General features: G+C 47.5%; 41 protein-coding genes and 3 pseudogenes. 26 read left to right on the top strand and 18 right to left on the bottom strand.

Annotation, left to right across the window (positions count from 1 at the left end):
• Nucleotides 1-97 precede the first annotated feature (97 nt).
• Nucleotides 98-802: a hypothetical protein gene (locus H6F72_RS12165; RefSeq protein ID WP_199299060.1), complete on the bottom strand. Its 705-nt coding sequence runs from the start codon at nt 800-802 to the stop codon at nt 98-100.
• A gap of 135 nt (nt 803-937) precedes the next feature.
• On the opposite strand from H6F72_RS12165, the gene H6F72_RS12160 reads away from it, so the two are divergent.
• Entirely contained in the window at nt 938-1,264 is a 327-nt protein-coding gene (locus tag H6F72_RS12160; protein ID WP_190435411.1) for a hypothetical protein, read from the top strand.
• Nucleotides 1,265-1,281: 17 nt separating this feature from the next.
• On the opposite strand, the gene H6F72_RS12155 is transcribed toward H6F72_RS12160, so the two are convergent.
• The 3 genes from H6F72_RS12155 to H6F72_RS12145 form a co-directional block, all read right to left on the bottom strand.
• Nucleotides 1,282-3,765 carry a bifunctional 3'-5' exonuclease/DNA polymerase gene (locus H6F72_RS12155; protein WP_190435408.1) on the bottom strand — a complete coding sequence of 828 codons (2,484 nt, stop codon included), beginning with the start codon at nt 3,763-3,765 and terminating at the stop codon, nt 1,282-1,284.
• The gene (locus H6F72_RS12150; RefSeq protein WP_190435406.1) at nt 3,746-6,430 is read right to left on the bottom strand and encodes a DnaB-like helicase C-terminal domain-containing protein; all 2,685 of its coding nucleotides are present in this window, start codon (nt 6,428-6,430) and stop codon (nt 3,746-3,748) included. Before H6F72_RS12150 ends, H6F72_RS12155 begins: the two co-directional genes overlap by 20 nt.
• A gap of 899 nt (nt 6,431-7,329) precedes the next feature.
• Nucleotides 7,330-8,991, bottom strand: a complete 1,662-nt coding sequence (locus H6F72_RS12145) for a helix-turn-helix transcriptional regulator (RefSeq protein WP_190435402.1) — start codon at nt 8,989-8,991, stop codon at nt 7,330-7,332.
• Between the two features lie 108 nt (nt 8,992-9,099).
• Here H6F72_RS12145 and H6F72_RS12140 point away from each other — a divergent pair, with 108 nt between their 5' ends.
• The gene (locus H6F72_RS12140) at nt 9,100-9,243 is read left to right on the top strand and encodes a hypothetical protein (protein WP_190435400.1); all 144 of its coding nucleotides are present in this window, start codon (nt 9,100-9,102) and stop codon (nt 9,241-9,243) included.
• 118 nt (nt 9,244-9,361) lie between these two features.
• On the opposite strand, the gene H6F72_RS12135 is transcribed toward H6F72_RS12140, so the two are convergent.
• Nucleotides 9,362-9,553, bottom strand: coding sequence for a hypothetical protein (locus H6F72_RS12135; RefSeq protein WP_190435395.1), 192 nt, complete (start codon nt 9,551-9,553; stop codon nt 9,362-9,364).
• 300 nt (nt 9,554-9,853) lie between these two features.
• On the opposite strand from H6F72_RS12135, the gene H6F72_RS12130 reads away from it, so the two are divergent.
• Nucleotides 9,854-10,135 (top strand): AAA family ATPase, encoded by a 282-nt coding sequence (locus tag H6F72_RS12130; protein ID WP_190435392.1) that lies wholly within the window; start codon nt 9,854-9,856, stop codon nt 10,133-10,135.
• Nucleotides 10,136-10,148: 13 nt separating this feature from the next.
• Entirely contained in the window at nt 10,149-11,153 is a 1,005-nt protein-coding gene (locus tag H6F72_RS12125) for an ATP-binding protein (RefSeq protein ID WP_190435389.1), read from the top strand.
• A gap of 163 nt (nt 11,154-11,316) precedes the next feature.
• On the opposite strand, the gene H6F72_RS12120 is transcribed toward H6F72_RS12125, so the two are convergent.
• A complete protein-coding gene (locus tag H6F72_RS12120) occupies nt 11,317-11,985 on the bottom strand; it encodes a hypothetical protein (protein ID WP_190435386.1) in 669 nt (222 codons plus the stop codon).
• A 111-nt stretch (nt 11,986-12,096) separates the two neighbouring features.
• Here H6F72_RS12120 and H6F72_RS12115 point away from each other — a divergent pair, with 111 nt between their 5' ends.
• Nucleotides 12,097-13,221 carry an RNA-guided endonuclease TnpB family protein gene (locus tag H6F72_RS12115; RefSeq protein ID WP_190435383.1) on the top strand — a complete coding sequence of 375 codons (1,125 nt, stop codon included), beginning with the start codon at nt 12,097-12,099 and terminating at the stop codon, nt 13,219-13,221.
• Between the two features lie 4 nt (nt 13,222-13,225).
• Here the strand turns inward: H6F72_RS12115 and H6F72_RS12110 are convergent, their stop codons facing one another.
• The gene (locus H6F72_RS12110) at nt 13,226-13,807 is read right to left on the bottom strand and encodes a hypothetical protein (RefSeq protein ID WP_190435381.1); all 582 of its coding nucleotides are present in this window, start codon (nt 13,805-13,807) and stop codon (nt 13,226-13,228) included.
• 109 nt (nt 13,808-13,916) lie between these two features.
• On the opposite strand from H6F72_RS12110, the gene dnaX reads away from it, so the two are divergent.
• The 3 genes from dnaX (at nt 13,917) to holA (ending at nt 16,369) form a co-directional block, all read left to right on the top strand.
• Nucleotides 13,917-14,903 carry a DNA polymerase III subunit gamma/tau gene (gene dnaX, locus H6F72_RS12105; RefSeq protein WP_242016905.1) on the top strand — a complete coding sequence of 329 codons (987 nt, stop codon included), beginning with the start codon at nt 13,917-13,919 and terminating at the stop codon, nt 14,901-14,903.
• Between the two features lie 24 nt (nt 14,904-14,927).
• Nucleotides 14,928-15,122 carry a hypothetical protein gene (locus H6F72_RS29965; RefSeq protein WP_206755434.1) on the top strand — a complete coding sequence of 65 codons (195 nt, stop codon included), beginning with the start codon at nt 14,928-14,930 and terminating at the stop codon, nt 15,120-15,122.
• A 257-nt stretch (nt 15,123-15,379) separates the two neighbouring features.
• Nucleotides 15,380-16,369 (top strand): DNA polymerase III subunit delta, encoded by a 990-nt coding sequence (gene holA / locus H6F72_RS12100; protein ID WP_190435378.1) that lies wholly within the window; start codon nt 15,380-15,382, stop codon nt 16,367-16,369.
• An 83-nt stretch (nt 16,370-16,452) separates the two neighbouring features.
• Here the strand turns inward: holA and H6F72_RS12095 are convergent, their stop codons facing one another.
• Nucleotides 16,453-16,911, bottom strand: a complete 459-nt coding sequence (locus H6F72_RS12095) for a hypothetical protein (protein WP_190435375.1) — start codon at nt 16,909-16,911, stop codon at nt 16,453-16,455.
• A 291-nt stretch (nt 16,912-17,202) separates the two neighbouring features.
• The gene (locus tag H6F72_RS12090; protein WP_190435372.1) at nt 17,203-18,834 is read right to left on the bottom strand and encodes a D-alanyl-D-alanine carboxypeptidase family protein; all 1,632 of its coding nucleotides are present in this window, start codon (nt 18,832-18,834) and stop codon (nt 17,203-17,205) included.
• Nucleotides 18,835-19,198: 364 nt separating this feature from the next.
• Here H6F72_RS12090 and H6F72_RS12085 point away from each other — a divergent pair, with 364 nt between their 5' ends.
• The 6 genes and pseudogenes from H6F72_RS12085 (at nt 19,199) to recA (ending at nt 25,167) form a co-directional block, all read left to right on the top strand.
• Entirely contained in the window at nt 19,199-19,507 is a 309-nt protein-coding gene (locus H6F72_RS12085; RefSeq protein ID WP_242016904.1) for a helix-turn-helix domain-containing protein, read from the top strand.
• Nucleotides 19,508-19,713: 206 nt separating this feature from the next.
• Nucleotides 19,714-21,756: an ABC transporter substrate-binding protein gene (locus H6F72_RS12080; RefSeq protein WP_190435371.1), complete on the top strand. Its 2,043-nt coding sequence runs from the start codon at nt 19,714-19,716 to the stop codon at nt 21,754-21,756.
• Nucleotides 21,757-21,993: 237 nt separating this feature from the next.
• Nucleotides 21,994-22,192, top strand: a pseudogene (locus tag H6F72_RS12075) (IS4 family transposase); the annotation flags it as partial.
• A gap of 470 nt (nt 22,193-22,662) precedes the next feature.
• On the top strand, nt 22,663-23,361 hold the full coding sequence (locus tag H6F72_RS12065; protein ID WP_190435363.1) for a transposase: 699 nt from the start codon (nt 22,663-22,665) through the stop codon (nt 23,359-23,361).
• 33 nt (nt 23,362-23,394) lie between these two features.
• On the top strand, nt 23,395-23,964 hold the full coding sequence (locus H6F72_RS12060) for an IS200/IS605 family accessory protein TnpB-related protein (protein WP_199299058.1): 570 nt from the start codon (nt 23,395-23,397) through the stop codon (nt 23,962-23,964).
• Between the two features lie 324 nt (nt 23,965-24,288).
• Entirely contained in the window at nt 24,289-25,167 is an 879-nt protein-coding gene (recA, locus tag H6F72_RS12055; RefSeq protein WP_190435360.1) for a recombinase RecA, read from the top strand.
• Between the two features lie 465 nt (nt 25,168-25,632).
• On the opposite strand, the gene H6F72_RS12050 is transcribed toward recA, so the two are convergent.
• Genes H6F72_RS12050 through H6F72_RS30745 form a run of 5 tightly spaced genes read right to left on the bottom strand, consistent with a single transcriptional unit; the run spans nt 25,633 to nt 29,323 of the window.
• Complete coding sequence (locus tag H6F72_RS12050) at nt 25,633-26,262, bottom strand: TMEM175 family protein (protein ID WP_190435357.1); 630 nt, start codon at nt 26,260-26,262, stop codon at nt 25,633-25,635.
• A 3-nt stretch (nt 26,263-26,265) separates the two neighbouring features.
• Entirely contained in the window at nt 26,266-27,423 is a 1,158-nt protein-coding gene (locus tag H6F72_RS12045) for an FAD binding domain-containing protein (RefSeq protein WP_190435354.1), read from the bottom strand.
• Complete coding sequence (locus H6F72_RS12040) at nt 27,420-28,697, bottom strand: NAD(P)/FAD-dependent oxidoreductase (RefSeq protein WP_190435351.1); 1,278 nt, start codon at nt 28,695-28,697, stop codon at nt 27,420-27,422. Before H6F72_RS12040 ends, H6F72_RS12045 begins: the two co-directional genes overlap by 4 nt.
• A gap of 54 nt (nt 28,698-28,751) precedes the next feature.
• Nucleotides 28,752-29,180, bottom strand: coding sequence for a DsbA family protein (locus H6F72_RS12035; RefSeq protein ID WP_255527332.1), 429 nt, complete (start codon nt 29,178-29,180; stop codon nt 28,752-28,754).
• Nucleotides 29,120-29,323, bottom strand: a complete 204-nt coding sequence (locus tag H6F72_RS30745; RefSeq protein WP_255527333.1) for a hypothetical protein — start codon at nt 29,321-29,323, stop codon at nt 29,120-29,122. Before H6F72_RS30745 ends, H6F72_RS12035 begins: the two co-directional genes overlap by 61 nt.
• A 107-nt stretch (nt 29,324-29,430) precedes the next feature.
• Here H6F72_RS30745 and H6F72_RS12030 point away from each other — a divergent pair, with 107 nt between their 5' ends.
• The 4 genes from H6F72_RS12030 to H6F72_RS12015 all read left to right on the top strand — a co-directional run bounded on the left by H6F72_RS12030 (nt 29,431) and on the right by H6F72_RS12015 (nt 32,189).
• Nucleotides 29,431-30,024, top strand: a complete 594-nt coding sequence (locus H6F72_RS12030; protein WP_190435414.1) for a LysR substrate-binding domain-containing protein — start codon at nt 29,431-29,433, stop codon at nt 30,022-30,024.
• Nucleotides 30,025-30,605: 581 nt separating this feature from the next.
• Nucleotides 30,606-30,830 carry a hypothetical protein gene (locus H6F72_RS12025; protein ID WP_190435348.1) on the top strand — a complete coding sequence of 75 codons (225 nt, stop codon included), beginning with the start codon at nt 30,606-30,608 and terminating at the stop codon, nt 30,828-30,830.
• 232 nt (nt 30,831-31,062) lie between these two features.
• Nucleotides 31,063-31,737: a MotA/TolQ/ExbB proton channel family protein gene (locus tag H6F72_RS12020; RefSeq protein ID WP_242016903.1), complete on the top strand. Its 675-nt coding sequence runs from the start codon at nt 31,063-31,065 to the stop codon at nt 31,735-31,737.
• Between the two features lie 38 nt (nt 31,738-31,775).
• Nucleotides 31,776-32,189: a biopolymer transporter ExbD gene (locus tag H6F72_RS12015; RefSeq protein WP_190435342.1), complete on the top strand. Its 414-nt coding sequence runs from the start codon at nt 31,776-31,778 to the stop codon at nt 32,187-32,189.
• A gap of 76 nt (nt 32,190-32,265) precedes the next feature.
• Here the strand turns inward: H6F72_RS12015 and H6F72_RS12010 are convergent, their stop codons facing one another.
• Complete coding sequence (locus H6F72_RS12010) at nt 32,266-33,189, bottom strand: hypothetical protein (RefSeq protein ID WP_190435340.1); 924 nt, start codon at nt 33,187-33,189, stop codon at nt 32,266-32,268.
• Nucleotides 33,190-33,923: 734 nt separating this feature from the next.
• Between H6F72_RS12010 and pstS the strand changes: the two genes are divergently transcribed.
• The 4 genes from pstS (at nt 33,924) to pstB (ending at nt 37,885) form a co-directional block, all read left to right on the top strand.
• The gene (gene pstS, locus H6F72_RS12005) at nt 33,924-34,961 is read left to right on the top strand and encodes a phosphate ABC transporter substrate-binding protein PstS (protein WP_190435336.1); all 1,038 of its coding nucleotides are present in this window, start codon (nt 33,924-33,926) and stop codon (nt 34,959-34,961) included.
• Nucleotides 34,962-35,083: 122 nt separating this feature from the next.
• Nucleotides 35,084-36,106: a phosphate ABC transporter permease subunit PstC gene (gene pstC, locus H6F72_RS12000; protein WP_190435333.1), complete on the top strand. Its 1,023-nt coding sequence runs from the start codon at nt 35,084-35,086 to the stop codon at nt 36,104-36,106.
• A gap of 6 nt (nt 36,107-36,112) precedes the next feature.
• Nucleotides 36,113-37,030: a phosphate ABC transporter permease PstA gene (gene pstA, locus H6F72_RS11995; protein ID WP_190435330.1), complete on the top strand. Its 918-nt coding sequence runs from the start codon at nt 36,113-36,115 to the stop codon at nt 37,028-37,030.
• A gap of 84 nt (nt 37,031-37,114) precedes the next feature.
• The gene (gene pstB / locus H6F72_RS11990) at nt 37,115-37,885 is read left to right on the top strand and encodes a phosphate ABC transporter ATP-binding protein PstB (RefSeq protein ID WP_370527491.1); all 771 of its coding nucleotides are present in this window, start codon (nt 37,115-37,117) and stop codon (nt 37,883-37,885) included.
• 107 nt (nt 37,886-37,992) lie between these two features.
• Here pstB and H6F72_RS11985 read toward each other — a convergent pair whose 3' ends face one another.
• Both H6F72_RS11985 and H6F72_RS11980 read right to left on the bottom strand, forming a co-directional pair.
• Nucleotides 37,993-40,458 carry an alkaline phosphatase family protein gene (locus tag H6F72_RS11985; RefSeq protein WP_190435320.1) on the bottom strand — a complete coding sequence of 822 codons (2,466 nt, stop codon included), beginning with the start codon at nt 40,456-40,458 and terminating at the stop codon, nt 37,993-37,995.
• Nucleotides 40,459-40,647: 189 nt separating this feature from the next.
• Complete coding sequence (locus H6F72_RS11980; protein ID WP_190435316.1) at nt 40,648-42,927, bottom strand: alkaline phosphatase; 2,280 nt, start codon at nt 42,925-42,927, stop codon at nt 40,648-40,650.
• A gap of 1,465 nt (nt 42,928-44,392) precedes the next feature.
• Between H6F72_RS11980 and H6F72_RS31105 the strand changes: the two genes are divergently transcribed.
• The 3 genes and pseudogenes from H6F72_RS31105 (at nt 44,393) to H6F72_RS31095 (ending at nt 45,145) form a co-directional block, all read left to right on the top strand.
• Nucleotides 44,393-44,554 (top strand): hypothetical protein, encoded by a 162-nt coding sequence (locus H6F72_RS31105; RefSeq protein ID WP_370527489.1) that lies wholly within the window; start codon nt 44,393-44,395, stop codon nt 44,552-44,554.
• A 48-nt stretch (nt 44,555-44,602) separates the two neighbouring features.
• A pseudogene (locus tag H6F72_RS31100) lies at nt 44,603-44,785 on the top strand (response regulator); the annotation flags it as partial.
• Entirely contained in the window at nt 44,759-45,145 is a 387-nt protein-coding gene (locus H6F72_RS31095; RefSeq protein ID WP_370527490.1) for a DNA-binding response regulator, read from the top strand. The pseudogene H6F72_RS31100 and the gene H6F72_RS31095, both read left to right, overlap by 27 nt.
• 496 nt (nt 45,146-45,641) lie before the next feature.
• Here the strand turns inward: H6F72_RS31095 and H6F72_RS11970 are convergent, their stop codons facing one another.
• Entirely contained in the window at nt 45,642-46,091 is a 450-nt protein-coding gene (locus H6F72_RS11970; protein ID WP_190435313.1) for a cupin domain-containing protein, read from the bottom strand.
• Here H6F72_RS11970 and H6F72_RS30215 point away from each other — a divergent pair.
• Nucleotides 46,090-46,458, top strand: a pseudogene (locus tag H6F72_RS30215) (IS5 family transposase); the annotation flags it as partial. The gene H6F72_RS11970 and the pseudogene H6F72_RS30215 sit on opposite strands and share 2 nt — an antisense overlap.
• Nucleotides 46,459-46,516: the final 58 nt, after the last annotated feature.

The raw sequence follows: 46,516 nt of genomic DNA, 5'->3' as shown, positions 1-46,516 counted from the left end.
CAGATGGTAAACTGCCAGCTATTGTCGTAATTGGTGGCTTTGGCATTTCCTCGATTGCCCATCGCTGCTTGTGGAAACTGATAATCCCCACAAGGAATCAACTCATCCAATCGTGCCTTTTTAATGCCCTTAATTGATGAGCAATCCATGATGATGTCATAACCCTCTGCATCAGTGAGTTGAGCATCGGGCAGCAGTGTTCCCTTGGATAAGATAAGAAGCTAGCACGGGAACCGATTTCTTCACTTCCTTCTGCCCATTGCCTCCTCCAGGCAAACCGGAACTGAAACGGGCAGTTCTGTTCACCCCCTAAGTGACGAGCAAGCTGGGACGAAATCTTACCGTGGCAATCTCCAGTTTTATAGCGAGCATACTCTGGGTCATTGAAATCCACTATTTTGACCCGCAGGTTCTCTAATGTATCAGACCCCTTGTAGCAGTTACTCACCAGCAAAGAACCATACCGACAAGCGGCATCCGGCTCTGTTGCGAACAATCGCCGGATCTTCTTACGCAAGTCGTCATCTGCAAAGTAGTAACTGTTGCCAGAACTAAACGCCAACCGCCGCTGAATACCATCTGCAAATCGTCTCTCTTGCAGATGATTTGCAGATGGATTGCGATGATCAATTTTCACCAGCAGCAAAGATTGCAACTCCTCTGGTTCAAACATCTGCTCCAGCGAGGAGTTTTTAATAATCTCCGGTTCTGACAAATACCGTCCTTTTCCGTTATTGTGCGCCCCATCAAAGATCGGAATGCTGAGACCGGAACCTGCAATGACCCGTGTGGTCAGATCCATTACCTACAGTATGTGGTGTATACGTACTGTTCTCTTACCTAAAAGCGTTAGACTGTTTTCTAACTTTCACGCACAACAAAATTGACAAAATCAGCCATATGGCTATTTTTGATTGAGTAGGCAAGGAGGCTAATTATGCCGAGGCACATTAAGCGTCTAGAAAACGGTTTGCTGGTTCAGGCATACGATCGGGAACCCGATGATGAAAGCGAAGAACTCCTGACACCGGACGACAAGACGCAAGATGAATGCTACCCTCGCTTTGTTCACCTGAAGCCTGGGGAAAGCCTGGTGCTACCAGATGAATCCAAAACCACTACTTCTGCTTCCCGGTATCCTAGTCAGTACGAAGATTTGGACGAGTTTTTGAACAGTGATCCAGGGGCGATCGATAAGTTAGACAGCAGCAGTCAGTCTCGTCGCTTTGACTGGCGCTCTTATGAACCCGACGAATCTTTGTAGCAACTACTCCCAAAATATTATTTCTCCGCCCAATTAAGAGTGATCGCGACTTCTGCCTTTACCGGCACCCTCCTCAAGTACTGCTGTCCAGCCTGTTCCATTACCTGCTGGAGAATCTGTGCAGCCTGGTTTGCCATATTTTCTGGGGCTTCCAGCAAAATTTCATCATGCACCGTACCAATTAATCTGGCTCCCGTTTCCTTCAAGGCTGTAGGGAGTTTTGACAATGCGGCTTTGGTAATATCTGCGGCAGTGCCCTGAACTGGAGTATTCAATAACTCCGTCAGCTTTGGTTCATCTTGCCAGCGCCGGAGGCGATCGCCAATGGTTCGCATCTCCCTGGGCAACCGACGCTTAATGGCACCATGCCAGCGAGCAATTCCTTGGTACGCTTCAAAATATCGCCTCCGAAACGTCTCTGCCTGCTTCAGGCTCATCTGTACTCCATAGTTGTTGTAGGCGTACTCTGCCAGACCCTTTGATCCCATTGCATAAATCAGCCCGAAGTTGACGGCTTTGGCGGCCTGCCGCTCCGATTTCTCCACTTGATCGAGGGATTTACCCGCAATCAACGCTGCCGTCAGCCGATGCAGATCTTCATCGTTCTGGTAAGCCTCAATCATGCGGCGATCGCCACTCAGCTCAGCCGCAACTCGCAGTTCAATCTGAGAGTAATCTGCCACCACTAAGCGATAGCCGGGAGCCGCAATAAAGCAACTGCGAAAGACTTTATCTCTTGGAATCTGTTGCAGGTTGGGGTTACGACAAGACATACGCCCAGTGGCTGCGCCCATCTGCTGATAGTCGGGATGAATCCGACCCGTAATAGGGTGCACGTGCTTAGGCAAACTACTACCAAACGCTTGAACGGCTTTGGCGGCTTTACGGTAGTCCAGCAAGGCTCTGACGGGTGGATACTGTTCTGCTAGGGGAATCAGAGAAAGCTTACTAGTGTTCTGCACTGGCACACCCATCTGCTGGAGTGCCTCTAATACCTGCTGCTGACTGTCCAAATTGAGAGAAACTTCATTTCCCAAGAGATCGAGTTGGGCACTTAGCAGAACCGGTTGAAACTGTTGTCGCAATTCATCCGCCACTTGGTCTCTTCGCTGCTCCAGTTTTTGTCGTAGGGAATCCCACCGTGAGAGATCGAGCAGCATCCCGTTGAGTTCCATGTGGACGATCGCCTCCAGGCACTCAAATTCCAGCTTGGCAGTCTCGACCAAGCGGGCATTTTTCAGCTTAGGTTTCATTACCTCACGCAACCGAAGCAGGATTGCGGCATCACGCGCCGCATACTCCAATTGTTCTGAAGAGAGGCTGGGATGACTCCAATCACTTCGCTGTTGTTCTTTAGACAGGTCCTCTCCCAAATAAACCTTGACCAATTCCGCTAAGTTATACCCATGAGATCGCACACCTGCCTCTAGCAACTGGGCAGCCACCATCGTGTCAAACAACTTGCCACCCAGGGGTAGTCCTGCCTGTTGCAGAAATTTCAGATCAAACTTGGCATTCTGCAACACTTTGATGGATTTGCCTTGGAGCAGCGATCGCAAGGGAGCTAGAGCCTCGGGAGGTACTTTGAAGAGGTCCACGATCACCACGGGTTGATCTGCCCCAGCAATTTGGACTAAACGAATGCGATCTTTGAGCGGATCAAGCCCCGTCGTCTCCGTATCGATCGCCAAGGCCTCACAAGCCTGCAAGGGCTGGAGAGCTTCGGCCAGGGCCTGAGTCTCTTCCACCAGTCGGTAAGCCACTCCGTCTGGTCGCAGAACTACCGCATCCGCGCGATCGCTTCCGATTGCGAGATCTCCTGCAATTTCAGGGTGCGAGACCTCCGCTGGTTCTGAGCACGGGAGCAGACAATCGGAATCAATCGATTTCAACCCGGAAAAGGAATCACTACGACACCAAATACACCAGATCCCCTGCGCTTGACGGTAAGGATTGAGATACATCTCTTCAATCACCAGCACGGCGTCGAGGGGCACTCCTTCGGGGATGCGCTGAGCCTCAGGTCGTAACTGCAATCGTTGCCCTACGACAAACCCAGAAGGATGTCGAGGGCAGGAGGTGTTGAGGTCTCCAACCTCGGCTGAACGGACCAGCTTTGGCTTAGGCTGAGGAGCAGACTGGGGAGGAAGGGGGAGCGCAGTCGGTTTGCTTTCTAGAACTTGCGGCAGGGTGACGTGATCCTCGCTGGGTAACTCTTCTGAATTGCTACGGGTAGACCGAGACGCTGCGGCCAGCCGTCGAGCCATTTGGGGTGACAGCGACGGTGGGGTATACCAACTCTCAATCCAGGCTTCCATCTCGCTCTTGGCAGGCACAGGGGCTGGGCTGGGAGCCGGCACCTTGGCCTTGACCCGATTCCTCAAAAACTGCTGCTTGCGGGCCTTGGCCCAATCCATCAGCTCCGCATAGAACGGATCAGTGGCAGTGTTGGATTCCGCCTCAGGTGCAGCCGTGGTTGGACTAGAGATCTTCGAATTCATTGTCACCTCCCAAGTCAAGATCTACAGAAATAAAGCGGTGATAAGCTCGCTCGTAAACGAATAACGGCTCTGCCGTCATCCCCCCTCGGTTCTTGAGCAAACTGAGGCGGGCATAGGTGGCTTTCGCTTTTTCATTCAGGGGAAAGCGATCTCGCACCTCTTGAAGTTGTCGCAGTTTGGCGTAGTTTCCGGCGTAGCGTTCTTCGAGCAAGTCCACTTGATCTCTGGGTTGGTCGTTGCCGCGCTGGGCTTTCCCGGTCTGTAACAACATAATGCAGTCTGCCGCATGAGCAATCTTGAATGAGTCCCTGAGCGCTCCCATATCTAATGTCCCAGTGCGTAGCGCCTCCTGATAAGCCGCTTTGTTAATGTCACTAATGGCAATCACAGCGGTGTGGGTGTCCCGTGCTAATTGCTTCAGTCCTGTGGCGACTCTGGACACCCGCAGGACTTCATTAGCCCCAGAATCAAGACTTTCATCGCCACAGCACATCAGTTGCAGGTAATCCACGACCACCAGCACGGGAGCTTGTTTGTCTAAATTGGCGCTGCGTCTGACCTGGGCAATCACGCCTCGTAGATGCGCCACCGTGACTTCTGGACCCGCCTCCAGCAGGGTGAGGTGCTCGGCAATCTGCTGATCATAGGTGCGAATGGCGTGAGCGACTTGCTGTTTTAACCAGGAGGCATGGGGGTAATCTGGCTCATCCCAGTGCTTCGACTCAATCAATCCGGAATTGAGCCCAGCAATTCTGGCTAAAGCACTGACCCAAAGTTGCTGCCTCCCCATTTCAAAGGAAACGTACAGGACCGGGGTGCGCGCTTTGGCGGCTTCATCCGCACACCAAGCACACCAAGTTGTTTTACCCGACCCTGGAGGAGCTCCAATCACATACAAGCGCCCCGGATGCAATCCACCATTGAGGGCATGATTGAGCCAGTGAGCGGGCGTAGGAATCGCTGTCTGTGGTTTGCCAAAGAGATCGCGAATCAAATCCTGGCTGTAGGCGACCATAGGCAGCGTTTGAGCGGCACTGCGACGCTGGAGATTTTGCGATCCCTGGATCAAGGTTTCTAAGGTTTCCATCACAGGTTGGCCGCGATCGCTCAACCACTCCGTCGCTGTCGCCGCCTGTTCCTGGGCCAGTAACCGCAGCCCTGTCTCGCGCACATTGCTTAAATGCTCGACAAACGTTTCCCAACTACAGGGGGGTTGCGCCTGCAAGGCATCGAGATAAGCAGCGGCTTGATTGATCGCCTCGGTAGACAACGCCGAGGTTTGACCCCCAACTCGCTCCAACTGAGCCAAAATTAGGCTCGGAACCAGTTCTTTCCCCCCAGTTTCGAGCGCTACCAGGGCTTCCCAAAGGAAGCGATGCAAGTAAAGTGGAGGTTTTTTTGGGTCTAACGAGGATTCAGTGGCAATAAACCCTTCAGCGGGCAGGTCAGTTCCGAGCGCTTCCTGCATCCCCGCTTCTGGATGATACAGAATGTACCCCAACAATTCTTGCTCGGCGCGTCTAGCGGCCTCATTATTGCCATCGGGCCGCTCCCAGGGCCAGAAGGGGCAAGCATAGCCCGTACAGCCACCTCCGCGCACCAATTCTTGACTGGCTCGAATGTAGCTACAACTCCACTGGTACTCCTGGGGATTGCGGCTCGCAGAGGCATAAGTGCCATGAAAGTTGCGTAGCTTCGCTTCGAGGGTGAGCTTACTGGTAGGGTGATGCGGAGACGCTTCGGCCAACCGCTTGGCGAGGGAAACCACTTGAGCGCGCTCCAACCCTCGGGTGATGGCGTAACGAGACAAAGTGAGGTTGACAGCGTTGTAATCCTGGTCTGTTGGTGCCCCTTGATGGAGGAGGTACTGAATGCAGGCGGGATGATCGTCTGATTCAAGCATTGAAAAGTTAGCAGCGTTGGGCGGTTGAGTTTTTGGAGTGGTTTGAAAATCTGCAACGTCTGTAGAAGTCTGAATTTCTGGCAACTTCGCTTCTGCTATTCGTGCGATCGCAGCCGGACTCATCGGCTCAAATTGTGCCATCAAAGAAGATTGGTCTTCAGGGACCACCGGAAAGCCTGCGTCCCACTCGGCTTGGAGGGGTAGAAATCCGTTGCGCTTGCCACTGATTTGATGAACGCCACAGGGTAGGCGAATGGGTCGGCCAGAGGCTTTGCCATCTGGGGCAATCGTGGCGGTGGCTGGGTAGATTTCCTTGGGCTTGTAACCTGCCAGGTAACAGAGATTTTGCAGCGATCGCATCCAAGTGGCCCCAGGTAGAGGCGCTTGGGCGAAGAGCCAGAGATGAAAACCTCGGCGACCACTAAATTCTAAGTAGGTCGATAAATTGCGCTCATGAGCCGCCTGCTGCACCCGTTGAGCCAGATGCAAAACTGCCTGAAGCGCCTGAGCATCGGAGCCATCTTTAGGGGCATCAAAGTCAATACAACCCGCTTTGGCGACATTCGTGCCAGGTTGCAGTAACCGGATTGAGATGGTTTGTCTGCCTTGACAATGGGCAAACACAGTCTCGGGAGTCAGCGATCGCTCGTACTGCGATTGCAACACATCAGCGGCTTGCCACACCGCGTAAAGTTGTTGGTGCTCATGGAGAATCAGACGATAAAGCTGTTGGATCAGCGCAGTTGCGGAATCGGGCAGCATGAGTTTTAACCTTAGTCGCGCCTCAGGGGAAAGACCCTGCACTGGAAAAGCACCTCGATGGCGCGGCGTTTTTATTGCCTTAAAGAATAGCAAGGGCTCCGGAACGTAGCCGGAGCCCTTGCTGGATCAAGATCATTAGAATTATTAGACATGTAACCAAAATCTGAAACTCTTACTGCGAGGGGAATTCAAAGATTTTTTTGTAACTTTCGAGCTCAACCTGGGGTATTTTTGGGACGCACCTGGGGTATTTTTGGGACGCACCTAAGGTATTTCTTTGTAACCTTCACAAAAGAGCGCTTCAGAACTGGTTAGTCAATAGCTACATCCTTGAAAGCTGGGAGTTTGAGGGATTAGCTGGATGGTTACAAAACGATCTCCAACTGGCTATTTGTAACACTTGGCTCTCAGGGGAGGCATTCCCCACAAAACCTATCCCTTTGTAACCTTTGGTTGTAACCTAGGGTATTTTTGTAACCTTGCTACTTTAGCTTTGAGGTTGACTCGCAGGCATTTTCAATCTGAGCGGATGTAACCTTCAGGCACAACTTGGGGTATTTTGCTGCTTCACTCAGGACTCTGTAACTATTGGGCTGGACTAAGGGTATTTCTGAGCGCTTCAGACTATCAGGTAGTAGCGTTCGCAGCGTAACTATGAGGTTGCCACTGGGTATTTCTGAGTTTTGCCGCAACTGTAACTTTTAGATAGAACCTAGGGTATTTTTAATCAGTTATAGGTTGTAACTTTTGGTCTGTGCCAGGGGGATCGGCAACCCATTCCAAAACTCACTCAAGCAGTTGAGTATTTTGCGAAGCTAGCCGCTAAATATGGAGTGTGAAGTCATGACAAATCAGACAGGAAGCTATCCGGTCTGATTTCAAAGGTTACAGAGCGGCTTTCAAGGTGACTTTGGGGTTTTGAGAATGCTCTGTAAAAGCGCTTGATCGTCGAGAGTGATATTGCGTCTGCCCGTTTCTACAAGCTTGACCCAGCTGGTACTTTTACCAATTTTGGCTGCTAGGTTTTTTTGAGTCATTCCCCGAGTTAGCCGCAGGGCTTTCAGCTTTTCTCCAGAGTCGATCTGCTCTGCCGCTTTGGAGCCGTCCAACGACATCTGAGAGGTCTCAGAAGACAACGGTCGGCGTTCAGATTTGCGAGATTTGCTTGGAACAGGTTCAAGCTGCGTTTCAGATGGTATTGCTATGGGTTTGGGAAGTGGTTCGGCAGCCGAGAGACTAGGTGGACGCATTGCCTTGAGTTCTGCCAGTTTCTGAGAGATCTCTTCGGGAGGTTGGACGAGTATGCGTGCGGTTAGGAGCTGCTCAAAGCCGCCGTAGGGACGTTTGACTAAATCTGTCAGGCGATCGCCTTCTTCCTTCGCACCATCTTCGAGCCAAAACTCGGCAGCCTGATCTGGATCATTGGGAATGTCCGTTAGGGGCATCAAGTCCGGCAAGTCAGGCAAATATTGTGGTGGATAGGTGGCGGAGTCGAAGGTCAGGTGCCAACCTTGTTCATCCAACACTTTCAAGGTCGTTTTCCATTGGGCGACCAAGCGCTTGCGCACTGCAGCTGCTTGTCGGGCTTGCTCTACCTTTTCCATCCCAAAGGCCACTTTAAAGAGCGTGCCTACTCTCACGGGTCCATTGCCGACTTTAGTTTTGAACAATAGCCAGAGAATCAGTCGGGCAGCAGCTTCATGGTTGTACCAGATTTTCATTAAGTCTTGCAGGATGGACTGAGAGAGAATCCCGTACTCATAGTAGCCATTGCCATCCTTACAACGACTGGGGTTCAAGAAGTACTGCGCCCAGTTCCCCGCTTTGACTCGTAAAGTGAACCCCACCATCTCCGAGTTGCCTAGCAAGTCTTCTTGAAAGTGCAGAATGGGTTCAGAGATTTCCCAGAGCCAGGTGCGACTGACACTAAAGGACTTGACCTTGCCCTTCTCGGGCCAAGAAACGTAGACCAATAGATGACAAGGTTGTTTCGCCAGCTCCAGCAAGAGTTCTAGCTTCTGCTGTTTATTGAGCTTCTTATTTTTATCGAGACCGAGATAGCGCTCTAATTGGCGATCGTTGAGGACGAACTGTTGCTCCCAGGGACGCTCTAGTTGCGTGGCATAGGCAGCGTAGATCAGATGAAGACAGGCCGCGCGAATGTCGAACTGATCGATCAAGGCGAGGGCGGCTTCCTCTTCCAGGACAGTGGGGTGTTTGACATGCAGTTCATTCGTAATCCAGAAGGAGAGATAGCCCTTTCCCTTGGCAACACTGCTTTCGTAGTAAGGAGACCCAGAGCCTTCTTCGACCCAACCGACATCTCGCCCTTGCGAGAGGATGTTACAGCCTTCCCAGATCACTTTGTTGGAGGCCATGCGATCGGTTTTGCCGTCTGGGAAAAGATCGGCATGGGTGGGGGGGCGTTCAAAGGTAGGATAACGCCCCTTGCGAGTTGTTTTCTTAACTGAAGATTTTTGGGGGGTTGACTCTAATCCATCTGCTGCAATCATGGCAGTTACGGGCGGTGGATTGATGCCATTTGTTCCAATATGTTTCATGATGGCTCACGGAGATTAAGGAGATCAACTCGGAGCCAGAAATACCACTCTAGGGGTTCTATTCACGATCAGAACCGATATGCCTTTTCAGCACCGTAGCGATTTGCTATGATGCAAATGCGTGGAGAGGCAGCAACCTATCCAGCTCAGAAGGTATATCCTGCTATAGGGTTGTTCTGGCTAAAACAACAAAACATCGAGAACACCAAGGTTTCACCCGCCAAGACGCTACCTTGGTGTTCTTTGATTTGAGGAGGCGTGGGATCGCGAGGTCTGGACCTCAAGGGTTGAAACATAAGAACTCCAAGCGGTTCTAAAGGTGGTAAGCGAGATAGAATGCAGCCTTTAAAAGCCAGGAGCGCCGGGCTAGCTACTCGTGGACTTTGACTGTAAGGACTTTGCGAGCAATCCGCTCAATAAATTCAGAACGAGATAGAGAGAATTCAGCAGCTAACGCATCTAGCTTTTCAACTCCGGTGGGAGTGAGTGCAATCATGGTTGGCTTCTTGAGTTCCCCATAGAGCTGATCGCGCCCTTTGCGTTTCTGTTTTTGAATTTCCATCGGTGTGGCTAGTAATCTTATATAAGAAGTTACCACGGGTTGCCAAGAATAATAGTCCAGAACTGTCCAGATGGATAGAATTGCGGTTTGAGTTTGTCATTGAGTCGCTAGTGCAGTTGCCAAACCGTAAACCAGGTCGGGTGTTAGCTTGCCATCATTTGCGCAACGCTAACTTGCTCGGGGTGCTCAAACAGGAGTAAGTGGGAGGGGAAGCAGTTTCCGTCGTTGATTTTGAGGCAACCCAAACAGCCAGCTACCGCTGCACCAAGCCGATTTGTGGCTGAAATTAGCGGAGTCGTAATGATACAAACCCTTCCTGTTTCCTCCCCGGCTGTCTCTTTCCCCTTTCAACTGACTGAGCAACAGCATAAAGCTTTGGATGCAATGTGGATGTTCCTGCAACCAGCTGTCACGGCGGCTCTGTTTCTCTTAGTTGGCTTTGCGGGGACAGGAAAATTGTCTATCGTTTTTCAATTAGTTAAAGTGCTAGTCAGCCAAGGGAAACGAGTCGTTCTGAGCGCACCCACCAATAAGGCTGTGGGTGTGTTGCAACGCCTGGCATTAGAAAAGCTCAAGTCTTGAATATAAATCTGTTTTGCCACCCTCTAGAAATATTGCGCAACTAATCAGTTCATTCGCTAATGCTGATGGTGGCTATATAGTTTTAGGTGCTTCGGATAATCTTGAGATAAATGGCTTGAGTGAAGATTTTCATGCTAACGCTATTACTCATAAAGCATTGGATCTTCTTTCGCCTCAGCCGCAGGTATCTTATCAATATGTTGCTTATAAAGGTAAAAAACTTTATGCAATCAAGGTTGACAAATCGAATTCGTTGATTGCTGTCGAGGGGAAAATTTATGAAAGAACCGGTGCTAATGTCAAACTTCTAAACCCTACTGAAATCCAGTTCAAGCCAGGTGGGTATTTAAGAATAAAAATCATAAACCAGCAGATTGAAGCATATAAAAAGGAATCGACAAATGCTAAAACCAAACTAATTGAACACTATCAAAGTATCTTGAAAATAATAGATGATCTTGGTCATATACTTTATCCGATAGATACAAGCGCACCAACAGTTAACCAGGAGGGAAAAACTCTTGCAAGAATATTATTTTCCCCTTTTGTTGATAATTTTGAAACATATCTATCTGATTTGTTATATGAAATATTTCTTGCAAAGCCAGTAACATTAAAATTTAGTAGTACTGTTACCATTAAAGAGGTTTTAGACTGTTCAGATTTGCAAGAGTTTGTGAACTACTTGGCGAAACAAAAAATTGGAAAATTGCAAAAGGGCAGTGTAAAAGGCTTTATTTCAGATAACGCACAAATCAATAATTTGAATGTTATTGATAATCTTAAGCAAAATGAAATAGAAAAAATTTTGCAAATAAGACATCTATACTCACATAGAAATGGCATTGTAGATGAGAAATTTCTTCAGTACTTTACTGGAGAATTTGCCCTGAATTTGGAGCATCAAATGTCTATAGATGAGATTTGTGACAAGCTGTGCTACTTGGCTGAAATTGCTCATCAAATTGATTCAGCAGCAATAGCTAAGTATAAACTTGCACAAATGAATGACGAATGATGACAACCCTCTAAAAGAATGTAAAGCCTTTTAAGACTCGTGCCTTTCTGAAAGGATAGGTGCTAAATTGCGTTAAATAAGCTGAAATATTTATGAAGCTACATATACTTCGATTAAATTCAATTGTTATGCTTACCCTGTGAACTTCTCTAAGATGAGAACGTTATAAAAAACTTATATCCAGACATATCACCTGATCAAGTGCCAAAATGCCTCCGACTGTAATGATTTCCAATTTTCTCGTTTCTTGAGGATGCTGAGTCTTGACTTTGGCGATCGCTTCTTCAATTCCGGCTTCCTGAACGATGTAAATCTGTGTTTCACCTTGCAGCACCCATATCGGCTTAGACCATGTATGTCGGGGTTGAAGTACTGCTTTATGAATAATTTGATGGCTCAACTGAATCAGTTGTTCTAAGGCATCTTCAGAACAAAAATCAGCAATCTGTGATGCAAATAGTTCTCTGAGTTCCTCTGTTGGAATATGCTCTGTGACATTTGTTGAACCTAATAAAGATGCAGAACTCGAAGAACTATCCAGGGATTGCAAAACCAGGGATTCAAGCCGACGTTGAATCTGGGTTGTAATGGAATCAAAGTCTGGTTCCATCAGAATGTGCCCTAAGTGCTCTTGCAACAGGCTCTTCAATGGCTCATCGTCAAGAGCAACCCCGCGAGTACTGAGATAACCTGAAAGCCCTTTTCCCAAATCTCGTCCGCAACCCACTTCGCCATTGGCAGCGTCCTCTGCTTCAATCAATTCCATCAGGCGCTGATGACGAGCCGCTTTGTCAGATGTAGCTTTTGGCTGGGCAGGAATTGATTGAGTCATGGGTCGTCTATCCTCATCGTCTCGAAATAAACGAGGTTATCAAAAAAAATGGGTCTAAAACCTTGCCCTTTAGGGGAACTTTTAATGGTTCTTTTGTACTAATATTTTGTCATGAGGACTTTGAAGTTTAAGCTCTATCAGCACAAACGCAACTGCTATTTGAAGCGGTGCATTAATGCGGCTGGAGTCGTTTACAACAAATGTATTGCCCTCCACAAGCGGTATTACCGGATGTGGGGCAAACATCTGAATTGTAATAAACTCAAAGCTCATATTGCTAAATTACGAAAGCGTAACCCATTCTGGCAATTGGTTGGCTCTCAAGCAGTGCAAGACATTTGTGAGCGCATTGAGAAAGCCTATCAACTGTTTTTCAAACATCACAAAAAGGGGGTTAAACCACCAGGATTTAAGAAGGTCAAGAAATACAAATCCTTCACGCTCAAACAAGCTGGCTACAAATTCTTGAGCGGCAATCGAGTGAAGATTGGCAATCGAGTGTTTCAATATTGGAACTCCAGAGCAATTGAGGGCACAGTTAAAACCCTGACCATCAAGCGAACACCATTAGGTGAGCTATTCATGATGGTTGTGGTGGATGATGCAATGGAGCCAGAAGTTGAATTCGCGACTGATAAATTAGCGGGGTTCGATTTCGGCTTGCATGTATTTTTAACTTGCTCCGATGGCACCAAAATTGAATCACCCCAATTCTTCAAACAAGGGCTGAATGCCATTCGCAGAGCCAATAAGCAGCTCTCTCGCAAGCAAAAGGGTTCTAAGAGCCGTGAGCAAGCCAGAAAGCACTTATGCAGGCAGCATGAAAAGATTGCTAACCAGAGGCGTGATTGGTTCTGGAAGTTAGCTCATGAACTCACCAACCGTTTTGATGTGCTGTGCTTTGAGACATTAAATCTCAAAGGAATGCAACGGCTTTGGGGTCGCAAGATTCAAGATTTGGCACTGGGAGAGTTCTTGCAAATTCTCGAATGGGTAGCCAAGAAAAAGCACAAGTTAGTTGTCTTCATTGACCAGTGGTATCCCAGTTCAAAAACGTGTCACCAGTGCGGTCATGTTTTAGAGTCACTGGATCTATCGGTCAGACAATGGCGTTGCCCCTCATGCCAATCAATCAACGGCAGAGATGACAACGCCTCAAAAAATATTCAAACCGTTGGGGCATCAATGGTTGGGTTAGGCAGTGTCAGACAGGCTTTGCCTGCAACTGCTGTTTGAGCCTTTAGAATCCCACGTCCTTTAGGACGGGGAGTATGTCAACGGGTTCTTCAGGATCAGGACCACAGTTGAGCAGTCCAACTCTCAGCTTTCTATAGAATCCTAGCGCACCTGGCAGGGCATGTAACCCGATTCTGCCTTGATAACCCAGTTCGTGGCTGCGGGCGTTCACGAAGTGTGTGCGAAGCACATTCGCAAACTCTACCAGATTGCCCCCAATGCCCTTATAAGTTGGAGGGTTAATGATGAGGGGGCGATTCCAAGGGGCGGTTGTTAAAGCACTGATGTACACTAACCGTCGTCGCAACTGAGATTCAATCTGACAGCGTTTTTTCAAAACATCGAGCATCATCAGTCCTTGAGTGATACCCTCGCACTCGATCGCGTATAACTCATCCCCTGGAAGCAACTTCGATCGACGGCTCTTGCCCACCCAGTTCCAATACTCATCGTCTTGACCGCTTCCTTCCAAGATCGGCTCCCAAAATGTCTTGGCATCCTCAAGGTGCTTGTCAGTCACCTCCGTCAGGATGGCATCAACGATCTTTTGATCGTGAACTTGAAGAAGCTGAATGGTGCGATTCAACGGAGCAAGAGGAGTTTAATAACGGTTCTCATCATAGGGCTTTAGGGTGCCAACCATTTAAACTATCTCTGCTGGAGCAAACTGCCCCTGACTAGGGGCGATCGCCGTGATGATTAAACTCAATATCACCATGCCGACTGTCGCCCTCCATCAAAAATATCGTCCTAAAACTCTGGCAAAATTGGTTGGACAACCCTACGTCCAAACTGCTCTAACCAGTGCCATTGCCCGAATGCACATTGCCCCGGCATACCTCTTCACAGGTTCGTGGGGAACGGGTAAAACCTCTACTGCACGTATCTTTGCCAAGTCTCTCAACTGTCTGAGCTTCAATGGACCCACTGATGAACCCTGTGGTACCTGCCAGTCTTGTCGCTCGATCGAAACTAGCAACAGTCTGGATGTCAGTGAGATTGATGCCGCTTCCAACAACGGGGTGGATGACGCCCGCGCCTTAGTGGAACGCAGTAGCCTTGCACCTGTGCAGGGACGCTACCGAATTTTTCTAATCGATGAGAGCCATATGCTAACTCAGCAGTCTCAAAACGCTCTGCTGAAGTGCATTGAGGAGCCACCACCCCATGTAGTCTTTATCCTTTGTACGACGGAAGTGCATAAGGTATTGCCGACCATTGTAAGCCGTTGTCAAGTATTTCATTTTCGGGCGCTTTCAATTCAGACAATTGCACAGCACTTGCAAGAGGTTGCTGATGCTGAAACGATCGCTGTCGAGGATGAGGCTTTAATGGCGATCGCCCGGTTTGCCGAGGGAGGCTTGCGAGATGCCCTTCAGCTTTTGGGTCAGGTTACCTTGCTCGGTGAAGCAGTGATTGCGAACCATGTCGTTGAAATGACTGGGGGAGTGACGGAAACAGACTTGATGGCAGTACTCAATGCGATCGCCACCAACGATACCTTTCAACTCCTTAAATTGTCACGAACACTGGTGGATTCTGGCAAAACACCCAAACTAATCCTCAGCAGCTTGCTCCAAACCTATCGCGATCTACTCATTCTCAAATCGGCTCCTAAAGCATCGGACTTGCTCACCAGCCCTGTCAATTACAACCCATTGAAGGCAATCACCTCTCACTAGGATTTTGATGCTCTTAATCAATCCTTGACCCAATTGCAAAAGGCAGAAGATTATCTTCGCACCACCAATGCGGCTGTCTGTCTGGAAACGTGTCTGTTAAACTTGATGCTACTGCTCCGATCAGATGCTTCCAACGATGCGAGTGAAAAGCAGTCAGCAGACGAGAACGGACACCACCATAAAGCAGTCGCAGAGCGATCTTCAATCGCCACAGATTAAAATTCCCCCGATTTATCAGCTCTCTGGCAAAAAGTCATCGCTTCTGCTAAGCCGGGAACTCAAAAGTTGCTGAGTCAGGCGCAACTGACCAATTTGCAAGGGGCGAAGGCGATCTTGGAAGTTGCTCCTGCTTCTTTTGCAAAGTTTGAGGCAAATCAGCAGGCGATCGCCTGTATGCTCCAGCGAGCTACTCAGTGTCCGAAGCCGATGACTGTATTGATCAGAACGCTCACAGCTAGCAGAAATGGGAGATCCGGATGATTGCTCTGTTAACTGGAGATGATCAGTTTGCTATTCGACAAAAACTAGAGCAATACAAAGCAGAACTTGATCCGCAGTGGTTGGAGTTTTGCTATCACCGTTTTCCCGCTAGTGCTTTAGAACAAGCAATAAGTGCGGCACGAACCCCTTCAGTGAGTGGCGGCAAACGGCTTGTTGTCGTGGAGGATTGCAATCTTAAGCAATGGGGTGATGCCCAGTTAGAAAGTTTGCAGCAACTTGCTCAGGTGCCAGATTCTACAATGCTTGTATTTTTGGCAACGAATGTGGATAAGCGCCTGAAAATTTACAAGCATTTGATCAAGTACGGTCAGTGTTTTGAGCTGTCGTTGATTCCACCTTGGCGTACAGATTTAATTGAAGAAGCGATTAGCGAAGCTACAGCAAAGCTGAACGCCACTCAAGCAAAGCGCATGAAACTGCGACTGCCCAAAGATGTCATTGAATATTTGGCAGAAGCGATTGGCAATGACATGATCCGTGTTGCGTCAGAACTCCGTAAGCTGGAAACTTACGTGAATGGTCAACCGATCCGCCTGGTAGAGGTACAAAGCTTGATTCCTTGCCAGACTCAGAGCAATCTACAGTTAGCAGAAGCAGTTCGTCATGGGGAACGTGAAGCAGTGGTGCGTCTAATCGATGAATTGCTTGCCCGTTCTGAGCCAGTGATGGTTATGGTTGCGACGCTACTAACCCAATTTAGAACCTGGTTATGGGTTAAGAGTGCAATTTTAAGTGGAATTAAGAACAACACGGAGATTGCTCAAATCTGTAATGTGGGTAATCCAAACCGGCTTTACTACCTGCGGCAAGAGGTCGCAACCATGCCTATCAAATCATTGATCCAAGCAGTCACAAAGCTAGTGGACCTAGAAATGGCGATTAAGCAAGGTTATGTCAATGCAAACTCTATCCTACCGTTCTTGCTGGCGATCGTGCGGTTGTTTCAGCCTGTTCAATCAAAGTAATTTGGATACTGGAATTTAGACTAAACTCCAGTTGGTCGAGTCATTTGAATACTTCCACAGGTCTACAACACTAACCACGTCGGTCATAGCTGAAGCTTCTTTGTAATGTTTAAAGTTTCAGATGGTGATGCCCAGAGCATTAGTTCAGCTACTTCAGGAGAGGAGTGCGCCTTAGCAGCCTTTATTGCAGCTACTTTCAAAAGGCGCTTATCTACCTCATTAGTTAGCCACTTAGCTCCAGCTATACCCACAAGAATTGCGCCAGCAAATGTAGAAGGCGTTAAGCTCAACGCTTGTCCTTCAAGGAGATTCGCTTGGGCGAACGGGCCATACAATCCCCAAGAGATAACAGCTGCAACAGCACTAATAAAAATATTACCGATGAATCCTGGGCGCGTAATGCGGATGCCATTGACTTGCTCTACATAAGGCCAAATAAACCCATTGTCGGTGAGAAGTGCATTAACAACTCCACCTATTGCCCCAGCAACACCTACTGACCCAGTCACCAAAAGAATTTTGGGAATTAACCACAGTGACATAATTGTCTCCTACTTCTTTGAATAAAATGAACGGCGACTCGACCCTAAATTCAGCATCTAGCCCTCACTCACACTTGGGTTGGAGCGAATGATTTTGACTAGAAAACTACACTCTCGAAGTTAGGTTAGCCCCAGTGTTCACCCCTACGGGTGAACACTGAGTCGTTGCAGAAACGAGCGACTAGCTAGCTGTATCTACATCAAGATTGCTAAAAACCTTTCGGCAACAATGGCAATCTCACGGGTAAACCTCATGACTTGCCACTTCACCTCACTCAGTCGGTTGGGAAGTCAGACGACTGCTGCTGGGGACCGCCAATTGTCGGCGTAGTATTGCGCTCGGGCAATCACATCATTCGAGTAATCGCCGCCCGTTGTGCCCTCATCGAAGTCGGGTACCTCTATCTGGTCTGGGCCAGCGTTGTACGACGCGGTGCCAGCCTGAAGCTGGATTGCCGCGCTCCATTCAGGATGGGCGGCGGCTGCCTGGTCAACGAACCCGCGCAGGATTGATGCCGCCTGGTTGATATGCTCCTGGCTAGCACAGTCAGGCCCCGGATCTGTCACCTCAGCAGGGGGACGTACAGTTTGATCGACTTGCATGATGCCGACACCGGCACCGCCGTCACCTAGGCAATCGTTGAGCGCAGAACCGCCGCGACTTTCACGGCTGGCAATCGCCGCGAGCAGGGCAGGCGGCAGGTTATACTCCCTCCCCGCTACCTGAAAGCGCTCGACGAAACGCAGCACTTTCGGCGCGTCCGTCTCGGCCATCTTGCGTGATGATTCACCGCCACCTGGCAACCCGTCGGATTCCGCCGTCTCGGCACTGGCACCCGTAGGAGTGAGCTCATAGAGAATGGCGTTGGGATTTTCTGGGATAACAGCCGGTTCAACTTGCCATTTGGTGCCCGTATAGGGAGGGTCAGTGTTCGGAGCCAAGCCAACGGTACCATCACCTGTCCGCCCATCGAGCCAGCGGGGTCCTTCGACGTCACCTAGACATTTAAATCTGTAGGCAGAGGCAGCCTCGTCAAAAGTTACCTCCCATTTGATGCCCGTATAGGGAGGGTCAGTGTTCGGAGCCAAGCCAACGGTGCCGTCGCCTGTCCGCCCATCGAGCCAGCGGGGTCCTTCGACGTCACCTAGACATTTAAATCTGTAGGCGGAGGCAGCCTCGTCAAAAGTTACCTCCCATTTGATGCCCGTATAGGGAGGGTCGGTGTTCGGGGCTAAGCCAACGGTGCCGTCGCCTGTCCGCCCATCGAGCCAGCGGGGTCCTTCGACGTCACCTAAACACTTGAGAAAATAAGTTCCTGGTTCTAACGGTAGTCCTCCATTTACTGGTGGTGGAAACCCTTCGGCAGGCGAGTTGCCTAACCGGATCTCGGTTTGATCTCCATAAATGCCGTCCTCTGGAATAGGGTCGTTAGGATTGTTGCGATTCCAAAGCTGCTGGAAAGCTAGGATAGCCGTGTTGCCAATATCCTGTCCTTCAAAGTCAAAATGCACGTCATCTGCAGGACCAAACCATTTCCAACCGTGCCGCTCTAGGTAAGGCCGCCAGCCTTCGTTGTCTTCGATGTCCAGAGCTAAGCCACTCTGATGATCACTACTACCTACAGGCGCTACCTCATAACCGCATTCACTAGCGTTTTGGAACAACACCAACTGTCCAGCAAGAGGGCGGTAACCCGAGTTAATTTGCAGTATTTCCCCTCGTTCCGCAATGGCCCGTCCAAGAGCCTCTTTTGCTGGTAGTTGCAATAGGGTCCAGACGGAGGAACCCGTCAATTCCACATTCAAATCCTCTATGCTAACCAGAACATTGGGGATGATGACATTTACTTCATCGATCAGTTGCTGGTCTAGACTGCGGACTGGGCTGGTCTCGCAACCCGTAATCTCTTTAACTAATGCCATGATTTGTTTCTCCAAGAGTAGTGTGACTTTTTTAGTTCAGCTCGATTAACCATGTGTTGTGGCGATACTCGAGTAGCTGTTCCTAGAACCCTCAAGATTTCGTAGATGAAATTTAATCTAAGATTTATCACCTACTTTTGAACATAGCAGATAATTACTAGAAGGAACTTCTTGTAACATTTCTTTGTGAATTGTTCTGCTGTTAGTTTTGTTAACCCAGAAATTTGTTAGTCTGGATACGTGACTTGGGAGCACTGTCGACCCCGATGCAGCTGTAGAAAAAGTAGTCATGAGCTTTCACTGAAATGCTTTGTGTTAGCTCAAAAGTTCACCCGCATCACTATCCAATTAGCGGTCAAAAAATATGTCAACTGAGAAAAAATTCCAGAAAGCAACTGAGTCCCACGAAGCAGAGAAGGTTGGTGGAAGCTCCAGGAAGAAGACACCAACCAGTGAAGCTAGGACAAAACTGATGCTTGGCGAACTTCGTAGAGCAAGGGGACTCACCCAATTAGATGTGGCACTTGAATTAGGGGTCAGAGAATCTACTTTTGCAAACTGGGAGCGGGGACGCGATGGAAGCGATGTGTTTTTCCGAATTCGCAAGCTTTGCGAAGTCCTTAGTTGTAGCTTTGAGGATTTATTCGAGGATTCGCAATCAGAGAACTCGTAATCAATCGATAAGAACCAATCCGACAGTAGAAAATGAACTTAGCTCTATAGATTTCATGAAGATGCAAGTCTTATGTGAGATTATGTTTAAGTTCCTATCTTTTCGACTTTCTAATTCTGATAATCTTTGTCCCCCACCAGTAACGCTTTGAGAATACTTACTCAGTTACCGTTTCTAGTCATTTTTCATAGAGAGGAAGTACCTCTATGAAAGTCTTGGTAGTTAGCGACATAATTATCAACGCATTTTTAGCAGAAGATTTTGAAGATTGTCAAAAAGTGATTGATTGGAGCAGAGGAGGACGAGTTGAAGGGTATATAACTGAAAAGACTCTAACGGTAATAAGAGAGAGAAGAGGAGGAACAGAAGCAGAAAAAGAAATATTTATTCAAAACATTAGAAATAAAATACCTCATATAGCTCCTGAGACAGGAGAGGCTTCTCGTTTTCTAGAAGAGGTAGGAGTTGCTTGTTTCTGTGCAGCTCAACAACAATATGATGTAATTGTTACTGCTAACGATAATCTTTATAGAAATGAGTTGAGTAGAATTTCTAGTCATGTTCCTAGTCATAGAGTAAGAGTTTTACTACCCAGTGAACTAGCACGTGAGTTAGACCTCATTCCTGCAAGATTGAAAATCCGCCGGCTACTAATAATTTTTTTATTAGCAGCACTCGTCTCTGCAATAGGAATTGGAGTTTTAGCAGGACTTAGCAAAATACTTGTGTCATTTTTAGAATCGCGAGAATTAGCTGGTTCTACTGTTGATGAAGAATGTGGGCAAAGGATCCTCCGATCTAACGCATCTAATCAGTCACTAGAAACAAGAGATAAATCATCAAAGAAGAAAACAAAAGAAGGTAAAGCTTACTACGATAAACGAGAGTACGACTCAGCAATTGATTCCTTTTGTGAAGCGTTAAAGTTCAATAGGAATAATCCAGAAGCAGTTATTCATTTAAACAACTCTTATCTTATTTCTCGCAAAATCGAAAGCTACACAATTGCTACTCTCACACCTTCCCAAGAAGTTTTGGCAGCAGAAGTTTTACGAGGGGTGGCTCAAGCTCAGAACGAGATTAACGCTTCACCAGAACTAATCAAAAAGAAGGGCTTAAAAGTCATAATTGATTATAAAGATCAACCTGAAGTTGCTAATAGCACCGCCCAGAAAATAGCTGATAATACCGATATAATTGCTGTTGTAGGTCCGTTTTTCAGTGCTTCAACAGTTAAGGCACTTGGTGAGTACAACCGTAGAGGGCTCGTGTTTGTGAGCCCAACATCTACATCAGAAGAGTTCTCAAGGGATTGCAAAGCTGCCAATGAGTTAGGCGATGGATTTTGTTTTCGCACTGTACCAAGCGACAGTGTTACTACGAGAAAAATCACTAATTTTCTATTTGAATCATCTCCTGCGTACCGTTCGTTTCATGATTCATTACAGCCAGTAGCCATTTTCTATTCAGGGAGTTCTGAGGGAGAGCTTGAAAACTTTCCTCCTTGCAGCGAACCTCCGAGAAAATCTGATGATCCCTATCCTTATTCTTTAAGAAAAAACTTCTGCGATGACTTATCAAATAAGGACAAAGGAAACCTTAAATTAGTCGTCAAAGATTTTAATCTACGCGCAAGTAACTTCGATGCAGGAGAAGCTGTTAACGAAGCAATAGCATCTGGAGCTAAAACCCTCATTCTATTTCCGGGTGATGATAATATTAATCATATCAAAGAAATTATCACGGCAAACCAGAAAAGAGCTATTTTAATTGGTAGCGACAGTCTTTACAGCCCAGAACTTTTGGGAAAAGAAACAGGTGAATATTTAGTTGGCTCTCCTCATCCATTTTTATTTGTTTCTCCTTGGGTTCGTCCAAGTTCTCCAAATAATTCAGCGTTTCTTCAATCAGCTAAGACCTTATGGCAAACTTTTGAGGTTAGCTGGGTTACAGCAACCAGCTATGATGCCACTCGTATACTGGCTTCTGCTTTTGAAAAGATGCCAACTCAAAATCGAACCAAGGGCGGGTTTCAAGGAGCTCGTGATGCGGTTCGAAAAGAATTGGTTAAGCAGCAGCTAACGGAGGGTGCCACAGGTAAGGTCAGCTTTGATCCAAACACTGGAAATCGCAAAGAAGAGACTAGTCAGTTTGTTATAGTTAAATGTTCACTCAATGCAGCGAAAACAGTACGCTATACATTCAGCCAATTTAATTCTGAAGATTCACAAGGCGATCGCTGTCAATGATTAACAAACTAACTGGGAAAGGTGCTTTGATTTGAGAAATGTATAACTGATCGCTGCCCTACCTTTATCGTTAAAGTCACATTTTTATATGAGGACTGCTGCCGCACCCTGCAGAAGTGCGATCGTCAGAGACACTGAGATCCTTCTAGGAGAGTTGAAGGTTCAGCTAGCTAGAAATCGACACGACAGTTTCATGAGAATTACCACATTCTTTATCAATGAAACCCCTATGATCAGATTACTCAATTACGGCAGGTTTTGCAGCCCCATTTGGCTTGGCATGGCGCACGACTGACCTTTGTCGCTCTGGTTCTCGTTGCCTTATTTCGGGCAAGACCGTCAATTTGGCGGAACTGGCAACGGCATTTTGTGGCAATGCCTAAATCAACCTCACTACAAACGCTTGCAACGCTGCTTTAGCGAATTCGACCTCGACTGCGATCGCTCAGTTGGATAGCTCAGGGAATTGAAACCTTAATACCTGCAATTATGCAGGTTTCTGCCTTTCTCCTACGTCGGATGTTTTTTGGCAGTGAGCGGAGACAACGACCATGACCACGACACCGAACTACGGTGCTCTGCTTCAAAGCTTTTGGGCACTCCCGACAATCTCTATTGAGGAACATCCAGATTCCGCTGGCAATAATCCTTCTGAACCAACCAACATCATTAAATTTCTTGGAGAAGACTTGCTTTGGCAGCAAACCATTCCTGCCAAAGAGCCAGATTCAAGAGTGATCTACTCTCTAAGTGGATTGAAGCCCTTCATTCTCAAGGAATCTATCAATCACTGGAAGATTTGGAAACCGGATCAAACCTCACTCGTTCGGGACGGGGATGCAGAACGGGTTCCGCGCCTGCTATTGCAGGCAGAGTGTAAAATAGTGCAAATGTTCGCAGATTACCATGTTTCTGGCCGTTCAAAAAGATGTGTTTTCGCCAGACAAGCAACTTGCCCGGTTGCTTGCTGAGTTGGCGCGGTTAGCCAACAATATTTATAACCAGGGAGTCTACGAATCCCGTCAATACTTCTTTGCGAATGGTTGTCAGCCTTTCAAGATGTTGAAGTACACCAGTCTCTACGCTGCACTGAAGGAAAGCGAGAATGGCAAATTGTTGCACTCCCAAGCTGCACAACAGGTTTTGAAATCGGTTAATGAAGCGTTCAAGAGTTTCAAGGCATTATCAAAATTGTTGAAGCTGGGTGAGTTGGAGTATGCACCCAAATTGCCGAGATACCGCACTAAGGGCGGGTTGTCTCAGGTGGTTTTCACAGGGCAATCCCTCAAGGTTGAGAATGGGTTGATTCGGGTGCCACTAGGTAAAGGTGGAGCCGCTGCATTCGCTCAGGATTGTTTCTACATCCCACTGCCAGAACGGTTGAAGGATGTGCAGATTCGCGAATTGCGGTTCATTCCTGCCAATGGGCAATGGATTGTTGAATATGTCTACCCGTCGATGGAGAAGGCGGCTACTTCCTGCAAACTCCACCCTGAAAATGTTCTAGCGCTTGATCCTGGCTTAGACAATTTATTGGCTGGCATAACGAATACCGGATTAGCTTTTCTTCTAGATGGCAGGGAGTTGAAATCAAAAAATCAGTAGTACAACAAGCGAGTCGCTGAACTCAAATCTATCTTGACTCATGGCAAAAAAAACCTGAAAGGTGTAACCTCTAAGCGCATCCAGCTAGAAACCCACAAACGTAATTGCTATGTTCGCAACTACATCAACCAGGCCGCGCGATGGATCATTAACTTCTGCCTGGAAAACAGGATTGATACCATCGTCTATGGCCGCAATAAACGCCAAAAAGATGGTGTGAATTTGGGGAGTAAGACCAATCAGGAATTTGTTCAGATTCCCCACTACAAGCTATTCAGTCGCATCCAGCAACTCGCTCTCATGTTCGGAATTCGGGTTGTGGAGACGGAAGAATCCTATACGTCTCAAAGTTCGTTTTTCGACAATGACCCCTTACCTGTTTTCGGCGCGAAACCTGAAGGGTGGGTGGCATCAGGAAAACGGATGGTGCGCGGGTTGTATCAAACCGGGAAAGGGTGGCTCCTTAATTCCGATTGCCACGGGAGTTGTAACATCATGCGAAAGGTAAGCACAATGCTGGGGATTGACTTCAGTGGAGTGTGTAGAGGCAAAGTGAGTATGCCTTTTAGGGTCAAGTTTAGAAACGGTCAATTTCTAGCCTAACCTAAGAAAGCCTTGCCGTTCGATGGCGGGGAGTATCACGGGAGCATCCCAGTATCCTGATCGCAATCCATAGCTTTGGGCATCAGATCCTGCGATCGCTCGTAGCTGCGATTGTGATGCGGGTTGTGCTAAATGCTTGATTCAACATGGTTGTCCCGATGGCAACACTGCTTTATTGAAACAAATGGGATTGGTGTTGTTGGATGCCATTGCTCCACCCGGTGTAAAGACTGAATTAGAAACAACTGCTGAATGATACTCAGCTATCGCTGCACACTCACCGATCTTCAGTAATGGAGATCGGTTGTTTATTTTTCAAAAGCGATGGCTAACAAATTGGCGACTAAGAAATCAGACCTGGAACGAACACTGGCAAAGATTAATCGGGAATTCGGGAATGGTTCTATCATGCGTCTGGGAGATGCCAGGCACATGAATGTAAAAACCTTCTCCAGCGGCTCAACTGAGTTGGAGCTAGCATTAGGAGGAGGTTATCCCAGAGGACGCATTGTCGAAATTTATGGTCCAGAAAGTAGTGGTAAAACTACGTTAGCATTGCAAGCGATCGCCCAAATGCAGAAGCTAGGAGGCACTACTGCTTTTATTGATATGGAACATGCCCTTGATCCACACTACGCATCTGCGCTCGGAGCGGATATTGATCAGGTGTTGGTCAGCCAGCCTGATAGTGGTGAAACGGCAATGGAACTAGTGGAACAACTGGTGCGTTCCAAGAGTGTTGATCTAGTTGTGGTGGATTCTGTCGCTGCACTGGTGACAGAGTCAGAGATTCGAGCGGATATGGGCGATTTTCCCACGACTTCCATTGCATGGTTGATGAGCAAAGCGCTTCGACGCTTGATGAACTGTCTGCATAGTCAGTGTACGTTAATTTTCCTGAATCAATTGCGTTTGAAGATCGGTGTCGTTTATGGCAGTCCGGAAACAACCACAGGCGGTCATGCTCTCAAATATTATGCCTCAATGCGACTAGATACTCGCCGGATTCAAACATTAAAGAGAGGGATGGAGGAATACGGCATTCGAGTCAAAGTTAAGGTGGTAAAGAACAAAATTGTACCGCCATTTCGAGTTGCAGAAGTTGACATGATCTTTGGCAAAGGCATCTTCAATGGCAATATTCTCAACGGGTTTGCTGCAACAAATGGACAAGTGAGTAACGATTTTCTGCTTTGTCGGTGATGATTTCAATCAAAGGCAATAGCAGAGCTAACTCTGGAACCGCAAACTGAAACTGAATTACAACGACTACCTAAAACACGTCAGCTTGTCCATAAGATCCTGGTAATTATGGCTGGTATGAGGCATCGACTTGGCAGGTTAACTTCATAATGAATGAAAGAGGATGAAGGGCTGAACTCCAGAGAGCAGGGAGGAGCCACGAAGTTCGATCTAGCGATGAACCCGAATAGTGGAGCTAACTGGTCAGCGCTTAATTGTGTAACCAGTCTTGGACATCAATTCCTCAGAGTTGAACTGTTTAATCCTTTCTAAAAAAGCGCTCTGTGCGAAGCCACAAGCGGGGTTCTGTGGGAGCAGGGGAGAAAATCCCCTTGCTACCTGATTCGACAGCGATCGCTACCGCTAAACCTACATAGAGGCGATTCAAGACTGTATTTCAATTTACTGATAGAAACGCAGATTGTTTTAGGAGACTCCATCGGGTAGGTTACCCAATTGCCGATCGATGACGCTGGGAAATAGATAGAACAATGGAGTGAGGATGTAAAGAACTGTGCTTAAGGTTGTATTGCTTAATGACAACAGCGAAGCAATCAAGTAAAAAATCGGATAACCAATACTCCAAAGAGAAGCTTGACAGATGAAACGGCGATTGGCTTGAGGATGATCCCAGAGATACTGCCGAACGACATAAAACCAAAGGGCATTGTAGACAATTCCAGTGAACGACAGCGTTAAACCATAAGACATCACAATGGGTTGGAGCTTGCCGTATTCACCGATCAGTGCTGTTGGGAAAGGGATAAAAGCAATGCACATGAGCAATATTAAGTTGATTGTCAAGACAATCCGATCGACCCGCTTTAGCAAATGAAATAAAGCATGATGATTGAGCCACAAAACACCAATGACCAAAAAGCTCGTGATGTAGCTAAGAATATGCGGTCCAGCATGAATTAGTGCATCAATTGCAGTCGATGCCGTTGCCTGAGACAAATCTGGCACTTTAATTTCAATCACCAGTAGGGTCATGGCGATTGCGAATATCCCATCACTGAATGCTTCAAATCGATTCAGGTTCATGAATGATTTCATCGGTTATCCCTCCGTTCGTCCCTCACCGTACATAAATTGCGATCGCTCTCCCAAAGCCTCTCCCGATTCCCAGAGGCGCATTCCTAGCGCAAGCTGATTGCCTTCCCATGCCTCTAGTGCCTTCGGTACATCATGATTGGAGTCAACCAAAGCATCAACTAAAGCGATCGCGTTAGCAGCAGCCTTAGCGGTACTAGCAGCCGTATGGGGACGGGGAATAAAAGCCGCGTCGCCAATCAGGGCAATGCGATCGAATGCCATTTGCGGTACGCCAAGATCTAAAATGGCTTGGACAAAGGGTTCTCGGGTGGCTGCCACTAATTTTTGAAATGGAGGCGCTAAGACGCGATCGGCGTACGATCTCATCGCTTGCTCCACAGTCGGATGGATCATTCCAGGGGCGATCGAATACTCCCGACGCTGACCGATAAAAACGGTCAGGATGTCCGGCAATTCGCTTGTTTGGTTGTAATTGACATACCAAACCCAGTTGAAGCGACGTTCCCCCGGAATCAACGAATCATTCTCTCCTGGAATCACATATTGCAGAATGTGAGAATTTGAAAATTGATAAAATACAAACCGTTCGGTCAACAATTTTGCCGTTGCAGGATCGAGTTCTGATTCATCTACTAAGCCGCGATAGGCAACATACCCAGCATATTGGGTCGTGTAGTCAGGCAAGAGCAAATGGCGAATGATGGAAGTCGGTCCATCTGCACCTACGAGTAGATCGCCTGTCTCGTGAGTGCCATCGGCAAACATCGCAGCCACCGCTAGCCCATCTTGCTGAATCTCGGTTAGGTGCTTGCCTTGATGGTAGTGCTCAACCGGAAAATGCCGCCGCATCGAACCATACAGTAAGTTCCAGGAAGTTAAAGTTTGACGCATTGGCATGGGTTGAGCAATGCTGCCGTCTCGGTTTAAGTAATATCGTTCGTGCGCGACCACACCTAAAGGGGCTTCGTAGATTATTCCTGCTCGTTGAAACGCTTCGACGACATCCGGTTGCAGCACAATGCCGCCGCCGCGACTGTCAAGGTTGTGCGGTGATCGCTCGTAAATATCTACCTGCCAACCAATCGAGCGCAACAGAGTTCCGGCGAACAACCCAGCCAATGACCCACCGATTACAAGGGCACGTTTATCGATAGCGTTCATCCGATTTCCTCTAAATACTTATGAACAAACGTGACCGCCATTGCGCCTTCACCTACGGATAAAGCCACTCGCTTCACAGAACCATGCCTCACATCTCCCGCTGCAAAGGAACCAGGAACACTGGTCTCTAGAAAAAATGGATCGCGATCGAGCGTCCAGCATTCCGGTAGGCGACTCTGTTTCAGCAAATCTGAGCCAGTCACCAGGTAGCCTGCCTGATCCTGAATGATGGCAGTATCCTTTGCCCATTCAGTGTTTGGTACACCGCCAATACAAACAAAAAGCCGTCGAGTATCGATTTTCTGTACCACTCGATCGCGATGATTGGTTACTTCTATTTGCTGTAACGAGGTATCTCCTGCTAGCCCAGTCACCTGAGTCTGAAAGAGAACTTCAATGTTGCTTTTCTGAGTAATGCGCTCAACAAGGTACTGCGATAAGGTCGCCGCTAGCGTATTGCCACGAATCAGCATGGTGACTTTTTCGGCATAGCGTGACAGGTACATAGCCGCCTGGCCTGCCGAGTTACCCCCACCCACGATAAAGACATGTTCACCACCACACAGTGGGGCTTCACTTGCACCCGCACCGTAAAACAATCCGACTTTGAGAAACTGGTCTTCATTGGGAAGATTGAGCCGTCGGTACTCAATCCCCGTAGCACAGATATTGGCTCGTGCAATCATTTTGCTGCCATCTGCCAGATCCGTGTAGATGCGATTGTCCCGAAATTCTGATTTTATGCCCTCGCGCAGAAGCAGCAGTTCAATCCCAAATTTGACTGCCTGCTGACGGGCGCGTTCCGCTAGGTCAGCGCCGCTAATGCCTTCAGGAAATCCCATGTAATTCTCGATCAAGGAACTGGTGCCTGCTTGCCCACCGACAGCGTGGCGTTCAATCAGAACGGTGCGTAGCCCTTCAGATGCGGCATATACGGCTGCACTCAATCCGGCAGGACCCGCACCATAAATCGATAGATCATATTCTTTGAATTTGGGTTGCGTCACCCAACCAAGCCGTTGAGCAATCTCTCGAATGGTCGGGCCAAAGAGTTGAGTGCCATCTGGAAACTCAACCACAGGCAAGCGGATATCACTTAGTGTTGAAAGACGAAGTTCGCGGTTGCAATCTTGATCGCTCGTTAATTCAATCCAGTCAAATTCAACCACACTGCGGTTGAGAAAATCTCGAATTTCGTAAGCAGAAGCTGAATCCGATTGTCCATAGAGTTTGACTCTATGAGGATTAGACGATGAGTCTAAATCATTGGTCATAGTAGTATTTCCGTTGTTGTTCTAGTCATTCAACCGATCTGATTGACTTTTGCTTTAGGCAGGTGACAATTCAGCCATCGCATTTTGCAAAGTATTCAGAAAAACCTCAATTGATTGAGCGCCCGATACTACGGTTTGACCAATGCGGATATGAGGAACACCATGAATTCCTTGAGCGATTGCTTGTTGTTCCAAGTTTCGGATCTCTTGAATTCCTATATCCGACAACAGAAAAGTTTTCGCTGCTTCTGCATCTAGACCCACTTCAGTCGCTAGATCCGTTAAGACTTGAACTTCGACAATGTTCTGTCCTTCTGTGAAATAAGCGTTTAGAATCCGTTCTGCCATTGCTGTTGCTTTGCCTTGTTGTCCCGCAAACCACGTCAATCGGTGGGCTTTCAGCGTGTTTGGGGTAACGGTCATTAAGTCGTAGCGAAATCCGATGCCATCGTTTTGAGTGGCTTGAAGTGTGTTCGCATCCAATTGCCGCGAATATTCCCAACTGCCAAACTTCTGGCTGCGATGCGATCCATTCCAGCTTCAGGCATATCTGGGTTTAGCTCGAATGGAGACCAGATTTTCTGAATTTCAACCGGTGAATTTAACTGCTCAATTGCCCGATTCAATCGCGTTTCTGCTACTAAACACCAGGGACAAATGAAATCTGAAGTATCGTCAATGTCATGGTTGCCTCCTGGCAAGCAGTGCTTGAGTAACTCACCGTTCTACTCTAATTGCACCACTCTTGAGTAAATTTCTGGCTCAGTATCCCCAAGTCAAGCTAGATCTGCGCTTGAGCGATGGGTTAGCAAACCTGGTTGAAGAAGATCTTGATCTGGTGATTCGCATTGGCAATCTTGAGCGCTCTAGCGATCGCCTGATTCTCCGCAAACTAGCATCTCATACCCGTTTGGTATGCGGAAGTCCAGCTTATTTCGAGCGTTACGGCATTCCAACTCATCCCGATGATTTAATCCACCACAATTGTTTGTGCTTTACCTACGCCACAGGGGACGAAATTTGGCGGTTCAAGCGTTACGAGGAAGTCTGTGACATCAAGGTTAATGGTTCCCTGAATGTGAATAACTCTGAAGTGCTGCGTCAAGTTTGCCTGGATGGTGTGGGTCTAATTTTGATGCCGACCTGGTTAATTAATGAAGATATTCAAGCTGGCAAATTGCAAGCTGTGTTAACCGATTTTCAGTTTCATCCTCAAGCCAATCTTGATACAGACATCTATGCCCTTTACCTGCCCAACCGCCGATATTCGCTTCGAGTTCAGATCTTTATTGATTTTTTGACTCAGCATTTGAGCAATCTGGGCTAGCAAGAAAAGACTGAAGCGATCGCATCGTCATGCTCCTACCGACAATCGCGGTCGAACCAAGCGCTACAACGACTGCTATACTTGGCTTCAACCCATCTACAACATCTCGAGCTAGATCAGGTGATTACCGGTATGCGTAGGGGTGGGATATTGCGATCGCCCTTGTTGTCCTTAAACCCCACATTCTTCTCATTTGCGCGATTCTCTTCCAAGGGCAAGAACAGCGCTGGACGCTAAAGGCACAGGAGCGTTATCACAGGATTTGCGATCGCCCTAAGCAGTGATGATCATTAGTTCTGGTGGTTACTTCAAGGAAAAGATTGCTAAGATGCGATCACTGGATGGTGGATCACAGCACTTTGCTTCTAGCTCTCTGAGATAGTGGAACAAGTAGAACTGCTCGCTGCATCCGTTATCCCAAGCGAAGGGATCAACCCGTTAAAAATGTATGGAAGGATTGGCTAACTCTGTCTGAAAGCTGGGGCTTACTGAAGCTGATCAAATTGCCTGAATTCAGGCAGTACTTTTTTCTCCCCTACCGAGGTAAAGCGGGCAGTTCTGATTCCTTTTCAGCGACACTTATGGAACCTGCTCAATTTCATCAACTTAGAAAAGCACTTGGCACCTTCTACTGGGATAACGGATTTGAAACTTTCTGTCAGGTAACCGGATTTGATCCACAGTTTCAACATGCCCAGGAGAAGTGGCAGCAATTTTCAACTTGTATTCAAGCAATGGGTCAACTGGACGATCGCACCTGGGAGGTGCATAACTTCACTAAAGGTTTTAAGCTATTTGACACTTGAAATTGCCATCATAAAGTTTGCCAAAAGTAATCTAATAACTGCTGAAGAAGTTTATAGGAATAGAACTTAACCGCAAGTTATCTTTTTGCTTACGCTGCCTTAACTATGTAGGGAACATAGCTCAGGTATTCTGTAGACGGTGAATTGATTGCAGTCAAGAACTGAAAAGCTGGCTGTTTCTAAAGAAATCATGGCTAAAGTATTTGATTTATTCTTAGTGGGAGGTCCTGTTATGTGGCCCCTTTTAGGTTTGTCTGTTGCCTCTGTTGCCTGTGCCCTAGAACGAGCTTGGTTTTGGTTCAAACTACTGCGGCAAGAAGATCGCATTGTCCATGATGTTTTAGAAGCTGCTCGCTACGACCTAGAGAAGGCGATGACGATCGCTCACCAAGCTCAAGATCTATCGATTGGTCGCTTCTTACTAGCACCCTTGAAACTAAACCAGCCCACTCCTGAAACATTTCACTTAGCCATGGAAGCGGCTGGAGACAAAGAGTTTGTCAAAATGCGTAAGGGCGACAAACTCCTAGAGACTGTTGTGGGCATAGCACCGCTGCTGGGTCTGTTGGGAACTGTTACAGGATTGATCACAACTTTTGCCAACCTCAACATTGGGACTGGCGGTACCGCAGCAGATACAACAAAAGCCGCTGCGGGGATTGGCGAGGCGTTAATTTCGACAGCAACTGGAATGATTGTGGCGATCATGGCTCTGGCTTGCTTTCGGGTATTTGTGACCTTACAAGCTCAACAGATGGACTATTTCTCAGAAGCAGGCAGTGGGCTAGAGCTGATTTATCGGCAGTTTTGGTATGAACCGCACCAACCTAGCCAAACTTCACCAAAATATGCGATCGCCTCCCGCCCCACCGCTAACGATGCGGTCGTTTCAGTTGAAGGACACTAACTCAGCTAAGTTAAACACCAAGTTAGGCACAGAAAAAGATGCGATTTAAGTCTCGTCAGAACAGAGCTGAGATGCCAGAGTTAAATCTGCTTCCCATGATGGATGTGATCATGACTGTTCTGACATTCTTTATTATTGTCTCCATGACGCTGACCAATCAAAAAACAGTCAATATTACTCTACCCAGTGCTAATACCAGTACAGAACTGCAAAATACTCCTGATCCCCTGGTAGTGGGCTTGAATCGGCAAGGACAAGTCTTACTCGCTGACCAGCCAACCAATGAAGCAGCACTAGCGCAACAGATGCAAGCCTACTTGGTGCAAAATCCTAAGGGAGCAGTGATTCTGAAAGCAGATAGCAAGTTACCCTACGAACAGGTAGTAAAGTTGCTAGCAACCATGCGAGATGTGGGAGGCGATCGCGTTTCCCTAGCTGTGGATGAGAGTTAAGCGATCGCCTGAGAACTTCCCAGAAATCGTTTCAGAAATTGTTTAGGAGCATTGAGCAGAGTCACTCAGAACTTAGTTACATCGGAGAACTAGTCCAAACGGTGACAATAGTTCCAGTGCCATCTTTGGTTGGTACTAGATTCAGGTAGCCCGTGAACTTACCCTTCTGAATTTGATAAAGCAATCCTCCCCCATACTCACCTGAAGAATTGGCTGAAACCGTAAAACCGTTACCTTGGAGAGTAGGCGTTATGGTGCTGACGAGAATTTGCTCAGGCGTTTGCCCTCGGACGACCTTTAGATCGCCGTAGATCTCTGAGTTGGGAGTTGGGGTAATCTCAAAGCCTTCTGCATCAACACCACCTAAACTCTCATAAAACCTTTCAGGCTCTGTGAAATCCTTAGGAGTGGCGTTGATACTGTCAGCAAAGTCCTCACCATTAATGCCTGCCGCTCCAGTTTCGGGAACTAGTTGTGCTAAAACATTGCCCAACTCAACCGGAACTTCTACAGCTTTTTTCAGCTCGTCTAAAGTGCGGGGCGCATCGGCGAGAACATAGACAGTTCCAGTTCCCTCAATCTCAATCAAGCTGAGATACTGGGTCAAACCTGCTCGCGAGAATTGATAAACTTTTCGATCTGTTTCGTCTATTTCTAAGCGCTGCTCATACTGTTTGGCTGGCAGCTCTTTTTCAAAATAAGCCGCTACTTTAGCGAGAGGATTACCTGTCTGAAAGCAAGAAGGAATATCGAGACAGCCAGCCTTAGCGCCTGGAAAGTGTGGAAAATCCTCTAACGGGTTGGTAGCGGTGGGTGCGAGTGCCTCTGTATCTGTGGGTGCGGTTGTCTCCGTAGGTGCAGGCGTAGGGCTAGAAGTAATAGGCGTGGGGTCAGCCACTACCGCTTGAACCCGTTCAAGCGGTAGTGGTTTAGCAATAGCTGGAATGATCGGTTGGGATTGGGCTGTGCGAGCGATCGGTAGACGCACTGCTTTTGGCATAGTTGCCAGAGTTTGCGGTACAGGTTTTTTAGCGGTTGGCTTGATACTCGAAGGTTTCGTTGTAGGGGACAGCTGAGTAATTTTGACAGTTTTTTCAGATTTTGGAGCGGTAGCCTTATGGTTGGCAGCTGTAGGGATTAACAAAAGTAGCCCATGTAGACCAAGAGAGATCAACAACATTGGTCGAACCAAAACTCGCAAAGAATCAGAGAGGTTTTTGTTGGTATAAGCTTGGATCATGGACTTAGGGTAACTACTAATTACTGAAGAGACCAGAGAATTTTTGAGCTAAATAAATTCAAAACTAACTCAAAATTCTATCTTTGGTTAAAGCAAGCTTAGCTAGGAATTAAATTAGGATTTTCTGAAGTGCTTTTAAGAGTTGTGCTTCACTCACTTGATTGTGCAAAGTATGTAGTTATTTGTTCAAAGTCTAAGAAATTAAAGTAACTATTCGGTGCGGTAGCTCCCCTCCTCTGGTGCTTGCAGAAGTTGAGGTTTATTTGATAGCTCAGAAAATCTTATCGAAAAGTATATCAATGAATTTAATTAAGAAGGTTAAGAATTGAGTTGAAAAATAGCCAAAAATCTGAAGATTAAACAGTTTTTCAACCAAATTTAACTTACTCTTATCTATCCATTTACTTAAACTTAACTGGTCAAATTGTACGGTTATCAGTGGTTGACCAAGCACCGATCGCTGCTGATATTTCCTGATTGAGGACAAGGCAAATATGGTTGTTTTTACGACCGCTTTTCGTCGTACAGTTGTTGCCTCAGTTGCAACGGTTTCTCTTACATTTGGCCCGCTTTCGACTGCGATCGCCCAAGCATTAACCTTAAACGGCGCAGGTGCTACTTTTCCCGCCCCGCTTTACGAGCGGTACGCTGCCGAAATCAAAAAGAAGTATCCTGACATGCAAATTAACTACCAAGCCATTGGTAGTGGTGGCGGTGTTCGCCAAGTCATTGCTGGCACGGTTGACTTTGGTGGTAGCGATGCAGCCATGACCGATGCCCAAATGGCAGAGGTAAAAAATGGTGTGCTGTTGGTTCCTACAGCAGGCGGTGCAGTTGCAGTTGTTTATAACCTCCCTGGTGTTAATAACCTGAAGCTTTCTCGTAAGGTTCTACCAGCAATTTTTTCAGGCCAAATTACTCGTTGGAATGACCCTAAAATTGCTGCTGACAACCCCGGTGCCAAGCTACCTGATCAGCCAATTAAAAGTGTTGTGCGGGCAGATGGTAGTGGTACAACTTTTATCTTCACCAATCACTTGAGTGCGATCGATCCTTATTTCAAAGGTCGGGTGGGGGTCGGCACAGCTCCAAAGTGGACCACCAATCCCATCAAAGGTAAGGGCAATCCTGGAGTTGCCGCTCAAGTCGCTCGGACCACTGGTGGCATTGGCTATGTTGAGTACGCTTACGCCAAGCAAAACAAGCTGCAAACGGCCCAAGTGCAGAATAAGCAGGGAGCGTTTGTTTCTCCCTCGTTAGAAACAGCCAACAAAGCGCTAGCGGCAGTTAAGTATCCCGACAACTTCCGCGTCTTTGAAGGAGACCCTGCGGATGGCTATCCGATCGCAGGTCTTACTTGGCTAATGGTGTACAAGCAGTATTCAGATCCTGCTAAAGCTGAGGCCGTCAAAAAGATGGTGGAGTGGGTTCTAACAGAAGGCCAAGATCTCAATGATGATCTAGACTACACCCGAATTCCTAAGTCTGTGGCTGATCGAGCTAGAGCTGTAGTTAAAAGCAATGTGAAGTAGACTGCGCTTCAAGCAATCAAGTTGTCATCAACTACAACTACTGTGAGGGCATCTTCAAGAGAGATGTCCTCTATCTCTTCTATAAACCTCTCTTGGCTTAGCTTGACTCAATCTCTTCATCTATGTCTGACTCAGCTGAATCGGTTGATAAGTTCCTCAAGGCCGCTACGAATCCTTCCTTAGCGCTGCTACTAGATCCAGAAGCTACTGTTCCTGATCTCAAACTTGCTCGGGGACAAAACTTTTGGCTCGACCAAAGCTTCACTTGGTTAGTCAGAGCTTTGGCCCTAGGAACAGTCTCTACTTTACTGTGGATAGGTTGGGTTATCTTTCAGCAAGCACAACCCGCTATACAGCGATTTGGCGTTGGATTTCTGTGGAGTCAAGATTGGGATGTGGGTGAGTTGGTGTTTGGAGCATTGCCCTACATCTATGGCACCCTGGTCAGCTCTGCGATCGCCCTCTTGCTAGCAGTACCGATTGGCGTTGCGGTTGCTCTAGTCACGAGCGAAGATTTTTTGCCTCTTTGGGTGCGATTGCCCTTTGCTTTTATTTTGGAGTTGTTAGCTGCTATTCCCAGCGTCATTGTGGGTTTATGGGGAATCTTTGTATTGATCCCCTTCCTCCAACCTATTCAGCAGTGGCTCTATCAACTATTAAAGTGGCTGCCCTTATTCAGCACAGAACCCTTTGGACCCAGCTTATTGGTGGCAGGGATCATCCTAGCCATCATGATCTTGCCCACGATTGCAGCGATTAGTCGAGAGGCGCTGCTAGCTCTTCCTGATGAGCTTCGCAGTGCTTCAATGGCCTTAGGGGCAACTCGGTGGGAAACGATTGTGGGTGCGCTGCTACCTACAAGTGGGTCTGGAATTTTAGGTGCAGCTACATTGGCTTTGGGACGCGCTTTAGGCGAAACGATGGCAGTGACGATGGTAATTGGTAATTCTCCTCAAATTAGCCTCTCTCTTCTAGATTTGGGTTATACCATTCCAGCGGTTCTAGCCAATGAATTTGCTGAAGCCTTAGATGCACTGCATGTTGGAGCCTTGATGTACTTGGCCTTGATCCTGTTTGTGCTAACGCTGCTCGTCAATGTTGCAGCGGTGCTGATGATTCAAGTAGTCAGTCAGTCTCGTCGATAAATTCTTATGTCAACGGATTCAGTCCCCACTCCTATACCCTCTACAGAAGCCGATTTTGTAGACACACTCAGTTGCCCCCTCTCGCTGCGTCGAGTGTTCTTTAGCTATGGGATGAGTGCGATCGCCTTCAGTTTAGCGGGACTAGCGCTCCTGCCACTACTCGCAATTTTGGGCAAGATCCTGGCCGCAGGAGTCCCTGCATTTAAGTGGGAAATGCTAGTATCGCTGCCCGCTCCTGCTGGAGTTGTAGATGTGCCCAATGGATTTGCCCATGCCATTCTAGGCACCTTGACAATGGTAGGCTTGGCTTCCTTGCTCAGTATCCCAGTTGGCATCTTGACCGCAATCTTTTTAGTAGAGTTTAAGGCGGATGTGGCTTGGGCCAAGATCGTGCGCTTTATGACGATAGTTTTGAGCGGTGTGCCTTCCATTGTCGTGGGCGTGTTTGCGTATGGGGTTATTGTCCTAACCACTCGTAGCTTTTCTGCGATCGCGGGGGCATTTGCGCTAGCTGTGATTATGTTACCCATTGTGGTGCTTACCACGGAAGAGGCTTTGAAGCTGGTGCCTGTGTCTCAGCGTTTAGCTTCTGCTGCTTTGGGAGGTAGCCAACTGCAAACCACCTGGCGCGTTGTTATCACCTCAGCTTTGCCAGGCATTACTACGGGTATTCTGCTTGCGATCGCTCGTGCAGCAGGAGAAACAGCTCCTCTTCTGTTTACAGCCTTGTTCAGCCAAAACTGGCTGGAAGGTTTGACAAGCCCTACCCCCTCCCTATCAGTACTCATTTTCAACTATTACAACGAGCCTTACCCCGAACGGAGCCAATTAGCTTGGACAGCTTCGTTGGTGTTGCTGTTACTTGTGGTAGTTACCAGTCTAATCTCACGTTTTCTCACCCGTAGTCGCCTGAAGCTTGGCTAAATTATGTCGTTTGATCTCCCTGAACCTGCACTAGATGCTAGCACTCACCAAACCCTTCCTACCTCTCAAAATGTTCTACAACCTTTGATTCCTGCTTTTGATGTGGTTGGTCTCACCTTCGCTTACGGCAATCATAAAGTTTTGGAGGATGTGACGATCGCAATTCCTCCAAGACAGGTGACAGCAATCATTGGCCCTTCCGGATGTGGCAAATCAACCTTTATTAAGGCGTTGAATCGCATTGCTGAGTTGGAAGGAAAAGTTCAGGTCAAAGGTCGTGTCGAATTTTTTGGCCAAAACATCTATCATTCTCGTGTCAATTTGAACCAGCTACGACGGCAAATTGGCATGGTCTTTCAAAAACCCAACCCTTTCACCATGAGCATCTGTGAAAATGTAGCTTATGGCGTGAAATTGCTGGGACGACCCTCCAGAGATAAGCTAGATGAAATTGTTGAAGGTGCTTTACGAGGGGCGGCTCTCTGGGATGAGGTCAAAGATAATCTCAACAAATCCGCTTTAGGATTATCTGGTGGTCAGCAACAGCGGCTTTGTATTGCTAGAGCCTTAGCAGTACAGCCAAAAATTTTGCTGATGGATGAACCTTGCTCCGCCCTCGATCCGATCGCCACAATGAAGATCGAGGAATTGATCAGCAGTTTGCGCCAGCACTTAACGATTGTGATTGTCACTCACAATATGCAGCAAGCCTCACGTATTTCCAACTCCACTGCATTCTTTACGACAGATGAAACACGTATCGGTCGTCTAGTAGAGTTTGGTCCTACTGCAAGGATCTTCATGGAGGCCAGCCATCCTAGCACCCGTGACTATATTGAAGGACGATTTGGCTAAACAAGTTGTTAGTATTCTAGACCTGTGGCTCACCATGCTCGAAACTAATCTAGGGTATTGGCTTCTGAAAAGTTACCAACAGATCTAGAACACCACCCAAAATCTAATTAAGCCAAGGTAAAGTTTGAGGTTCTTGCATTCATCCCTTCAATCGCAGTGGAGGCTTCCAGGTCACTGATGCCAGAGATTGCATTGATAGCCTCTTCACCCAAGAGGAGGCTGCCTTGTCCTAAGGAAGTGGCGAGATTAGCAACATTGATGACTTGATCAAGAGTGATCCAATCATCAACAACATTGAGGAGGCGATCGCCATCCAAGTTGAGAATATTTTCTATGGCAGTCGGATCAATCTCTCCTAGGAAATTAAAGGTATCAATAATCTCATCTCTCACGCCTGATAATAGCAGCGGATTATCATCGACGATGCCCAGAACATAATCTTCCAGTCGTTCAAGGGCTGTTTCAAAATCATTCGAGCCTGTTTGTTTAAAGATTGATGTCCCTTCTACCGTCGGCGCTGGTTCTACATCCAGCAAATCAAGAATTGTGGGCGCAATATCAATGCTGCGAACTCTTTCAAGGTCAGAGAGCGCGTTTGCATTAAAATCAGGTCCAATTGCCAGAAAGCTGGCTTGCATCTCTGGAAGATTCGGGTCATACCCATGTGCACCATAAAAGCTGGGTACGGAGAAGATGGGTTGTTGCTCTCCTGGAGGCACCTCATCGCCTTTGCGCTGGACTGATGGCTGAAACCCGTCGAAGTTGTAGCCCAAGCTTAGAAGGGCAAACCCATCGCCCGTGTCTTGGCCGATGAATTGGCTGGTAGCGTTGATAATATCCTGAGCCGTGGGGTTACTAGGGATGGGGCGTTGGTAGATCTTGTCGAACAGAGCAAAGTCTTCCTCTGAGGCATAGATGAAGTTTTCATCCTGCAAGCCTGTCAGCGTGCTTACAACTTGTTGTTGCAGTGCCTGGTATTCGCTGGGTTCAACAGTACCGTTTGGTTCGCGCCCTTTCAGGTTAATGTAAATGTTCACCGCTGGTCCACTGGTCACTGCTCGGACCTGATTCAAGTCAAACCCAGCGTTGGCCAGAATGTTATTCATATGGACGGCAGTATAGAACGGCGCAAATCCGTGGTCAGAAGTGATCACGATGTTGCTGTTTGGCACCCCAGCTTCATCGACTCCCACGGCGTCAATCACACGCTGTACAGCATCACTGGCAACTTGATAAGCATGCAAAACATAGTCTTGGAAGCGATCAACCTGAGCCGGATCTTGCCCCCCACCAATAGAGTTAGGGTTACTGGGGTCTGTGGCTTGGCGGGGGTCCGTCAACAAGAATTGGTGCTGAGCCCCGTCGGGTTGCTCTAGATAGCCCAACACCAAATCGGCATCAGGATTTTGCTGGATGCCTCGCAACAAGACATCTGTCTGGTACTCCACAAAGGTGTCAATTAAAGCTTCATCTGCACCTTCTAATTCGAGATCCGGGAAGGTTTCAAGCCCTGGTGAGATACGCTGAGCAATGCGGAAGTCGGGCTGGGGTCGCCAAAATCCAATTGTGTTATTGATGTCGTTCACATCGGCAATCACTGCTGGATTATCAGCGGGGCGGGGAATGTAATTCGCAGAGGTCCGGATGAGGCGAACTGTAGAGAGATCAGTAGCCAGATTTGTGAGAATAAAGGAGGTACCGACCACGTTATTACTGCCCTCAAAGAAGAATGGGCGAATCGTTTGGTTGTAGGGATTGAGAAAGGCCGATCCGGTTGAGGGGGCGTTAGACATTGGTTCAATACCACGATTGGCATCGAAGACAACTGCTTGGTTGTAATTCACCACTCGGTCGTCTGTGGTATCAATCGCTGCAATTTGCAAGTCATAGGCATTGCTGCTACCTCCAGTAAGGCTTCCTCGTCCCTGAGCAGGAATGTCTTCTAACTCAGCAACTTTGACATCGCTGAATGAGGCCATCCCTAGCCGTGCCAGCTCTTGTGCAGCTGCTTCTGGAGCAACCGTGAAGTCTGCTGCATCCAAGCTAAATCCTTTGGCACCAAGGCCGCCAAAAGCACCAAATGGGACCGTGTAATCCACCGTTCGGATATCGCTGGACTGGATGATAGGGGCAGGATCAACTCCTGGTAAGCGGATAGTGGCTCCATCGGCACCAGGGAATGTCGCTGCAACTACTTTCTTACCCGCTTCTCGTAGCTTTACCCACAAGGGCTCAGCAGTCAAAGTTTCATCCTCGTGTGCTCCATCTGGGTGCAACCCATCATAGCCACCGATAGGAGCACCGAAGCCGCTGATATTGGTGTTGAAGGGGCTTTTAATAAGATGGAAGGAGTTGGCATTAATATCATTTCGAGCAGCACTTGAGCCCGTTGCGATCGCAATATGACTCGGTGCTGTCAAGGAAGGTGTCACGACAGTGCTAGGAACAAATACACCTTCTCTAGCAATCAGACCAAGCCCTGTATTGGGATTGAGTTGTTCTGTCTCCACATAGTTCTTAAGAATGGAGAACGTTGCGCCATCTAGTGAAATGACAATATTTTGAGGAGCCATAGTTATCCTAATTAACGCGGACTGCCTTATCCTGAGGTGTTAGAAACGAAATTAGAGCATTAATTCACCGCTCTCGTCGATTCAAATATTGATGGCTTTTGAGGCTGAGCCAACCGCAATTCACGGTTCAATCACCTCATCAGCATTACTGATGAGGTGATTGAACTCATTCATCTTCGCAATGGCGAACTAGGCAAAGACAAAACTCTCACTTGCCAGAGTATTAGCTTGAACTCCTGTGAGAACTGCAACAGCCAAGGGGAAATCGCTGACCACAATCCGGGTATCAGCACCAGTTTGGATGAGAGATAAGTCTTCAAACTCAGACACGCCAGATAGACCAGAGATGCCAATGACATCGGTTCCTGCTCTAAAGTCGCGAATCAGATTGCCAGAATTAGGTAGGCTACCAAAAGCGATCCAGAACTGATCTCTACCCTCACCGCCAATCAAGGTATTGCCGCCTGTTCCAGCAAACAAAATATCGTCTCCGTTGTCTCCAGCGAGGCGATCGTTAAAGCCGCCAATCAGGATGTCATTACCATTGCGGCCATAAACTCGATTGCTTCCTTGTCCTGCGGACGCATCGAGCAAGTCAGCGCCATTGCCACCAAACACAATTTCATCAGTGGCAATATCGAGGACATCCCCACCCGCTCTGGCAAATCGGGGGGTACGCGCTGGCAGAGCTTCGGCTTGCTCTTGGGGAATGGGAGGGGCAGGAAGTGGGGCCGCTCCTTCAGTAATCGCCGCATACATGGTTTGATAGATGTGAACTTGATCAACAAGCCCTTCAATTCCTGGAACCTGTTCTCCATAAGCTTGATAACCCTGCCTCACTAGACTATCAAGGACTTCAGAGCCATCACCTTGGTAGTAGACCGGGACGGGACGGTTCGTGTGGGATCCCCAACCATATTTAATGTTAGGGTCAGAGCCGAAATAATGCCCGGCTGATTCAGGCGTATGCTCCTCATACGTTAAGGCTTCTGCACCCTTTGCTTGCAAGAGTTCAGGAAAGTTTTCATTCAGGGTCAGGTAATGGTCGTGGTCAGCGGTGACAATCAAAAGGTTTTCTTCGAAGCCGCCGTTGTCTCCGATCCAGTCAACTACATTACTAACAGCTCGGTCAAACTCCAGGGTTGTGCCAATGAGATTGTCCAAGTTGTCATCGTGTAAGCTCCAGTCGATGTCGCCTCCTTCGACCATCAACCAGAACCCATCTTGATCCTCTTCTAAAACTTCCAGAGCCGCAGTGCTGAGATCGCTCAGCGTTGGGTTCTCATTGCGCTCAGTTGCAATGAATTGTTCCTCTGTTTCACCGGGCGCAAGCGGACGCTCAATATCGGGTTCTGGAATTTGATCCTTCTCATCTCCAGAGGTCGAAGCAAACAGCGAGAATTGGTCTAAACCTGTGAAACCATAATCCCCATTGGCACTGGGAACAGGTAAGTTCCCATTTTGTCCTCGGGCTCCATATAAACCCAAAAGCCGCTCTCCAGCGTCGGGATCAATTTCTGCGGCAGTTTCTAGCAACGTTTGGGCAGCATTCGTTCCTCGTTCTAAGAAGTTATAGCCATAAAGGTTGCTGTTAGGATTGTTGCTCAGCTCTTGATAAGTTGACTCAGTAATGAACGTAAAATCAGGCTCAACCCCCTCCGGCAGAGCAGCTTTGTCTACGCTAGATAGGGGATGTCCTCCTCCGAGCAGAACGGTGGGTTGGTACACCCGCAGTTCTTGCTGCAAGATGTTATCTAGCCCTGGGAACTCATCGTCGTACTTACTACGACGGTTGACATTAGCAGCAGCAGCCCCAGGCGTAGCATGATCAATGGGTACAGAAGAGACGAGACCGGTAGACTTACCGAGTGTGTTGGCCGTTGCCAGAATTGTTTCTAGAGGTTGTTCGAAAATATCAACGCCCACCGCGTTGTTGTAGCTCTTAACCCCCGTGTAAAGAGTTGTAGCTGTATTAGCAGAATCGGGATAGCTGTACTTGATGTACTCTGGATCGCTCCCTGGCGTCCAGGGAAGCTCACCACCCCGTTCTGGGTCATAGCCCACTAAGTTACCCACGACTCCTGCCTCTACTGTTGCCCCACCCGAAGAGCGAGTGCCTGGATTGAAGGCTGGCTTGAATTCGAATCCAGGGCGAATCGGGGTAGAACCGGTTAGTGGACTGTCAGAAGCTGGTGGAATCGGATCTCTTAAAAGCTCTTCACTGTTCAGCCGGGCAGAATTTCCGGTACTGTAAACGCCTTCCTGGTTGGAAATAGTCGTGCCGTAAGTTGTCGCAATGGCATAATTCTTCAGCCCTTGAAAGCTGAGCCCCTCACCCTTACCTTCTGTATAAAAATCACTTAGCTTAGTGCCAATTTGTCCTTGTTGAATTTGCTTCGCGATCGCCGCAGCGCGAGCAGGTTCCCAACCCATCCCATCACCAATCATGATAATGACGTTCTTAGCCATACAAATTTCCGTGATCCGTGATTAGAGTAAAAAACGAGAGTGCCTCTAAAAAATAAAAATGATTTTTTACTTAGAGTTAGAGGAATTCCAATCGCAACTTTGATTTGATAGGTGCCTACCCTGAGAAATAAGCCCCATGCAAAAATTGACACTCAGAAATTAAGAAGCTTTTAAGCGCGATTTAAGTAGTGATGAATTAAGGCTAGGACTAGCGCAATGTTTCTAAATCTATATCAATGGAGGAACAATCAGTTCGAATCTGCAATGACGAGCTGAAATCCATCAAAATGTAGACGTATTGATTTTTATACAAATATCTTCAAGACTATTTCTTAGCTAGAAATAAGTAATGCACTGAGCCTTTCAAATACGTTAAAAGATTTGTCATTATTATTCTATAAAAACATATGATTTGAGCAGATAAATACTAAGTGTATTGCTCAAAAATAAGTAAATTTATATACCCAGAAATAGATCAATATGCTATTGTTTTACTAAAAAATTTTCTTATAATTAACAAAAATTAGAAGCCCCTTAAAAAGGGATGAAGGTCAGCTTTAATGCTGTGCCTCCCTCAAAACGAGCGCTTAGACTTACGATGGTAGAGCAGGCTCAACTTACTTACGTTAGGTCACGATATGTCAGCTCAAGGACCCACAAGCGGCAAAGCAAAAGAAGCTTATAAACTAGCTTTGTTTCAGGCCGCCGAAAAAGCAGCCAGGATAGTTGAAGAATCTTTGTCTTCTAGCGAGACTGACACTTCTGAGAAATCCAAGAAAGCTGAGGTTAAGAGGGCACTGGAGTTACTGGCCATTGTAGAAGGAGGGGAGTCAGTTCAGAGCGGCGATTCTCTTTCAAGCACAACTCTGTCACTCTAAACAACGCAATTCTTGAAATCGCTTTAGATTAGCTGCGTTTGTAATTCTGCATCAAACTTGTAGTGCATCCCGTTTCTCGGTTAGCGCGATCGCTCTTAGATCACTGTTTACGCGATTGATGATGTCAGTTTATTGTCATTCGCTGCTACTAGGCTTGCTTCCACGGAGCGTGGTTTTCACCTTCTGTGACGCTGAGTTAAACAGCTGTTGCCTTCCAGGTAAACCATTGCTTGCGGATTTGGGAAGATACTGGAACAGCTCTTTAACTCAAAGGAAGTAAAACTACTAGTAGGGCGATCGCTTACCTTCCAGAACTTGGTTGTCACACGACACCTAACAGCTTCCCAGCTTGCAGAACCAACCACCAATAGATGGTTGCACGATGAAAAAACAAACGATTTAACTGACTCTGCCCTCCTAGTTACTGCTCATTGCCACTATTGTATGGTTAGCCCTCTGGCTCCAAAAGCAACTGAAGAAGGATTTCACTCTTTCACTCACTTAGCTAGGCTGACGACTCATCCTAGGTTTCTGCTCTCTCACTACCTGGCTTGAGCCAACGACTTCATTTCAACTCCACCGCTTTTATGCATTCACCCGAAGCTCTTGTCCTTTCACAGCTCCCTCAGCACTCTAGGATTCTGTTGGTTGAAGATGAAGGAGCCATTCGGGACACAGTCGCTCTGGCCTTGGAAGCAGAAGGATTTCAAGTCGTAGCAGTAGAAGATGGTCGGGAAGCTCTCGAATAGCTTCAGTACGCTACACCTAAACGACGGGAAGGAGACGAACCATTCGATCTTATTATTCTGGACCTCATGCTACCGTTCATTAGTGGATTGGATGTGTGTCGTTTCATTCGCCAGCAGAGCCATTCGACGCCAATTCTCATCCTCAGTGCGAGAACGGCAGAAGCTGATATTGTCGTGGGATTAGAAGTGGGGGCTGACGATTATTTGACCAAGCCCTTTAGTCTCAGGGAACTCATTGCCCGGTGTCGAGTTTTGCTGCGTAATTATCAGGATTTTGTCGTTAAACCCAAAGAACAAGTCCTAAGATTTCAAGACCTAGCTCTAGACCGTCAGCAGTGTCGGGTCACGCTACGAGGGAAAGAAGTCCCACTCTCCCCGAAAGAGTTTGGGCTTTTGGAGATATTCATGAAGCATCCAGGTCGAGTCCGATCGCGCGAGGATTTACTGGAGCAGGTTTGGGGGTTGGACTTCATGGGAGATTCCAAAACCGTGGATGTCCATATTCGTTGGTTGAGAGAAAAAATAGAGGCTGACCCTAGCAGCCCTCAATACATCCTCACAGTCCGAGGGTTTGGCTATCGACTTGGTTAATTGTTGAAGTCGCGATGTCAGCCCCAACACCGAACAGGCATCGAAAACGAATAAACTTACCATATTCTCTTTATTTAGACAGAGAATAGACCAACCGAACATCTTTAAGCTTGCTAACAACTAAACTCGTTGGACGGTAAAAGTGGAAGATGAAATAGAGAAGCTATTAGCGCAACAAGCTGAAACAATCGCAAGACTCAAGGACTTGCTAGGTCAAATTCGCGGTCTTGTGAGCCGATTTCAAGCCCTTAAGCAAGAAAATGAGTTACATCACCCCTTTTGTGGTTGTTGCAACGAGCAACAAGGCAAGTAGCGGTCAGCGAGTCAGAACTGAGCCACTAGCGATCGCCCCCTCGAATTGCAGCTCTGACACCTCTAGATAACGTTGAACTGCCTGCAAGCTTCGATGCCGGGATATCTCTTAATCACCCGCAGCGGGATACCGCGTTACTCATCTGAGTTAAAGCCGTGCGTCTGAAACTGTGAGCGCTAACTCTCAACAGTCCCAAGCGATTGCAGTATTTTGATCAGGCTTTTCACTTAATGAGACCAGATGATATCCGGCGTCGCTTGGGGACACAACTGAAATAAAAACTAATGGCTCCTCACCATTATTAATGACTCCATGCAAACACCCCATAAAAGCAACGACTATATCCCCTGCAATGATGGGTTGTGTTGTGCCTACTTGATCTAGATAATATTCTCCCTTCCCAGATAAAATTGTCCAGGTATCTTGGCCATAGGAATGGACGTGAGGGAGAATCGTTTGTCCTGGCTTGACGTACCAGGCAACGACGACAGCATCTTTAGATTCCGTAACAACCGAGCGAATAGGCTCCCCTTCGGTTGGCTGAAGAAATTGAGAACTGTCGAATATCCTAGGGCGTGTTTTAAAACCCTTTGGCAGAATAGAAATAGTGCAGGAATACTGATTAGCCTCCATGATTCTTCCACCACAAAAGAAGAACCGACGGGGTGAATTAAACGATCGGCAGTGGAAGCGCATTTGGCCCCTGCTTCCACCACAAAAGCCTCATACAGGTTGCCCCGCTAAAGACCATCGAACCGTCATCAACGGCATCTTGTGGATTCTCAGAACTGGTGCTCCTTGGTGAGACTTACCCAGTCGCTATGGCCACTGGTCAACAGTTTCAGGTCGATTCTACCACTGGCGTCACATCGGCTTGTGGCAGCAACTGCTCGAAGCCCTGCAGATCGAGGCCGATGCCGAGGGCAAAATTAACTGGGACATCCACTTTGTCGATGGGAGTGTTGTCCGTGCGCATCAACATGCAGCAGGAGCAAAAAGGGGGAACTAGCCCCAAGCAGCCTCTTATCCACCACTGAGCAAAGCCAACAGCAAGAAGC

It is taken from the genome of Trichocoleus sp. FACHB-46 (assembly GCF_014695385.1).
In the GTDB taxonomy this organism is placed as follows: Bacteria; Cyanobacteriota; Cyanobacteriia; order FACHB-46; family FACHB-46; genus Trichocoleus.
The sequence above is the reverse complement of the archived record's forward strand: the minus strand, read 5'-3'. Positions and strand labels throughout refer to the sequence as shown.

Excerpts from the sequence above, each read along its gene's own strand:
- H6F72_RS12165 (WP_199299060.1), bottom strand. The coding sequence starts at position 802 with ATGGATCTGACCACACGGGTCATTGCAGGTTCCGGTCTCAGCATTCCG.
- H6F72_RS12020 (WP_242016903.1), top strand. The coding sequence starts at position 31,063 with ATGTGGCCCCTTTTAGGTTTGTCTGTTGCCTCTGTTGCCTGTGCCCTA.
- H6F72_RS12145 (WP_190435402.1), bottom strand. The coding sequence starts at position 8,991 with ATGAAACATATTGGAACAAATGGCATCAATCCACCGCCCGTAACTGCC.
- H6F72_RS12095 (WP_190435375.1), bottom strand. The coding sequence starts at position 16,911 with ATGTCACTGTGGTTAATTCCCAAAATTCTTTTGGTGACTGGGTCAGTA.
- H6F72_RS12015 (WP_190435342.1), top strand. The coding sequence starts at position 31,776 with ATGCGATTTAAGTCTCGTCAGAACAGAGCTGAGATGCCAGAGTTAAAT.
- pstA (WP_190435330.1), top strand. The coding sequence starts at position 36,113 with ATGTCAACGGATTCAGTCCCCACTCCTATACCCTCTACAGAAGCCGAT.
- H6F72_RS12140 (WP_190435400.1), top strand. The coding sequence starts at position 9,100 with ATGATGCAAATGCGTGGAGAGGCAGCAACCTATCCAGCTCAGAAGGTA.
- H6F72_RS12115 (WP_190435383.1), top strand. The coding sequence starts at position 12,097 with ATGAGGACTTTGAAGTTTAAGCTCTATCAGCACAAACGCAACTGCTAT.
- H6F72_RS12130 (WP_190435392.1), top strand. The coding sequence starts at position 9,854 with ATGATACAAACCCTTCCTGTTTCCTCCCCGGCTGTCTCTTTCCCCTTT.
- H6F72_RS12050 (WP_190435357.1), bottom strand. The coding sequence starts at position 26,262 with ATGAAATCATTCATGAACCTGAATCGATTTGAAGCATTCAGTGATGGG.
- recA (WP_190435360.1), top strand. The coding sequence starts at position 24,289 with ATGGCTAACAAATTGGCGACTAAGAAATCAGACCTGGAACGAACACTG.
- H6F72_RS12040 (WP_190435351.1), bottom strand. The coding sequence starts at position 28,697 with ATGACCAATGATTTAGACTCATCGTCTAATCCTCATAGAGTCAAACTC.
- pstS (WP_190435336.1), top strand. The coding sequence starts at position 33,924 with ATGGTTGTTTTTACGACCGCTTTTCGTCGTACAGTTGTTGCCTCAGTT.
- pstC (WP_190435333.1), top strand. The coding sequence starts at position 35,084 with ATGTCTGACTCAGCTGAATCGGTTGATAAGTTCCTCAAGGCCGCTACG.
- H6F72_RS12160 (WP_190435411.1), top strand. The coding sequence starts at position 938 with ATGCCGAGGCACATTAAGCGTCTAGAAAACGGTTTGCTGGTTCAGGCA.
- H6F72_RS11970 (WP_190435313.1), bottom strand. The coding sequence starts at position 46,091 with ATGGAGGCTAATCAGTATTCCTGCACTATTTCTATTCTGCCAAAGGGT.
- H6F72_RS12085 (WP_242016904.1), top strand. The coding sequence starts at position 19,199 with ATGTCAACTGAGAAAAAATTCCAGAAAGCAACTGAGTCCCACGAAGCA.
- H6F72_RS31105 (WP_370527489.1), top strand. The coding sequence starts at position 44,393 with ATGCATTCACCCGAAGCTCTTGTCCTTTCACAGCTCCCTCAGCACTCT.
- H6F72_RS11985 (WP_190435320.1), bottom strand. The coding sequence starts at position 40,458 with ATGGCTCCTCAAAATATTGTCATTTCACTAGATGGCGCAACGTTCTCC.
- H6F72_RS12150 (WP_190435406.1), bottom strand. The coding sequence starts at position 6,430 with ATGCTGCCCGATTCCGCAACTGCGCTGATCCAACAGCTTTATCGTCTG.
- H6F72_RS12010 (WP_190435340.1), bottom strand. The coding sequence starts at position 33,189 with ATGCCAAAAGCAGTGCGTCTACCGATCGCTCGCACAGCCCAATCCCAA.
- H6F72_RS12025 (WP_190435348.1), top strand. The coding sequence starts at position 30,606 with ATGGAACCTGCTCAATTTCATCAACTTAGAAAAGCACTTGGCACCTTC.
- H6F72_RS12080 (WP_190435371.1), top strand. The coding sequence starts at position 19,714 with ATGAAAGTCTTGGTAGTTAGCGACATAATTATCAACGCATTTTTAGCA.
- H6F72_RS12090 (WP_190435372.1), bottom strand. The coding sequence starts at position 18,834 with ATGGCATTAGTTAAAGAGATTACGGGTTGCGAGACCAGCCCAGTCCGC.
- H6F72_RS12045 (WP_190435354.1), bottom strand. The coding sequence starts at position 27,423 with ATGAACGCTATCGATAAACGTGCCCTTGTAATCGGTGGGTCATTGGCT.
- H6F72_RS12135 (WP_190435395.1), bottom strand. The coding sequence starts at position 9,553 with ATGGAAATTCAAAAACAGAAACGCAAAGGGCGCGATCAGCTCTATGGG.
- H6F72_RS12120 (WP_190435386.1), bottom strand. The coding sequence starts at position 11,985 with ATGACTCAATCAATTCCTGCCCAGCCAAAAGCTACATCTGACAAAGCG.
- H6F72_RS12155 (WP_190435408.1), bottom strand. The coding sequence starts at position 3,765 with ATGAATTCGAAGATCTCTAGTCCAACCACGGCTGCACCTGAGGCGGAA.
- dnaX (WP_242016905.1), top strand. The coding sequence starts at position 13,917 with ATGATTAAACTCAATATCACCATGCCGACTGTCGCCCTCCATCAAAAA.
- H6F72_RS12065 (WP_190435363.1), top strand. The coding sequence starts at position 22,663 with ATGTTTCTGGCCGTTCAAAAAGATGTGTTTTCGCCAGACAAGCAACTT.
- H6F72_RS11980 (WP_190435316.1), bottom strand. The coding sequence starts at position 42,927 with ATGGCTAAGAACGTCATTATCATGATTGGTGATGGGATGGGTTGGGAA.
- holA (WP_190435378.1), top strand. The coding sequence starts at position 15,380 with ATGATTGCTCTGTTAACTGGAGATGATCAGTTTGCTATTCGACAAAAA.